The organism is Lutibacter sp. (genome assembly GCF_016342705.1).
Lineage (GTDB): Bacteria > Bacteroidota > Bacteroidia > Flavobacteriales > Flavobacteriaceae > Lutibacter.
In genome coordinates, this window is record NZ_JAEINV010000006.1 from 57,672 (window position 1) to 115,342 (window position 57,671).

At 29.9% G+C, this 57,671-nt stretch carries 50 protein-coding genes and 1 CRISPR repeat array (2 of these 51 cut by a window edge); of the genes, 25 read left to right on the forward strand and 25 right to left on the reverse strand.

All coding sequences use genetic code 11. From position 1 onward, the window contains the following. A protein-coding gene (gldI, locus tag JEY78_RS07170) for a gliding motility-associated peptidyl-prolyl isomerase GldI (RefSeq protein ID WP_291848774.1) crosses the window boundary here: on the reverse strand, positions 1-68 show its beginning. 478 nt of this gene lie to the left of the window's left edge; 68 of the gene's 546 nt are visible here — the first part of the coding sequence; the start codon lies at positions 66-68; its stop codon lies off the left edge, out of view. Then, positions 58-1,089 carry a bifunctional oligoribonuclease/PAP phosphatase NrnA gene (locus JEY78_RS07175; RefSeq protein WP_291849233.1) on the reverse strand — a complete coding sequence of 344 codons (1,032 nt, stop codon included), beginning with the start codon at positions 1,087-1,089 and terminating at the stop codon, positions 58-60. Before JEY78_RS07175 ends, gldI begins: the two co-directional genes overlap by 11 nt. A 194-nt stretch (positions 1,090-1,283) precedes the next feature. On the opposite strand from JEY78_RS07175, the gene JEY78_RS07180 reads away from it, so the two are divergent. Beyond that, positions 1,284-1,703 (forward strand): nucleoside-diphosphate kinase, encoded by a 420-nt coding sequence (locus JEY78_RS07180; protein ID WP_291848777.1) that lies wholly within the window; start codon positions 1,284-1,286, stop codon positions 1,701-1,703. A 49-nt stretch (positions 1,704-1,752) separates the two neighbouring features. Here JEY78_RS07180 and JEY78_RS07185 read toward each other — a convergent pair whose 3' ends face one another. Beyond that, positions 1,753-2,049: a DUF721 domain-containing protein gene (locus JEY78_RS07185; RefSeq protein ID WP_291848780.1), complete on the reverse strand. Its 297-nt coding sequence runs from the start codon at positions 2,047-2,049 to the stop codon at positions 1,753-1,755. Then, a complete protein-coding gene (locus JEY78_RS07190; RefSeq protein ID WP_291848783.1) occupies positions 2,049-3,128 on the reverse strand; it encodes a DNA replication/repair protein RecF in 1,080 nt (359 codons plus the stop codon). Before JEY78_RS07190 ends, JEY78_RS07185 begins: the two co-directional genes overlap by 1 nt. A 112-nt stretch (positions 3,129-3,240) precedes the next feature. Between JEY78_RS07190 and JEY78_RS07195 the strand changes: the two genes are divergently transcribed. The 11 genes from JEY78_RS07195 (at position 3,241) to JEY78_RS07245 (ending at position 15,896) form a co-directional block, all read left to right on the forward strand. Beyond that, the gene (locus JEY78_RS07195) at positions 3,241-4,005 is read left to right on the forward strand and encodes a tetratricopeptide repeat protein (protein ID WP_291848786.1); all 765 of its coding nucleotides are present in this window, start codon (positions 3,241-3,243) and stop codon (positions 4,003-4,005) included. Between the two features lie 6 nt (positions 4,006-4,011). Continuing rightward, positions 4,012-4,491: a 6,7-dimethyl-8-ribityllumazine synthase gene (gene ribH / locus JEY78_RS07200; RefSeq protein WP_291848789.1), complete on the forward strand. Its 480-nt coding sequence runs from the start codon at positions 4,012-4,014 to the stop codon at positions 4,489-4,491. A gap of 78 nt (positions 4,492-4,569) precedes the next feature. Further along, on the forward strand, positions 4,570-4,860 hold the full coding sequence (locus tag JEY78_RS07205) for a hypothetical protein (RefSeq protein ID WP_291848792.1): 291 nt from the start codon (positions 4,570-4,572) through the stop codon (positions 4,858-4,860). Next, positions 4,860-6,674, forward strand: coding sequence for a DNA mismatch repair endonuclease MutL (mutL, locus tag JEY78_RS07210; RefSeq protein ID WP_291848795.1), 1,815 nt, complete (start codon positions 4,860-4,862; stop codon positions 6,672-6,674). Before JEY78_RS07205 ends, mutL begins: the two co-directional genes overlap by 1 nt. A 21-nt stretch (positions 6,675-6,695) precedes the next feature. Then, positions 6,696-7,430, forward strand: coding sequence for a rhomboid family intramembrane serine protease (locus JEY78_RS07215; RefSeq protein ID WP_291848798.1), 735 nt, complete (start codon positions 6,696-6,698; stop codon positions 7,428-7,430). Next, the gene (locus JEY78_RS07220) at positions 7,430-8,266 is read left to right on the forward strand and encodes a rhomboid family intramembrane serine protease (protein ID WP_291848801.1); all 837 of its coding nucleotides are present in this window, start codon (positions 7,430-7,432) and stop codon (positions 8,264-8,266) included. The genes JEY78_RS07215 and JEY78_RS07220 overlap by 1 nt, the downstream gene beginning before the upstream one ends. Before the next feature lie 3 nt (positions 8,267-8,269). Then, entirely contained in the window at positions 8,270-9,289 is a 1,020-nt protein-coding gene (locus JEY78_RS07225; RefSeq protein ID WP_291848803.1) for an endonuclease/exonuclease/phosphatase family protein, read from the forward strand. A gap of 65 nt (positions 9,290-9,354) precedes the next feature. Then, complete coding sequence (locus tag JEY78_RS07230; protein WP_291848807.1) at positions 9,355-11,481, forward strand: DPP IV N-terminal domain-containing protein; 2,127 nt, start codon at positions 9,355-9,357, stop codon at positions 11,479-11,481. 118 nt (positions 11,482-11,599) lie between these two features. Further along, a complete protein-coding gene (locus tag JEY78_RS07235) occupies positions 11,600-12,391 on the forward strand; it encodes an aldose 1-epimerase (RefSeq protein ID WP_291848810.1) in 792 nt (263 codons plus the stop codon). 390 nt (positions 12,392-12,781) lie between these two features. Continuing rightward, positions 12,782-14,836 carry a transporter substrate-binding domain-containing protein gene (locus JEY78_RS07240; protein WP_291848812.1) on the forward strand — a complete coding sequence of 685 codons (2,055 nt, stop codon included), beginning with the start codon at positions 12,782-12,784 and terminating at the stop codon, positions 14,834-14,836. A 172-nt stretch (positions 14,837-15,008) separates the two neighbouring features. Further along, the gene (locus tag JEY78_RS07245; RefSeq protein ID WP_291848815.1) at positions 15,009-15,896 is read left to right on the forward strand and encodes a lysophospholipid acyltransferase family protein; all 888 of its coding nucleotides are present in this window, start codon (positions 15,009-15,011) and stop codon (positions 15,894-15,896) included. A 184-nt stretch (positions 15,897-16,080) separates the two neighbouring features. On the opposite strand, the gene JEY78_RS07250 is transcribed toward JEY78_RS07245, so the two are convergent. The 10 genes from JEY78_RS07250 to JEY78_RS07295 form a co-directional block, all read right to left on the reverse strand. Next, the gene (locus JEY78_RS07250; RefSeq protein WP_291848818.1) at positions 16,081-16,899 is read right to left on the reverse strand and encodes a hypothetical protein; all 819 of its coding nucleotides are present in this window, start codon (positions 16,897-16,899) and stop codon (positions 16,081-16,083) included. Positions 16,900-16,906: 7 nt separating this feature from the next. Then, on the reverse strand, positions 16,907-18,289 hold the full coding sequence (gene glmM, locus JEY78_RS07255; RefSeq protein WP_291848821.1) for a phosphoglucosamine mutase: 1,383 nt from the start codon (positions 18,287-18,289) through the stop codon (positions 16,907-16,909). Between the two features lie 104 nt (positions 18,290-18,393). After that, complete coding sequence (gene rpsA / locus JEY78_RS07260; RefSeq protein WP_291848824.1) at positions 18,394-20,259, reverse strand: 30S ribosomal protein S1; 1,866 nt, start codon at positions 20,257-20,259, stop codon at positions 18,394-18,396. 272 nt (positions 20,260-20,531) lie between these two features. Then, entirely contained in the window at positions 20,532-21,485 is a 954-nt protein-coding gene (locus tag JEY78_RS07265) for a TIM barrel protein (RefSeq protein WP_291848828.1), read from the reverse strand. Between the two features lie 31 nt (positions 21,486-21,516). Then, positions 21,517-22,269 (reverse strand): LytTR family DNA-binding domain-containing protein, encoded by a 753-nt coding sequence (locus JEY78_RS07270; RefSeq protein WP_291848831.1) that lies wholly within the window; start codon positions 22,267-22,269, stop codon positions 21,517-21,519. A 307-nt stretch (positions 22,270-22,576) separates the two neighbouring features. Next, positions 22,577-26,056 (reverse strand): hypothetical protein, encoded by a 3,480-nt coding sequence (locus JEY78_RS07275; RefSeq protein WP_291848834.1) that lies wholly within the window; start codon positions 26,054-26,056, stop codon positions 22,577-22,579. Positions 26,057-26,446: 390 nt separating this feature from the next. After that, positions 26,447-26,764 carry a 2TM domain-containing protein gene (locus tag JEY78_RS07280; protein WP_291848837.1) on the reverse strand — a complete coding sequence of 106 codons (318 nt, stop codon included), beginning with the start codon at positions 26,762-26,764 and terminating at the stop codon, positions 26,447-26,449. Between the two features lie 9 nt (positions 26,765-26,773). Beyond that, positions 26,774-27,061, reverse strand: coding sequence for a 2TM domain-containing protein (locus tag JEY78_RS07285; protein ID WP_291848840.1), 288 nt, complete (start codon positions 27,059-27,061; stop codon positions 26,774-26,776). Between the two features lie 86 nt (positions 27,062-27,147). Continuing rightward, positions 27,148-28,491, reverse strand: a complete 1,344-nt coding sequence (locus tag JEY78_RS07290) for a 2TM domain-containing protein (protein ID WP_291848843.1) — start codon at positions 28,489-28,491, stop codon at positions 27,148-27,150. A 30-nt stretch (positions 28,492-28,521) separates the two neighbouring features. Continuing rightward, complete coding sequence (locus tag JEY78_RS07295) at positions 28,522-28,950, reverse strand: DUF2141 domain-containing protein (RefSeq protein WP_291848845.1); 429 nt, start codon at positions 28,948-28,950, stop codon at positions 28,522-28,524. Positions 28,951-29,185: 235 nt separating this feature from the next. On the opposite strand from JEY78_RS07295, the gene JEY78_RS07300 reads away from it, so the two are divergent. The 10 genes from JEY78_RS07300 to cas2 all read left to right on the forward strand — a co-directional run bounded on the left by JEY78_RS07300 (position 29,186) and on the right by cas2 (position 39,516). Then, positions 29,186-31,291: a translation factor GTPase family protein gene (locus tag JEY78_RS07300; RefSeq protein WP_291848848.1), complete on the forward strand. Its 2,106-nt coding sequence runs from the start codon at positions 29,186-29,188 to the stop codon at positions 31,289-31,291. A 345-nt stretch (positions 31,292-31,636) separates the two neighbouring features. Then, positions 31,637-31,822, forward strand: coding sequence for a membrane or secreted protein (locus JEY78_RS07305; RefSeq protein WP_291848851.1), 186 nt, complete (start codon positions 31,637-31,639; stop codon positions 31,820-31,822). A 3-nt stretch (positions 31,823-31,825) separates the two neighbouring features. After that, positions 31,826-32,932 (forward strand): glycosyltransferase, encoded by a 1,107-nt coding sequence (locus tag JEY78_RS07310; protein ID WP_291848854.1) that lies wholly within the window; start codon positions 31,826-31,828, stop codon positions 32,930-32,932. Continuing rightward, positions 32,926-33,492, forward strand: a complete 567-nt coding sequence (locus JEY78_RS07315; protein WP_291848857.1) for an RNA polymerase sigma factor — start codon at positions 32,926-32,928, stop codon at positions 33,490-33,492. The genes JEY78_RS07310 and JEY78_RS07315 overlap by 7 nt, the downstream gene beginning before the upstream one ends. Then, positions 33,489-34,718: an NRAMP family divalent metal transporter gene (locus JEY78_RS07320; protein WP_291848860.1), complete on the forward strand. Its 1,230-nt coding sequence runs from the start codon at positions 33,489-33,491 to the stop codon at positions 34,716-34,718. Before JEY78_RS07315 ends, JEY78_RS07320 begins: the two co-directional genes overlap by 4 nt. Positions 34,719-34,751: 33 nt before the next feature. Continuing rightward, positions 34,752-35,624 carry a lipoyl synthase gene (lipA, locus tag JEY78_RS07325; protein WP_291848862.1) on the forward strand — a complete coding sequence of 291 codons (873 nt, stop codon included), beginning with the start codon at positions 34,752-34,754 and terminating at the stop codon, positions 35,622-35,624. Positions 35,625-36,322: 698 nt separating this feature from the next. After that, positions 36,323-36,703, forward strand: coding sequence for an HU family DNA-binding protein (locus JEY78_RS07330; protein ID WP_291848865.1), 381 nt, complete (start codon positions 36,323-36,325; stop codon positions 36,701-36,703). 409 nt (positions 36,704-37,112) lie between these two features. Then, complete coding sequence (gene cas1, locus JEY78_RS07335) at positions 37,113-37,997, forward strand: type II CRISPR-associated endonuclease Cas1 (protein WP_291848869.1); 885 nt, start codon at positions 37,113-37,115, stop codon at positions 37,995-37,997. A 77-nt stretch (positions 37,998-38,074) separates the two neighbouring features. Next, a protein-coding gene (locus JEY78_RS07340) for an IS3 family transposase (RefSeq protein WP_291848871.1) occupies positions 38,075-39,153 on the forward strand; the annotation gives its coding sequence in 2 pieces (ribosomal slippage) (positions 38,075-38,336 and positions 38,336-39,153; 1,080 coding nt in all). Positions 39,154-39,210: 57 nt separating this feature from the next. Then, positions 39,211-39,516 (forward strand): CRISPR-associated endonuclease Cas2, encoded by a 306-nt coding sequence (cas2, locus tag JEY78_RS07345; protein WP_291848874.1) that lies wholly within the window; start codon positions 39,211-39,213, stop codon positions 39,514-39,516. Positions 39,517-39,885: 369 nt separating this feature from the next. Further along, positions 39,886-40,512: a CRISPR direct-repeat array (repeat unit 36 nt; unit sequence AATATCGTTTTTTCTAATCTTTAATCAAACCACAAC). A gap of 250 nt (positions 40,513-40,762) precedes the next feature. On the opposite strand, the gene JEY78_RS07350 is transcribed toward cas2, so the two are convergent. The 3 genes from JEY78_RS07350 to JEY78_RS07360 form a co-directional block, all read right to left on the reverse strand. Next, a complete protein-coding gene (locus JEY78_RS07350) occupies positions 40,763-41,095 on the reverse strand; it encodes a GIY-YIG nuclease family protein (RefSeq protein WP_291848877.1) in 333 nt (110 codons plus the stop codon). A 145-nt stretch (positions 41,096-41,240) separates the two neighbouring features. After that, positions 41,241-44,633: a type II CRISPR RNA-guided endonuclease Cas9 gene (cas9, locus tag JEY78_RS07355; RefSeq protein WP_291848880.1), complete on the reverse strand. Its 3,393-nt coding sequence runs from the start codon at positions 44,631-44,633 to the stop codon at positions 41,241-41,243. Positions 44,634-45,189: 556 nt separating this feature from the next. Then, positions 45,190-45,777, reverse strand: a complete 588-nt coding sequence (locus JEY78_RS07360) for a sigma-70 family RNA polymerase sigma factor (RefSeq protein ID WP_291848882.1) — start codon at positions 45,775-45,777, stop codon at positions 45,190-45,192. 269 nt (positions 45,778-46,046) lie between these two features. Here JEY78_RS07360 and uvrA point away from each other — a divergent pair, with 269 nt between their 5' ends. Both uvrA and JEY78_RS07370 read left to right on the forward strand, forming a co-directional pair. After that, positions 46,047-48,836, forward strand: a complete 2,790-nt coding sequence (gene uvrA / locus JEY78_RS07365; protein ID WP_291848885.1) for an excinuclease ABC subunit UvrA — start codon at positions 46,047-46,049, stop codon at positions 48,834-48,836. 36 nt (positions 48,837-48,872) lie between these two features. Next, entirely contained in the window at positions 48,873-49,880 is a 1,008-nt protein-coding gene (locus JEY78_RS07370) for a glycosyltransferase family 2 protein (RefSeq protein WP_291848889.1), read from the forward strand. On the opposite strand, the gene JEY78_RS07375 is transcribed toward JEY78_RS07370, so the two are convergent. From JEY78_RS07375 to nusB, 8 genes are all read right to left on the reverse strand, one after another. Next, on the reverse strand, positions 49,877-50,497 hold the full coding sequence (locus JEY78_RS07375; RefSeq protein WP_291848892.1) for an L-threonylcarbamoyladenylate synthase: 621 nt from the start codon (positions 50,495-50,497) through the stop codon (positions 49,877-49,879). The genes JEY78_RS07370 and JEY78_RS07375 overlap by 4 nt on opposite strands. Before the next feature lie 74 nt (positions 50,498-50,571). Beyond that, positions 50,572-51,267 carry a response regulator transcription factor gene (locus JEY78_RS07380; RefSeq protein ID WP_291848896.1) on the reverse strand — a complete coding sequence of 232 codons (696 nt, stop codon included), beginning with the start codon at positions 51,265-51,267 and terminating at the stop codon, positions 50,572-50,574. 12 nt (positions 51,268-51,279) lie between these two features. Further along, complete coding sequence (locus tag JEY78_RS07385) at positions 51,280-52,851, reverse strand: HAMP domain-containing sensor histidine kinase (RefSeq protein ID WP_291848899.1); 1,572 nt, start codon at positions 52,849-52,851, stop codon at positions 51,280-51,282. A 95-nt stretch (positions 52,852-52,946) separates the two neighbouring features. Continuing rightward, positions 52,947-53,531: a dephospho-CoA kinase gene (gene coaE / locus JEY78_RS07390; RefSeq protein ID WP_291848904.1), complete on the reverse strand. Its 585-nt coding sequence runs from the start codon at positions 53,529-53,531 to the stop codon at positions 52,947-52,949. Continuing rightward, the gene (locus JEY78_RS07395) at positions 53,531-54,496 is read right to left on the reverse strand and encodes a YbbR-like domain-containing protein (protein WP_291848907.1); all 966 of its coding nucleotides are present in this window, start codon (positions 54,494-54,496) and stop codon (positions 53,531-53,533) included. Before JEY78_RS07395 ends, coaE begins: the two co-directional genes overlap by 1 nt. 71 nt (positions 54,497-54,567) lie before the next feature. Beyond that, a complete protein-coding gene (yajC, locus tag JEY78_RS07400) occupies positions 54,568-54,888 on the reverse strand; it encodes a preprotein translocase subunit YajC (RefSeq protein WP_291848910.1) in 321 nt (106 codons plus the stop codon). Between the two features lie 27 nt (positions 54,889-54,915). Then, positions 54,916-55,368 (reverse strand): DUF1573 domain-containing protein, encoded by a 453-nt coding sequence (locus JEY78_RS07405; protein WP_291848913.1) that lies wholly within the window; start codon positions 55,366-55,368, stop codon positions 54,916-54,918. A 29-nt stretch (positions 55,369-55,397) separates the two neighbouring features. Further along, complete coding sequence (gene nusB, locus JEY78_RS07410; protein ID WP_291848916.1) at positions 55,398-56,336, reverse strand: transcription antitermination factor NusB; 939 nt, start codon at positions 56,334-56,336, stop codon at positions 55,398-55,400. 176 nt (positions 56,337-56,512) lie between these two features. Here nusB and JEY78_RS07415 point away from each other — a divergent pair, with 176 nt between their 5' ends. Continuing rightward, a protein-coding gene (locus JEY78_RS07415) for an ABC transporter ATP-binding protein (RefSeq protein ID WP_291849237.1) crosses the window boundary here: on the forward strand, positions 56,513-57,671 show its 5' portion. 596 nt of this gene lie beyond the right edge of the window; only the first 1,159 of its 1,755 coding nucleotides appear in the window; it begins with the start codon at positions 56,513-56,515; its stop codon lies beyond the right edge, outside the window.

Here is a 57,671-nt window from a genome sequence, read left to right on the forward strand (position 1 = left end):
CTGGGAACAGGATTGATACAAGAAATTACTAAAATTCCTATAAAAATGAAACATATATTATTCTTCATACGAATTTAATAACTCTTTTTTGTAAGTAGGAAGTATCTTTAAAAATTTAGAAATAGTACCATCTAAAGAAATTGTTTCTCTTCCTCCTGCTGCGTTGTCATGGCCTCCACCATTAAAATGCTCGCGCGCAAACATATTTACTGAAAAACTTCCTTTTGATCTAAACGACATTTTAATAATTTGCTGATCTATATCTTCAATAAAAATAGCTGCAAATATAATTCCTTTTAAAGAAAGTGCATAATTTACAACACCTTCAGTATCTCCTTTTTCATAATTAAATTCATCTAAATCAGCTTGTGTTAACGGAATATAAGCTGTTTTTAAATTTTCAATAACTACCATATTACTTAAAGCTCTGCCTAATAATTGCAACCTACCATACGAATTGGTGTCATACACATTATTATGTGCTCTTGCATTATTTGCGCCTTTATCTATTAAATTTGCTATAATTCTATGGGTTGTGCTTGTTGTTGATGGAAATCTAAAGGAACCTGTGTCTGTCATAATCCCAGTATATAAGCACATTGCTATATCTTCATTTATAAGCTCTAATTCATCTAACTTTTCAATAAACTGATAAACCATTTGACAGGTAGAACATATGGAAACATCAGAATATAAATACGTTGCTATAGCATCTGGTTGTTGATGATGATCTATCATAATAAAAGTACCAACAAACTGTTCTAGTGTTTTTTGCATATCATCTCCTACTCTATGCAATGCATTAAAATCTAATAAAAATATAATATTAGCTGTATCAATAGCATTTTTAGATTGCCTATTTTGCATATCAAATTTATAGGCATTTTTTGAACCAGGCAACCATTTTAAAAAATCTGGATAATCATTTGGTGCTACTACAGTAACATTATGACCTTTTAAATTTAAAAAATGATACATAGCCAAACTAGATCCTATTGCATCTCCATCTGGATTTTTATGCGGTACTATTACAACATTTTGAGGAACAGAGAGTAACTCCTTAATTTCCTTTATTTCACTTCTTTTCATACGGGTGCGAATATACATAAATGTTTACAAACCTAATAACAGCTTAACAAATATTAACTCTTATTTAATAGTACAATATTTAGTAATAATTGTAGCATTAAATGTACTGATAATCATAATTTTAGTTTACTCCATAGCAAATTATAGATAAAAGTTTATATTTGTGGCCAAATAAAATTCATAAGAATCATACAATGATAACAAACAGAACGTTTACAATGCTTAAACCAGATACTCTTGAAAAGGGTTTTGTGGGTCCAATTATTGAAAAAATAACTGCAGCTGGTTTTAAAATTATCGCGATGAAAATGGTACGCTTGTCTAGAGCAGATGCTCGAGATTTTTACGCAATTCACAAAGAAAGACCTTTTTTTGATGAATTAGTTGAATTTATGGTACGTGGCCCAATTGTAGTTGCAATTCTAGAAAAAGAAAATGCTGTTGAAGATTTTAGAGCTTTAATTGGAGCAACAAATCCTGCGGAAGCTGCAGAAGGAACAATTAGAAAATTATTTGCAACATCTATTTCAGAAAATGCAATTCACGGTTCTGATAGTGATGAAAACGCTATTATTGAAGGAAGTTATCATTTTGCTGGACGAGAAGTTTTTTAGTAAAAAAAATATATATTTTAAAAAAATCCGCTAATGAGCGGATTTTTTTTTAACTTAAAATTATTTTTGAAATTAAATTTTCGCCCAATTCTTCATTCATCATTTTAACAATTTTTTCTTTTCCATAACTCAACTCTTCACGTAAAACAGATGATTTTAGTTTTACAATTAATGTTTTATTTTGCAATTCCACATTTTGAGTATAAGACACCACTCCATTTCCCATTAACTTTGCCCAAGCATCTTTTACTGAAATTTGATGCATTCCTTTCGTTAAATTATTTTCTTTAATCACATCTTGCATCAAATCTTGCAACGAATGAAACTCATTTTGTCTTTTTGCCATTATAACTCAAATATTTTATACGATTGTTTTGTTTTTTTTACCACTGCTTCCGTTCTATCTCTATGGGTATCGCTAATAAATAATTGTCCAAATTCATCATTATTAACCAAACTTATTAATTGTGTAACACGGGCGTCATCTAGCTTATCAAAAATATCATCTAACAATAAAATTGGTTTTACATTAGATTGTCCTTTAATAAAATCAAACTGCGCCAATTTTAATGCAATTAAATACGATTTTTGCTGCCCTTGAGATCCGAATTTTTTAATGGGATACTCTTCAATTTCAAAAGTTAAATCATCTTTATGTATTCCCGCACTTGTAAATTGCAACATTCTATCCTTTTCTAAATTTTGCTGAAACAAATCTGCAAAACTTTGCTCGTGCAATTGAGATTTATACACCAAATCAACGGTTTCTCTACTGTTGGATATTACTTCGTACCGCTTTTTAAAAATTGGAATAAATTCATCTAAAAATTGTTTTCTTTTCTCAAAAATTAACGAACCGTAAGCTTCCAATTGCTGATTATACACATTTAAATTTAAAGCATCAAAAGTTCTATTGGCTGCAAAATACTTTAATAAGGAATTACGTTGTGCCAAAACCTTACTATATTTTATTAAATTTTGTAAATAATAAGGATCCGATTGCGAAATCACATTGTCTACAAATTTTCTTCGTGTTTCACTTCCTTCAGTGATTAAATCTCTATCCCCCGGAGAAATAATTACCAACGGTAAATATCCAATATGTTCAGAAAACTTTTCATAAATTTTCCCGTTCCTTTTAATGACCTTTTTATTTCCTTTTTTTAAACTGCACACAAAAGTTTCAACTTTTTCTCCAATTTCATACAAACCTTCTATCATAAAAAAGTCTTCATTATGCCTAATATTTTGAGTTGCCACGGAATTAAAGTAGCTTTTTGCAAAAGATAAGTAATAAATTGCATCTAAAACATTTGTTTTACCAACACCATTATCACCCACAAAACAATTTATTTTATCCTCAAAATCAAACGATTGAGATTCAAAATTTTTAAAATTTACCAACGAAATTTTCTGTAAATACATCTATATTTTTTGAAAGTTTAAAATTATTGAAAATAAATGAAAATTTAACCACAATTGCATTTTTACTTTCCAATTAAAAACTCTATTTTTGCGCCTACAAATTTTACAAAAAATGGCAACATATAAAAAGACCGGAAGTAAGGTAAAGAAATCTCAAGACAATATTGGTGAGCATTCTACAACAGCTGAAGTTTTTAATACTTTAGATGAAACTGCGTCAAAATCTGAACAATGGGTTATTAAAAATCAAAAAATTATATTAATAGCATTGGCTGCAATTGTAGTTGGTATTCTAGGTTATTTAGCATACCATAAATATATTGATGGACCTAAAGAAAAAGATGCTGCAAATGAATTAGCGTATCCAAAGACATACTTTGAAGCTGCAATTTCAAACACAGTTGCTGCAGATTCATTATATACTTTAGCCTTAAATGGTGCTGATGGAAAATATGGTTTTGTTGACATTGCTGCTGAATATAGTGGTACAAAAGCAGGAAATTTAGCAAATTATTATGCTGGTCTTTCTTACTTAAAGTTAAAAAAATATAAAGAAGCAATTGATTATTTAGAAGATTTCTCTTCTAAAGATGAATTATTAGGCCCTATTGCAAAAGGCGCTATTGGTGATGCATTTGCAGATATTAACCAACCAGAAGATGCATTAGACTATTATTTAAAAGCAGCAGATTTACAAGATAACAATTTCTCAAGTCCTTTATTCTTATTTAAAGCTGGAAATACTGCGTTAGAAATTGGTAAAAATTCAAAAGCTTTAGATATTTTTAACAGAATTAAAAACGATTATCCACTTTCTGATGAAGCGAAAGATATTAATATTTATATTAATAAAGCTACCTTTGCATCAGAGAAATAAGCTATAATGGCAACAACAAATTTATCTATTTACGATAAAACAACAATCCCAAATGCGAAGAACTTTCGGTTTGGGATTGTTGTTTCAGAATGGAATCCTGAAATTACTCACAACCTATTTTTAGGCGCAAAAGAAGCACTACTTGACAATGGTGCGCTTGCTGAAAACATTATAAAATGGGATGTTCCTGGTAGTTTTGAACTTATTTATGGCTGTAAAAAAATGATTGAATCTCAAAAGTTAGATGCAATTATTGCCATTGGAAACGTTATTCAAGGAGAAACAAAACATTTTGATTTTGTATGTGATGGTGTAACCCAAGGTATTAAAGATTTGAATATTAAGTATGATATTCCTACCATATTTTGTGTTTTAACCGACAACAACAAACAGCAATCTTTAGACAGATCTGGTGGAAAACACGGAAACAAAGGTGTAGAATGTGCCATTGCAGCAATAAAAATGGCTGCTTTAAGACAGTTTTAACACGCTTCACATTTAAAAAACTTGACCACAAATTTATAATTCAGTATTTTTGTTACATACTGTATAACTTCGTATTTTATGTTTGGTAAATTATTTAAACCCAGAGAACATTATGTTTTTGATTACAAGCCTCGTTATTATAACGAACGCAAAGAACGATTAAAACATTTAGAGGATAAATACAAGCTACATAAAGAGGAAGATGAAGAATCTTCTGCTATAAGGCTTACCAAAAATAATTTAAAAAACAACTGGGTAAAAAATAAAAGAAGTGCTACAGATAGATCTACCAATTTAAGATTGGCTATCATAATTGCCATTTTAGTAGGAATTGTAGCCTACATTTTTGAATTACACAAATTAATTTAATGGCAGATATTATTCAGCTATTACCCGATCACGTTGCAAATCAAATTGCGGCTGGTGAAGTTGTTCAGCGACCGGCATCGGTAGTAAAAGAATTATTAGAAAATGCGATTGATGCAGAAGCTACAAGAATTAAACTTATAATAAAAGACGCAGGAAAAGTTCTCATTCAAGTAATTGATAATGGAAAAGGAATGAGTACTACAGATGCTCGCTTAAGTTTTGAACGCCACGCAACTTCAAAAATTAAAAAAGCAGAAGATTTATTTAACCTTCACACCAAAGGTTTCAGAGGTGAAGCATTGGCATCTATTGCGGCAATTGCACACGTTGTTTTAAAAACAAAACAAGAAAATCAACCACTAGGTACAACTATTAAAATTGAAGGAAGTACGGTTGTTTCTCAAGAAACAATTTCTACACCTGTTGGCACTTCCATTGCAGTTAAGAATTTATTTTATAACATTCCTGCACGAAGAAATTTTTTAAAATCCAATACGATTGAAACGCGTCATATTGTAAATGAATTTCAGCGTGTTGCATTAGCGCATCCCAATATTTCATTTCAATTTTATCATAATGAAAGTGAAATTTACAATTTAAATTCAGGTAATTTACGTCAACGTATTGTTGCTATTTTCGGTAAAAAAACCAATGAAAAATTAGTGCCAATTAATGAAACTACAGACGTTGTGGAAATAGTTGGTTTTGTGACAAAACCTGAGTTTGCTAAGAAAAAAAGAGATGAACAATTCTTTTTTGTAAATGATAGATTTATAAAAAACGCGTATTTAAATCACGCAGTTTCCAGCGCTTTTGATGGCTTAATTTCAAACGGAGTGTATCCAACTTATTTTTTGTTCTTAAATGTACCAACAAGTAGTATTGACATTAATATTCATCCTACTAAAACAGAAATTAAGTTTGATGATGAAAAAACATTATATGCCATTTTAAGGTCAACAATTAAGCACAGTTTAGGTCAATACAATGTTGCTCCCGTTTTAGATTTTGATAGAGATGCTACCATGGATACACCTTATCATTTCGAAGGAAAAAATGCTCCAAAACCTACTATAACAGTAGATAGAAATTTTAATCCGTTTAAAGCTGAACAACAAAACACCATTCATTTTCCTTTTAAAAGAGAAAATACAACAGATTGGGAAAGTTTGTATACAGGAATTGATGTAAGAGCTATTGAAGTGGAATCTGAAAATATTCATTCCAATTTATTTTCTGAAGAAAAACAAGCAAACAAAACATACCAAATACATAAAAAATACATTGTTAGTAGCATAAAATCTGGGATTGTTTATATCCATCAACATTTGGCGCATCAACGCATTTTATACGAAGAATTTTTAGAAAACATTACCGTTAGAGAAGCCATGAGCCAACAATTATTGTTTCCTTTAGAATTATCTTTCAATAAAACAGATATTGCTTCTATTATAGAAATTAAAGAAGATTTAGAAAGTATTGGTTTTTTGTTCGATAAAATTTTAGACGATTCCATTGTTATTTCAGGAATTCCGGTTACTATTGTTGAAAGTCAAATTTCAATTATTATTGAACAGCTGTTGGAAGATATCAATAATGATTTACCAGACACTAGTTTTAGTCAACTGGACATTATGGCAAAAAGTTTGGCAAAAAGCTTGGCAATTAAAACTGGCACAAAATTAGATTTAAAAGAACAAGAAGATATTGTAAATAAATTATTTTTGTGCAAAGAACCTGGCGCATCGCCTTTTGGAAAAAAAACATTTATTACAGTAAATATTGACGAAATTGATAAAAAATTCAACAACTAACCTTGTTAATTTAGTAGAATTATGGGAAGAATTACAGAAGTTATAAAGCATTTAATAATAATTAATGTCATATTTTTTATTGTACCTCAATTATTACCAAATTTAGGCCTAGATAGTTTATTTGCACTCTATTTTCCTGAAAATCCAAAGTTCGGATTTTGGCAATTCTTAACACATATGTTTATGCATGGCGGCTTTGCTCACATCCTTTTTAATATGTACGGATTATGGGCTTTTGGTACTCCTTTAGAACAAATGTGGGGAAGAAATAAATTTTTGTTTTTTTATTTTTCAGCAGGTTTAGGTGCTGGTGCTATTTATACTTTGGTCAATTATTACCAGTTTAATGGTGTTTATGAGCAATTAGTAAATCTTGGCCTATCAAGTACAGATATTCAATCTATTTTAGATACTGGTAGTTATAACAATCAAATTTTAGAACATATTTCATCTCAAACTTTAAATGAATTTTACGCAACATACCATACGCCTGCTGTAGGAGCTTCCGGAGCCATTTATGGTGTTTTGGTTGCTTTTGGAATGGCTTTTCCAAATGCCAAACTAGCCTTAATATTTTTCCCGGTACCTATTGCGGCAAAATATTTTATTCCTCTCATTATTTTAGGAGATTTATTTTTTGGAATGACTAAATATTCTATTGGAAATGTGGCGCATTTTGCGCATATTGGAGGTGCAATTATAGGTTTCATTATTGCTTGGTACTGGAAACAAAATCAATTTAAACGCTGGAATTAGTGGGTTTTATAAACGACATAAAATATGCTTATAAACAAGCAAACGTAGTTGAAAGAATAATCTACATTAATGTATTTTTATTTTTACTTACTGCATTGTTCACCACATTTATGGTGCAATGGTTTGCTTTACCTACTAATATAGATAGTTTTTTAACAAAACCATGGACCTTAATTTCCTATGCATTTATACACGAACGCTTATTTCATGTATTATCTAACTTATTGGTTTTATATTATATAGGGAATTTATTTTTAGACTTTTACACTAAAAAACAGTTTTTAAATTTTTACTTTTTAGGAATCTTCGTTGGCGCTATTTCATTTTTAGTAAATTATTATATAACAACTAAATCTGGAGCGCCTTTGGGTGGTGCTTCTGCGGCTGTAACCACCATTTTTGTAGCTATTGCCACTAAAATACCAAGATATTCATTACAATTGCGTTTTATTGGTAGTGTTGAATTATGGGTGTTGGCTGCCATTTGGGTAGTACTTAGTATATTGCAATTGGCAACTATTGATAATGGAAGTGGAATTGCACATTTGAGCGGTGCAATTTTTGGGTTTGTATATTCAAAACAATTAGAAAAAGGCAACGATATTGGGAAATGGTTTGAGACTATTGTAAATTTTTTCTCTAATTTATTTACCCCTAAAAAAAATACATCCAATTTAAAAACGGTGTATAAATCTAAAAGCGCCACCAAAACTGAAGAAGTTTCAAAAACAAAACAACGTAAAATAGACGATATTTTAGATAAAATTAGTAAATCGGGCTATGAAAGTTTATCGAAAGAAGAAAAAGACTTTTTATTTAGAGCTGGCAAAAAATAATTGATGAAGAAATTACCAATTATAGATAAATTTCTATTTGTAGCAAATTCCATTGTTGCAGCAATATCGTTGGTTGCTTTTTTAAGTTATTTTATATCACCCAATACCATTGCTTTAGTATCATTTATTGGGCTGTCACTACCTTTTTTACTACTGCTAAACATCTTATTTATTGTGTATTGGATACTGCGTTTTAAAAAGCAATTTTTAATTTCAACTGTTGTTTTAATCATTGGTATACAGTACGTTACTAAACTTTATAGTTTTTCAGAAAAACAAGTCATACTTTCTGATGATCTAAAAATAATGAACTATAATGTGAGAATGTTTAACTTGTATAGTTGGATTACAGAAGATGGAGTAGATCAAAAAATTTATGATTTTATTAATGAACAACAACCTGATGTTTTATGTTTACAGGAATTTAATCCGAAAGCAAAAATTGGTTTTAATTTCCCTTATAAATACATAAAAACAAGCGAGAAAAACGGTCAGTTTGGTCACGCTATATTTTCAAAATATAAAATTATTAATTCAGAATCGCTAAATTTCTCAAACTCTGGGAATAACACTCTTTTTGCTGATATTGTTAAGGATAAAGATACCTTTAGAGTGTATAATGTGCATTTAGAATCACTTAAAATAAATCCTAAAAATGAGCATTTCAATCAGGAAATTTCTGAAAAACTGCGCATCAGACTTGAAAACTCTTTTAAAAAACAAGCCAACCAAGTTGAGTTAATCATTCAACATCAAAAGAAAAGTAAATTTAAGTCCATTATTTGTGGCGATTTTAACAATACGGCGTTTTCATTTGTATATAAACAATTGAAAAGAGATAAAAATGATGCTTTTGAAATTGCAGGAAAAGGTTTTGGAAAAACGTACGATTTTGAGTTTCCGCTAAGAATAGATTTTATATTGACAGATAAAGATATTACCGTAAATAATTTTAAAACTTTTAATGTAAAATATTCCGATCATTATCCAATAATGGCGCGTATCAATTTTAATACAAACTGATAAACATCAGGTAAAAAACACTTTAAAAATTTTACTTTACACGTTTAAATAAATACTTATTCAACATGAAAAAAATAACTACACTCCTATTTATTTGCACCTTCTTTTTAGGGTTTTCTCAACAAAAAAACATCTCTATTGAAGATGCCGTTTTAGGGTATTATAAAGGCTTGTACCCAACGTCTTTAAACAATTTACAATGGGTTTCAAACACCAACTCTTATGTGTATCAAAAAGAAAATAACATCATATTTTCTGATGTCAAAACAAATAATGTCATTCAAAATATTTCCTTAGAGGAGCTTCAAAAAACGTATACCAACTTAAAAAGACTTCCTTATATTCAAGAAATTAATGCTTCAAATTTAACGTTTACAAGTAGCAATACTATTGAGGTTTATAACTACAAAACCAACTCAAAAGAAAACACCATTACTTTTGATGAAAACGCTCAAAACGAAGAATACAATTCAAAAGCAAAAGCGATTGCTTATACATTAGAAAATAACTTATTTATTGCAACTAGTATCAATCCTAAAATTGCGGTAACAGCAATTTCTGATAAAAACATCGTTTCTGGACAAGCTATTCACAGAAGTGAATTTGGAATTGTAAAAGGAACTTTCTGGAGTCCAAAAGGAAATTATTTAGCATTTTATCAAAAAGATGAAACCAATGTAACTGATTATCCGTTAGTTGATATCAATACCTATCCTGCTTCCTTAAAAAATATTAAATATCCAATGGCTGGACAAGGAAGTGAAATAGCAAAAATTGGAATTTTCAATGTAAAAAACCAAACAACAACGTACTTAGATATTGATACTTCTGACGAGCATTATTTAACAAATTTATCTTGGTCACCAGAGGAGAAATATGTGTTAGTTGCTGAAATAAATCGTGGACAAAATCACGTTTGGTACAATAGATATAGTGTTGAAACAGGAAAAAAAGTAAACACATTATTTGAAGAAACCAACAGTAAATGGACAGAACCTGAGTTTGATGCTGTGTTTTTACCTAAAAGCACGACTAACTTTTTGTGGTTTAGTGAGCGCGATGGTTTTATGAATTTATATGAATATACAACCGATGGAAAATTGGTAAAACAACTTACTAAATTTAATTGGGTAGTAACGGGTATTTTAGGTTTTGATGAAAACGGAAATAATGTTTTCATCACAGGAACAGGTGAAGATGCAAGAGAATCTCATACGTTTAAAGTAAATTTAAAATCAGGTAAATACACTAAAATAACGGCTCAAAACGGTACACATTACACACAATTAAGTACTAACGGAGCTTATTTAATTGATAATTACAGCAACTTAACAACTCCAAATGTAGTAGAAATTACAGATATCAATAAAAAGAAAGCTACTTCCATATTAATCGCTGAAAATCCGTTAGCTGATTTCAATATTGGAACTACAGAATTTGTTACTTTAAAAGGCCTTGATGGTACAGATTTATACACCAGAATTATAAAACCAGCTAATTTTGATGCTACAAAAAAATACCCTGTATTAATTTATGTGTATGGTGGTCCGCACGCACAAATGGTCACTAACTCTTGGTTAGGCGGTGCTAATTTATGGATGGATGCTTTTGCAACAAACGAAAATTATATTGTATTCACCTTAGATAACAGAGGTTCTGCCAATAGAGGATTTGCATTTGAAAGCGTGATTCATAGAAACTTAGGGAACGCAGAAATTGAAGATCAATTAATAGGTGTAGACTATTTAAAATCTTTAAGTTATGTTGATAGCAGTAGAATTGCTGTAAATGGCTGGAGTTTTGGTGGTTTTATGACAACTAGTTTAATGTTACGCAACCCAGGAATTTTTACAACAGCAGTTGCAGGTGGACCTGTAACCGATTGGAAATACTATGAAGTAATGTACGGAGAACGTTATATGGATACGCCACAAGAAAATCCTGAAGGTTACGAGAAAGCAAAAGTGCACAATTATATTAAAAATTTAAAAGGTAAATTATTACTCATTCACGGTAGCGTAGATCCAACTGTTGTACCTCAACATAGTATGACTTTGTTACAAGAAGCTGTAAAACAAAAAGTGCAAATAGACTTTTTCACCTATCCAATGCACGAACATAATGTACGTGGCGTGGATAGAGTTCATTTAATTGAAAAAATGATGAACTATATTGTTGAAAATAATAAATAATTTGTACATACCTATATTGAATATATGTCCCTAATAATGATCCCCTGAAACAAGTTTAAGGTGATGTACTTATAACAAAAAAAGGACACGCAAGTACCTAATAAATAGTTCAATTTAAATGAATACAATTACATTAATTAGTGAAAATTCAGCTTCAATTGTAAAAATTGATAAAGGAGAATTGGTGAGTTATATTAAAAATAATGAAGAATTAATTCATCAAAAAGGAACACCTGGTTGGCGCAATGCTGATACCGAAATGTTTCCAATTATTGGCCCTACCGATGCTACCAGTTTTGAAGTTTCAACTCCAAAAGGAACTTGTATTCAAGATCAACACGGACTATTAAGAGAATTAAATTATACATTGATAAACAGCAGTGATAAATCTGCTGTTTATCAAAAAATATACCAAGCAAATACTGAAGTAAAAAATACGAAGTTCCCCGAAAAATCTCCTAAAGAAGTGGTTTTTTGGCCGTATGACTTTTCATTCAAAAAAAGCTTCGAATTAACAAATACCGCTTTAAAAATTACTTTTGAAATAGCAGCTGAAAAAGGAATGCCATTTATGTTAGGCTATCATCCTGCTTTTAAACTTTCTGGTGATTTTTCTGAAATTTGTAAATCTGAAAATCAACGAGTAACACTTCAAAAAATAATGGATGGTGGTAATACAGCCTATCCCATTTTAAATAGTAAACATATAACATTAACAAAAAAAACTGGTACTATTTCCATAAAAACAACAGGTTTTAAAGGGTTTATGTTTTGGACAGAGGTACCAACCATGCTTTGTATGGAACCTATTACGGCATACCCATACACTGGTGGTGAAATGCTCTCAAAAGAATTATTTAATAGCTCTAACGGCATAGATGTTTTTGAAGTTTTAATTACACCGTATTAATCTGCGGTTGTTTTGTTACTAACAAAGCAAATGTGCACTGAATCTAGATTAATGTGCTTAGCTTTCCAAAGCCGTCCAAAAGTAATTGCTTGTTATATCTGCGCCTGGCAGGTATCCACACACTATACTTTGGATTGTAACTAACTTTCTATGGATTCCCGCATACGCGAGAATGACAAAACTTAACATTGATAAAATAGATTAGCTAGGCTGAATCTTTACTTACTATAAAAGAATCCACCATTTAACAGAATAATATTTAAAATTCATCATCTCTTCCACAATAAATTTTGGTTCGGTTAAAAAATAGCCTTTAAGGTATTAAATAGGCAATTAATTTTCAATTAATAATTAAAACTTTATTAAATTTGTTGAAACCCACATATGACTATGAATTTTCGTTTTTTAATCTGTTTTCTTTTTTTAATAATTACAGTTGGTAAAGTGAACGCGCAATATACTGTAATGTATAGCGACAATTATCCTCCCTATAATTTTTTAAATGAAAAAGGTGAATTAATTGGCTTTAATATAGATATTTTAAACGCAATTAAAAAGTTATATAAAACTGACATTCACATACAAGGAGATGAATGGAATAAAATAAATGAACTGCTAGAAAATGGTAAAATTCAAGCTATTGGTGGGGCTCATTTACCTGGGGTTTTAGAAGATGAATATACCTATAGCCGATCCTCTATTAACACCTCACATTGTTTCCTTTATAATACCAATCATTTTTCAAAATTTTCTCTTGAAACTTTAAGAACTACTCAAACGCCTGTTGTGGTTTTATGGAAGAATGATGTGCTTGTTAAATATATACAATCTATAAATCCCACTACTCAATTTGTATATGTCAAAGATTATATAGACCTCATAAAAGCCATAGATAGAACAGATGTAACCTGTATTTTTGGACAAAGAATTGGCAGTATGTACTACGCTGAAAAACTTGGAAAAGAGTATGTAAGACCATTAAACCATCGGATTTTAGAGCGCAATATGGGTTTTAAAGTTTCTAAAAATGCACCTGAACTTGCCACAATGTTAAACAATGGTTTGGAAGTAATTTTAGCAAACGGGGAATACCAGCGTATATATGATAAATGGATTGCTAAATATGATAAGGATTATAATGACGACCAAATAAACTTTAAATACATTTTAATTCTTGGCGCTGCCATTATATTTATCATCTCATTACTATTAGTTATAAATAGGGTTTTACAAACCAGAGTTCGTGAAAAAACAAAAGACCTGAGAAATCAGCTTGAGTTAAATTCTGAAATCATGTTAGAGCTTGAAAATCAGAAAAACAAAGCTGAAGAAAGTGACAAAATGAAATCAGCCTTTTTAGCCAATATGAGTCACGAAATACGAACCCCAATGAACGGTATTTTAGGCTTTGCAGATTTGTTAAAAACCAATGATTATTCTACAGAAAAACAACATCAATTTTTGGGTATTATCCAAAAAAGTGGAAATAGAATGTTAGAAACTATTAATAATATCATTGATGTTTCAAAACTAGAATCCGGATTAGAAAAACCTCATTTTAAGGAAGTTGATATTCAAAAAATAGTGAATGACCTATTTAATTTTTTTGAATCTGAAGCTACGTCAAAAGGACTAAAATTTATATTAACCGAAGGTAATGTAAAATTAACGCAACCTTTCTTTACAGATGAATACAAACTAAATTCCATACTTACCAATCTCATAAAAAATGCTTTAAAATTTACAAAAGAAGGTTTTGTTGAAATTTCATATAGTATTAATAATGAGTTTGCTGAATTTAAAGTAGCAGACAGTGGAATTGGAATTCCTTATGATAAGCAACAATTTATTTTTGATCAATTTGTACAAGCAGATTATTCACACTCTAGCGGTTTTGAAGGATCTGGACTTGGCCTCTCCATTTCTAAAGGATATGTTGAACTTTTAAATGGTACTATCAAATTAAATTCTGAACCCAATAAAGGAACTGCTATTTATATTGAAATACCAAACACTAGTACTAAAAATAATGTTATTGAACGTTCTTCTGAACTTATAAAAACCAGTGTACCACACCTAAAAAAGTATAATTTTATTATTGCCGAAGACGATGAAACTTCGTATTACTTTTTAGAACAAGTTTTAAAAGATTTTGCACTTAGAATAATTAGAGCTAAAGATGGTAAAGAAGCAATCAACAAAATAAAAGAATATCCTGATACCACTATTATTTTTATGGATATTAAAATGCCTATATTAAATGGTTTTGAAGCTACTGAAGAAATACGAAAATTTAATAAAAACGTATATATAATTGCACAATCAGCTTATATTCAAGAAAATATGAAATTACAAGCCAAAGAAGTTGGTTGTAATTCTTTTATAGCTAAACCAATTGAAAAGCAAAAATTATATGAGTTGCTGGCTAGTTTAAAATTTGATTAATCTAATAGTTTCACACCTTTTCTCTTAATTTCTTTCTGCTATAACTATGATTGAAGCTGGACTCCTAAACAAAATATAAGTTCCATAACTACTATTCTTCATCCTATATAAATTTTATTTGATAAGCATTAAAAGAGTCAAATAAAAAAAATATTCGATATTTGCACTTCAAATGACAAATTTTATAATTTACATACTCGTTTACCCAATTGTTTGGCTCATCTCAATACTACCTTTCAGAGTTTTATATGCGCTCTCAGATGGTATTTATTTGTTGATTTACTATATAATTGGTTATAGAAAAAAAGTAGTTTTAAACAATTTAAAGTTAGCTTTTCCTGAAAATTCTTTAGAAGAAAATATAAAGCTCAGTAAAAAGTTTTATCATCATTTTGTGGATGTATTTATTGAAATGATTAAATCATTTACTGTTTCAAAAGAAGAAGTATATAAACGCTATAAATTTCCCAACATCCATTTTTTTGATGATTTATATAAAGATGGTAAAAGCGTTATTTTAGTAGGTTCGCATTATGCCAATTGGGAATGGATTATGAGTTTAGATTCTTTTGTAGCTTATAAAGGGTATGCTGCTTATACAAAAGTTAACAATCCATATTTTAATGATAAAGTACTAAAATCTAGAGCTAAATTTGGTACACATTTAATTCAGACCGCTAAAGTAGTCGCTGAAATTCAACACAACCAAAAAAACAACATTCAAGCTATGTACGGCTTGTTAAGCGACCAATCTCCTCAAATTAAGAAAACCTTTTATTGGAGTAAATTTTTAGGTGTAAAAGTTCCAATTCATACGGGTGGTGAAATGTTAGCGAAAAGATTTGATATGAATATGGTATTTATGGATGTTAAAAGAATTAAAAGAGGGTATTATGAAACTACTTTCAGTTTAATTACTAATGATGCCAAAACTATTCCAGATTATAAGTTAACCGATATCTTTTTAGAAAAAGTTGAAAAACAAATTCGAACAAATCCAGAATTTTACTTTTGGACACACAGACGTTTTAAGCATAAAGACAAAGCACCTGTTGAATGATAAGTTTGAAATTTTGAAATAAAAAGAGGCGATCTAAAAAGTATTGGAAATCGTCATTCTGAATTTAATTCATAATCTCATCATACTATTTATCAATTAGTATGCGAACCTGAAACAAGTTCAGGTTGACGGAAATATCACTTTTTAGATAGCCTATTTTAATATTTATTCTTTGTAAACTTTTTTAAATACCAAATCTAGCTCCAAAAACATACATGTTTTCAAAGAATGTAAAATGTTGAGATGCACTATCTTTTGTACTTGCAGTTGTTCTAATATCTTGCATATTTATATACCCAACTTTCATATTAGATTGAATAAAAAAGTGTTTAAAAAAGGTAATATTTAAACCTGCATGAGCAGAAACACCATAACCAGAAACATGAAATTCATCGTAACGTTCTTTGCCTAATAAGGTAGTATTTGTTTTTGGATACAACATTCCTATTCCAACTCCTTCCGTAAGGTTAATATCAATATTTTTAACCTTAAATTTCAACCAATTATCTAAATTATCATACCTACTGATCTCCGTATTTATATAATTCAAACCATCCGTATGTTCAAATAATAAAAAATCTTCCGATAATAAAATTTCATTTCCAGTAACATATACATCACTTCCACTAGGCAAGTCGCCTTTAAATTTTACGGTTTGGTCATTTTTCATCACATATTTCATATGGTCTACTCCTATAGAAATATTGTAATTTTCTTTAATAAAATAGCCAATTCTAAAATTAGTTTGAGGAATTGTTACCTCATCAATTTTAAAATAATAAATACCAAACGGCTTCGGTTTATCTTTTGAAGCCACATCACTTAACGTAAAATTATAATTTTCACCTTTAAAAGTAATATCAGATTTAGAATAATGTCCTCTATTCCATCCCCAATACGCAAAAAACTTTCCTTTATTTGGGCCTGCATCATTATAATTATTTTCTTGAGCAACACTAACAATGGAACTCAATAACACGATACCTAAAATTAAATTTTTCATAATATATTTAAATAATTGCTTTAATTTCATTGATAAATCTAACCGCCAATGCATCGGCACTTTCTTGCGAAGTGCTTTCCGTATAAATTCTAATAATTGGCTCGGTATTCGATTTTCTTAAATGCACCCACTCACTTTTAAAATTGATTTTAACACCGTCAATGGTGATGACGTCTTCGTTTTTATAGTTTGAAGCTATGGTTTCTAAAATTAAATCAACATTAATTTCTGGCGTTAATTCAATTTTATTTTTACTCATAAAATAGCTTGGATAACTATCTCTTAATTGCTTACAAGACATTTTTAAATTGGCTAAATGCGATAAAAATAATGCAACACCTACCAATGAATCTCTTCCATAATGAGATTCTGGATAAATAATCCCTCCATTTCCTTCTCCTCCTATCACGGCTTTTGAAGTTTTCATTAACTCCACCACATTTACTTCTCCAACAGCACTTGCCTGATATTTACCACCATGTTTTTCTGTAATATCACGTAATGCTCTTGATGATGAAAGGTTTGAAACCGTATTTCCAGGTGTTTTTCCTAACACATAATCGGCGCAAGCCACCAATGTATATTCTTCGCCAAACATAGAACCATCTTCGCAAATTAACGCCAATCTGTCAACATCTGGATCTACTACAATTCCAAAATCGGCCTTTTCTTTTACTACCAATTCGGAAATATCGGTTAAATGTTCTTTTAAAGGTTCCGGATTGTGCGGGAATTGTCCGTTTGGTGTACAATATAACTCAACACATTCCACGTTTAGTTCTTTTAATAAGGCTGGAATTGCAATTCCTCCTGTGGAATTAACAGCATCTACCACCACTTTAAAGTTCGCTTTTTTAATAGCTTCTACATCCACCAATTTTAATTTTAAAACTTCTTGAATATGTTTTTCAATGTAGTTTTTCTTTCTATCATAAGTTCCTAAATCATCTACTTCTGAAAATATATAGGCATCATTCTCCGCTATATGTAATATAGCTTCTCCGTCCGCTGCATTTAAAAACTCCCCTTTACTATTTAATAGTTTTAAGGCATTCCATTGTTTTGGATTGTGACTTGCAGTGATTATAATGCCTCCATCTGCCTTATCTAATGTTACCGCTAATTCTACTGTTGGCGTAGTTGATAAACCAATATCTAAAACGTGTATTCCTAAACCTACAAGTGTATTGCTTACTAAACTACTGATCATTTTACCCGAAATTCGTGCATCTCGACCAATTATAACAGTAAGTTTTTCTTTATTTGATTGTTTTTTAAGCCACATTCCATACGCTGCAGCAAACTTTACGGTATCAATAGGAGTTAAATTATCATTCGTTTTTCCTCCTATAGTTCCTCGTATTCCTGATATTGATTTTATTAAAGACATCGCTAAAATTTAGTTGAACAAAGATAATTTTTATAGTTGTAATAGCGAAAAAAAAAGCTGTATCAAATGATACAGCTTTTTTATAATATAAAAGGAATAAAGAATTATTTATTCTTTTTTTCCATTTTTTTCTTTAATGCTAACAAGTCATCATTTAAATCTCCAAAAGTAGTTTTTTCTGCAGAATCAGTATTTTTTTGTTGTACTGTTTTTACATTTTTCTCTTCTTGTTCTTTAAATATAGATGTATGTGAAGCTACTACTCTTCTAAATTCTTTGTTAAATTCTAACACTTTAAATTCAGCAGTATCTCCTTTTGCTAACTTAGTTCCGTCTTCTTTAGTAATAAAACGACTTGGTACAAAAGCTTCAACACCATTTTCTAATGTTACAATTAAACCTTTATCACTTTTGTCTTTTACAACACCTGTATGAACAGAATCAATAGTATAGGTATCTTCGTGAGCATCCCAAGGATTATCTGTAGTATGTTTGTGTCCTAAATTTAATTTACGCCCTTCAACATCTAATTCTAATACTTGAACTTCTAATTTATCTCCTACTGAAGTGAAATCAGATGGGTGTTTAATTTTCTTAGTCCAAGATAAATCAGAGATATATACTAATCCGTCAATTCCTTCTTCTAATTCAACAAATACACCAAAGTTAGTATAGTTACGCACAGTTCCTTCGTGAGTTGAACCTACTGGATATTTCTCAGCAATGTTAGTCCAAGGATCTGGGTGTAATTGTTTAATACCTAAACTCATTTTTCTATCTTCTCTATCTAAAGTTAAAACCTGCGCTTCAACTTCATCACCTACAGATACGAAATCTTGTGCAGAACGTAAATGTGTTGACCAAGACATTTCAGATACGTGAATTAAACCTTCAACACCTTGAGCTACCTCGATAAATGCACCGTAATCAGCGATTACAACTACTTTACCTTTTACAGTATCACCAACAGCAATGTTAGCGTCTAAAGCTTCCCATGGGTGAGCGTTTAATTGTTTTAAACCTAATTGAATTCTTGTTTTTTCATCATCAAAATCAAGAATTACTACGTTTAATGTTTGATCTAATTCAACCACTTCACTTGGGTGGTTAATTCTTGACCATGATAAATCTGTAATGTGAACTAAACCGTCTACACCACCTAAATCAACAAATACACCGTAAGAAGTAATGTTTTTAACAATACCTTCTAATACTTGTCCTTTTTCTAATTTACCAATAATTTCTTTCTTTTGAACTTCAATATCAGCTTCAATAAGTGCTTTATGAGATACAACAACGTTTTTAAATTCGTGATTTACTTTCACAACTTTAAATTCCATTGTTTTTTCAACATATTGATCGTAATCTCTAATTGGTTTCACATCAATTTGAGAACCTGGTAAGAATGCTTCAATTCCGAAAACATCTACAATCATACCTCCACGAGTTCTACATTTTACGAAACCATTAACAACTTCTCCACTTTCGTGAGCTGCGTTCACACGATCCCAAGCCTTAATAACTCTTGCTTTTTTGTGTGATAATACTAATTGACCAGTACTATCTTCTCTTTTGTCAACTAAAACTTCAACAATATCTCCAACTTTTAAACCTGGATTGTAACGAAATTCGTTTAACGAAATTACACCTTCAGATTTTGAATTGATATCAATAATTGCTTCACGATCAGTTTTTCTTACAACTAATCCTTCAATTACTTCACGCTCATTTACTAAGCCTAATGTACCATCTAAAGCAGCTTCAAATGCTTTAATGTTTTCTTCGTCAATTAAATCAATACCTTCTTCGTATTTATGCCAATTAAAATTAGCTAAAAATTCTTCTGGGTTTACTTTTTCAACTATAGGAGCTTCTGCTACTTTTTCTGTTGCTTTTTCGGCTGTTGCCTCTGTTTGTTTTACTTCAGTAGCTGGTACTTGCTCTTCAGTTTTTTTTGTTTCTTCAGACATATGTGCTGATGATAAAAATTTGTATCTTGTTGTTATTCAGATTTTTAAACGATTCTAACAACAAGAGATTATTTATATATATTTTTCTTTAATTCCTTTTTAAATCTGTTATCGTAAAAAGGCGTGCAAATTTAGTGATTTTTTTTAATTAACAAAAAGAAAATGAAGCATTTGTATATTTTTAAATTAAAATTGTGATGTAGCTTATTACTTGCATTTTGTTTTTGATTAAATAATTGCAATTTTAACGCAACAAATTCAACTGTAACTAATTATGCTTTACTCCATAAATTTTTAATTGTTATCACATCTTTTCGCATAGCCTGATACATTAAGTTTTCTTGTTCTAAGCTTGATAAATTATTAAAATTTCCATTTCCTAACTCGTATTCCACGTGCAAAGAAACAGGAATATTTAAATTGTATTTTTTTAATAGTTTAAAATACGTGTCAAAATCTACCATTCCTTCGCCAATTGGAGTATCAACAACATTCCATACACCGTTTACTTTACTCCATTTAAAATCTTTTAAAACAATTGTTTTAACGTTGTTTTTTATCAATTTTAACCCATTTTCCCAAGAAAGACCTCCTTCAACCATAGCGTGTCTAATATCATATTGACTTCCAAAATATGCCGGATCCGCAAATTCTAATAATTTTTTCACTTCCCAAATTGACGAACCTACATATTTTCCTGCATGATTTTGGTAACAACCAACAATTCCAAATTCTTTATTTAGGTTACTTAAAGCAGTTACTTGTTGTTGATATTTTAATAGTTCTTCTTCTATGTCACCTTCATCTGAATATTTAAACCAATTAGATCTGTAATATTGAATACCTAATTTAGAAGCGGTTTCCAGCACATCAATATCTAGTTTATTTTCAGCATTTTCAACATTAGTGGCCATCATAATACATTGTGAACCACCTTTTTTAATAGCTTCCACCGCAATAGGCAAATCTCTTTTCACAAACTCTGGTAACACATGCCCGCCTTTTCTCACTGTTAAATCTACTCCTGCAAACCCTAACTCAGCCGTTTTTTCACCCACCGATTGATAGTCTAATAATTGTAAGTGCTTAGAAAAAATATGAATATTTAATTCATTTTCACTGAAAATTGAAGCTCCAAAACCTGTTTGAACATTTAAAAATGGAATATACGCTGCTGCTGCTGCAGTTTGTTTAATAAAAGTTCTACGTGAATTTTTAGTTTTCATCCCTTATTTAATTATCTATTTTTTAAGAATATTATGCTATCCAATTTTTAAAATCTTTTACACGTTCTCTGCTTACAATAATCTCAGACTCTGAAAATGAGTTTAATATAATTTTAAGTCGACTATTAGAATATGAAATAATATCTTTTATAGCGGTTATATTTACATAGTATTTTCTACTCACTCTAAAAAATTGTGCTGGATTTAAATTTTTTTCTAAAGTTTCTAAAGACTCTTCAATTACATAACTTCTGTTATCAGTTGTATGCATTTGTGTGGCTTTATTTTCACTGTAAAAACATTCCACAGATTCAATAGGAATCATTTTTAAATGCTGACCAATTTTAACGGTAAAACGTTTTTTATACTCTTTTTGCGAAGGTAAAATCAATGTTTTCAATTGCTCCAAATCAAAACTAGGTTTTGAGGATGACGCTTGTAATTTTTTAAATTGATTGATAGCGTTTTCCAATTCATCAACATCAATTGGTTTTAGCAAATAATCTACGCTATTTAATTTAAAAGCCTTTAGTGCATATTCATCATAGGCAGTAGTAAAAATTATAGCGCTTTTAACCTCCACTTCTTCAAAAATTTCAAAAGATAAACCGTCCGACAATTGAATATCTAAAAACAATAAATCTGGATGTTCATTGTTATGAAACCAATTAACAGCTTCTTCAACCGAATGCAACATAGTTTCAACGTGCATTCCTACATCAGTTAACATTCTATTTAATCTTCTCGCTGCTGGTTTTTCATCTTCTATAATAACTACATTCATTTTTTAGCTTTTATTTTTTTGAATTTTACATATGAATCACAAAAAAAATTGTATTTCAATTACAGTGATACTAATTTATAAAAAACAATAACAACTGAATACGAAGTTATCATCTTTCTTGTTGATAAAACTTAGTTTTTAGTAAACGATTAAAAACTAAAAAGAGGCTGTGCCAAAAGTGAAATTTACGTCAACCTGAACTTGTTTCAGGTTCTCATAGTAATTGATTATTAGTATGATAAGATTCTGAAACAAGTTCAGAATGACGGCTTTTAATACTTTTGAGACAGCTTCTTTTTATTATAAACTATTTTCTAAACAATGGATCTACTCCAATAGTCCCTACCAAATTTTTAAGATATGCTGGAGAACTAGCCTCTTTTAATGCGCTTTCAACTTTTTGTAAGCGCGTTTTTATATTCATTTCCTCTACCAATTGTTTATTTTCTTCATTTGAAATAAATCCTTCTAAATAACTGATTTGCTTTATGTAAAAACGAATATCTTTTTGCTGCTTCAATATCAAACGTTCTTTATACCAATCGCTATCTATTACATAATCTCTTTCAAAATAGCTTCTTAGCTCCGTATTACTCATATCTTTACCTTCATAATGTCCATATGCCATTATATGCAACAATATTTTTAACGGTGGTATTGCCGCATGTACACTTCCATCTTCAAAATAACGCAATGCTACTTTTTGCTGCGCTTCCACAATATTTGCAATTCCATCTACATAATCTTCCAATCCTTGCATTTCTGGTTTTAACATTTTCTCATTAAAAACAGCATTTGGCTCATCAAACAAACGGTTTAAACATCTTAAAGAAAAGGTACTTGTAATTCTATACCCCAACCTACTTGCCAATACTTTTTCTCCTTTATATTCAAAATCTTCTATTTTTTCTAAGGAACCGTTAGCTATTAACGCTTTAGGATCACGATCTTCAGGTACTAAACGCGCCCAAATTTCAGGAATTAACAAACTAATATCGTGGTCTACTTTATTTTCACCACCCACATAACCTGCAGCAGTACTAAAAGCATTAGATTCTGTTAAAATATGTGATAATAATGCGTTATTTAAATCGGTTGTTGGCGTTAACATATTAAAAGGTCCTTTTGTTAAAGCTCCTTCAGAACCAGCTCCTGTTGTTGATGGCGATTTACCTGTAAGACTACAAATGAAATCCATAAACAATTCTGGAGTTTCTTGATAATGTATTGGATTATAAACGGCTAACGGACGAATGCCTGCTATTTTATCAACCGGATTATTTCTTCTTCCTGGCAAAACCGCATTTACAACATTAATTACGGGATCTTCAGCTTTTATTTTTCTGAACAAACGCACACCCACTTCACCTAAATAACTAGCTTCAGTTTCATTAATAAAAATGTTAGGCTCTAAATAACGTGGATTTTTTGTTGGTTCTCCATCAACAATTCTTGTATGTGAAGGCAATGCAAAATATTCTTCTTCATTTGGACTGTTAACAACACTTAAAATTAAATCTTTAACAGGTTGTGTATATTTGTCAAAATTAATTGTGTCCACAAAAATTTCAATAGCATCTTTCTTTTTCAACAATTCATAATTGGTTAAAAATACATTATTGCTAACCAAATCGTATTCCGCACCTTTATCATAACCACGAACAATGGCTTCGTCTGGACGTTGAAATAAATGCGACTCGCAGTTTGCAACAACTTTTAAACTTTTATTTGTGTATTCGGCATTTAAATTTTTAAACTGATTTCTAGGTAATGTAATTGAAGCGGAAATATCATCTTCTAACTGAATTTTTTGACTTGCAGAAAAATCAGATCTTAATTTATTTAATAACCAACCTCCTTTTTGATTGAAACCAATACGTACATAACTTCCCACAACTGGCGCATTATGATATTGTAATCCTGTGCCGTTTTTTCCGTTGATAATTTCAACAGACATTAAATCTTTCCAGTTTATTTCTGCGTGATCTTGACGGTACAAGCGCTTCACAAACAATACCAGAGAACGAATATGCACCGGAATATTTGCAATAAACTGATTGAATTCATCACTATTTACACTGGAAGGTGTTAATAATTTTACTGCGGAACCTAAAGTTCTTCCTTTATCTAAAAATGAGCGTGATGGTGGCAAAGTTGGATCGTAATTTTTCCATCTTTTTGAATAGTCAAATTCTATGATTTCATCTGCTTTTTTAAAATCCTCATCAATATCTATAATATTAAATGCGCTATAGGTAATAGCATTTTGCATAGATTTTGAAATTTCAGATTTTCCTCCACCAGAAACGGTACACGGTTTATGACAAAAAACACCTTCAGGCGAAGTATTTACAATTCTCCATAAAGCTATAGCGTTGTGCTTTTCTAATTTAAATTTATTTCCTGTTGGGTGCACATATGTTTTAAGCGGCGATAATATTAACTTTTGTTCATTTCCATGATACATCCAAGTAATACTATTTGTATTGGTATTAATGTATGCGTTTTCTGGAATATAAACTATATTCGGGTATTTTTTATCAACGGCATAATTTTCTGGTTTCACCTCAATGCTATCCCCTAAAAAAGATTTTACATCTTCAAAATTATAATTACTTCCAAATTTTGTAGAAAAAGCGCTTCCATCAACAATATCTCCCATGACGCCTCTTGGATACGCAATTGCTCCACCTGAATGCTCTTCTTCAACCAAACCAAATAAATTGGCAGAATAACTGATTTGTGTTTTAATTTCTTTTTTAGAATATCCGAAATAATTATCGGCAATAATAGTAACAACTACACCTCTATCATCTCTACACGTTACTTTAAAAGCACCACCATCATTATACAATTCATTTTCATCTTTCCAGTACATTTCATCATTTATTTGACGTGGTGTTGCATCGTTAAAATGAGGTAAACCAATATCTTTTTTCTTTAATAATTTTAACTGAGGAGCAAGAATTATACAACCTGTATGACCTGTCCAATGTTCCGTATCTAAAGCTGCATCATATTGCGCCAAATAAGGATCGCCTGCATTGCCAAATATAGACTCTACAAAGTCTAGATTGGTTACCAAACTTCCTGGAGCAAAAAAGCGAACTTCCATACTCTTTTTTGAAATTATGCCTTTCACTTCTGGACAAACCATAGGGCGCATTAACATAGAAACCATCACTTTTGCTTGCGCTTCCTGGTTGGAAGTAAATGGTAATGTTTTTAATTTATCCGATGGATTGAAAGCCGCATTTAAAAAATGTGCGAATGCAATTTTAGGAACCTCTTTTTTATCTAATGGAACTGGCAAATCACCTTCAACAATATGAAAGGTTCCTTTTGTAGTTCTTTTATCATTGATTGGATTGTTTAAAATTCCTTGTTTTATTCTATAAGAAGTAATATCATCACTTACAAAAGTTGTTCCGTTTGGCGGCAAACTTAACTCACGTGCGTGCCCCTGCTGGGTTAGAACTAAAGAATCATTTGGTAGTTTAATGGATTTCTGAAAAGGAACATCCTTTAAATAATCATTTAAAAATTCTTGAACCCTCGTATCTGCAGGAGAAAGATAATTTGATAACAATCTTGATTTTTCACGAAAACTTTTTATCAATCCGTTTGTTAACGTTTGAAATTTAGAATTACAAAACTTTTCATTTGCTTTCTCGTCATCCTTATAAATAGGCTGCCCCAAAGATGCCAATTGAAGGTTAATGTATTGTACTGTATCCTTTCTGCTTTGTTTTAAAGGCTCATTATTCATCATTTGTGCTTTGTTCATTTAAAAAAAATTAAATAGTTATCACTATTCTATTATTGAATTATTAAGGTAGGATTCTCTTTATTTCCTAGTAAAAAAATTGGTTAACCAATTTTACAGTTACAAAAATGATGAATTTAGCCCTATTTTTAAAGGAATTCATTAAATAGTTTTTCAAATAAAATGTTCAAAACTTTTTCAAAATCAATTATTCGTAAATTATTAGATGTTTAATGAATTTTCTACAATAATTAGAGTTAAAAATAAATTTATCGAAATAATTTTCAGCAAAAAACAGAATACAATAAATTGTATAGATTTAAAAAAAGTTAAAATAACTTATAAATCACAAAAAAGGCTGTTGAAAATAGTATTTTACAACAGCCTTTTAGGTTTTACTTTAATAAAAATCTATTCCCATAAATCGCGTTTATCTCTATCCATCATTTCTTTTATTTTTCTTTCTTCCCAATCTGCGCCTAATATAAAGCTCATTCCAAATACATTAAATGCATGAAAAAGAATTCCGATTCCCCAAAAAATGGCAGTATTATAGGTTTGCCATTGCCAAAAATTATCCCATTCTCCGTTTGAAAAAGATTTTGTGATAATTAAAAATACATTTACTACTATATACACAACAAGGTGTACATAAAAGCCTTTTATAGCTTTTACTCGTTTTTTGGCTCTAATATATTTTTGCTCTTTTAAATTTGAATTTTCCATCATTTCTTTTTTTTAACTTTTATCTTTATCCATCATTTCTTTAATCTTTTTTTCTTCCCAATCTTTTCCAAAAATTAGGTTATTTCCAAAAACTCCAAATGCGTGAAAGGCTATTCCAATTCCCCAACCAAGCATTGGCCAAAAAAACCACCAATACCCTGGTGAAGTCATATAATTTATAAAAAATAAAAACGGAATTACTAAACAGTACGCTAATAAATTGGCGTAAAAACCTTTTATATTATCAACTCTTTTCTTTGCTCTTAAATATTTTTCCTCTTGTGTATATTGCTTTATCATTTTATTTTGTTTTAAATCATCTCTCAACTACGCTCCAGATGACACATTTACTATCTCCTTTTACCTTTAAACTTTAGCCTTTAATCTTACTCCCAATATTGCTTTTTATCTTCATTCATATATTCTTGAATTTTACGTTCCTCCCAATTTTTTCCTAAAAACGGATTGTATGCAAATGCTTTAAATCCTGCAAAAACCAATCCTATTCCCCAACCCATAATTGGAAACCAAAACCAATGAAATTGAGGCACATAGGTTAAATTAATATAAATTAAAAATGGAATTACAATACAGTAAGCTATTAGGCTACTATAAAATCCTTTAATTTCTTCAACACGTTCAACGGCTCTTATATATTTACTATTTTCTTGTATTTCTGTTGTTCTCATCATTTTTGTTTTTTGAGTTAATAATGGAAGTTTTACTATAAAGCTTTCATTAATTTTAGTTATTTCTACCTTTTTAAGAGTTAATAAATGATACCTGTCCACTATATTTTGCAACCCCACTTTTGTTCCTTTTTCTAAAACTGCTTTGGGTTTAAAATTATTGGAAACTACTAAATAGCCCTCTTTTTCTTCAATTTTAACAGTTAAGGGGTTTTCTTCTGAAACCACATTATGCTTAATAGCATTTTCTAACAGTAATTGTAATGATAGCGGAATGATTTTCAATTCTGAATGACTCGCTTTCTCAGGAATTTCAAAGGTCACAGCGTTTTCAAAACGCATATTTAATAATTCCATATACGTTTTTGCAAAATGCAATTCTTCATCTAATTCAATTAAATCTTTACTTTTTTGTTCTAACACATATCTATAAACTTTAGAAAGTTTTGTAGTAAATTTTTCTGCTGCTTGAGGATTTTCACCTATTAATGATGTTAAAACATTTAAACTGTTAAATAAAAAATGTGGATCTATCTGACTTTTTAACGATTCAAATTTTGCTGTTTCAGTTTTAGCTACTATTTCTTGTTCCTTAACTTTGGTTTCTGTTAACGCCTTATAGAAAAATATGGCATGAAAAATTAAACTTACACTTAACGTAATTACCAAACCAAAGATATAATAATTTACAGCGTAGGGATCATTAAAAAACGCTGCAACTGGCTGACTAGAAATAAGAACTATAGTTACAAATCGCAATACTACCAATCCAACCATGCTTGCTAAAACCGATCCTATTGCACCAAAAATTAAACGTTGTTTTGCATGGTCTTTCCAGTTAATTTTTTTATCTAAAAAATGAAAAAAATAAGCATTTACTAGGGTAAGCACAAAAGCATACATAAAATGAATACCTAATACTCTTAACAACTCATTCATTGGTAAATTAAAACCCTCAGCGCTCAATAATCGTTCAATAACAAATATGGCCACTGTTAATATAATTGAGATTTTAAGTATGTATTTAAATTCGGTTTTCATAAAACTAAAGTGCTAAATTATAACTGCAATTTAAAATTTAATTTCTAAAGATAAAGGTTCGGCTCCTACAATAAACTTAGCATCTTCAAATTGCGGTGGGCCAAAACTTAAAGCGTTGTTAGATGTTCCATAGCTTTCTAATGGCATTCCATTTACTTGAAAATCTAGTTTATCATTTTCATTTTCATCATGAAAGCAAATAATTGCATATTCACCAAACGGAACATTTTCAAAAGTCACATTACTTGAACCGTTCTCAATAGTTGCTGTTTTGCTAAACAATGGTTGTTTTCTAAAATTCTCTTTATCAAAAAAAGCAAAATGAACGGAACCTTTATCACTTAAAGCATTTACCACCAATACTTTTATGGTTCCTGAATTTTTTACTTCACTTTCTTGAGCGTTTGAAATTACTATTGATGAGAATAGAAATACTAAGGTTAAAATTACTTGTTGCATACTTAATAGTTTTAAATTTATAATTTATTTTACACTTCAAAAGTGCAGTTAAAATATAAGCTGCAAAATTTAAAACTACCGAATTGTAATAATTTTAGGATGAATTGTAATAATTAGCTTCTTATTAAAAATAAGATATATAAAAACTCTTTCTAAAAAACCCTAACATAAGTCATATTTTTAACTAAAAAAGTTTGTAACTTTATAGAACCTTTTATATAAAATTATATACATTATGAAAATATACGATGATAAACACATTAAAAACGTGGCCTTTGTAGGAGCTAACAAAAGTGGAAAAACTACATTGGCCGAAACAATGCTCTTTGAAGCTGGATTAGTCAACCGTCGTGGTAGTGTAGAAAACAAAAATACCGTTTCAGACTATCACGAAATAGAACAAGAACGAGAAACTTCCATTTTTGCCACACCTCTTCATACCGAGTGGCGCAATTACAAAATAAACATTTTAGATACTCCTGGCTTAGACGATTTTATTGGTGAGATTGCCTCAACAATGCGTGTAGCAGATTCTGTTGTTACTGTAATTAACGGACAACATGGCGTTGAAATTGGGACAGAAATTATGTGGAATTATGTAGATAGATATTCAAAACCTACATTGTTTGTTGTAAATCAAATAGACAATCCTAGTACAGATTTTGATGAATGTTTTAAAAGTATTGTAAATCTTATTGGAAATAATGCTGTAAAAATGCAGTATCCATTAGTTGTTGATGGTGCACAATGTATTATTGATGTATTAAAAATGAAAATGTATAAATTTGGTCCTGAAGGTGGAAAACCTGAAAAATTAGAAATTCCAGCTGACCAAATTGATCTTGCCAACGAATTACATAATGAATTAGTTGAAAAAGCAGCTGAGAATGATGAAGCTTTAATGGAACTTTATTTTGATAAAGGTACGTTAAATGAAGATGAAATGCGTGAAGGAATTAAAAAAGGAATGTTAAACCACGAATTATTCCCTGTATTTTGTGTTTCTGCTTTAAAAGATATGGGTAGTGGTCGTTTAATGGGCTTTATTGACAATGTAGCTCCTTCTGCTGCAGATTTAAAACCTGAGCAAAGTGTAGAAGGTAAATTAGTTGAATGCAAAAATGACGCTCCTACTTCGCTGTTTATATTCAAAACTTTATACGAACCAAATTTAGGACAAATAAGTTTCTTTAAAGTAAAATCGGGTGAAGTAAAACAAAACGATAAATTAGAAAATTCCAGAAATGAAGAAATTGAGATCTTAAATCAATTATACATTATGGATGGAAAAAACCGTGATCAGGTTGAAAAGTTAAGCGCTGGAGATATTGGTGCTACCTTAAAATTAAAATATACAGAAACTAACGACACACTTCGTGTAAAAGGTTCTGATATTACTATTAAACCTATTGAATATCCTGAACCTAGAATTACCAAAGCAGTAACTGCTGTTGATAAAAATGATGAAGAGAAATTAAATGATGCGCTTAGAAAAATTCATAGTCAAGATCCAACAGTATCCGTGCGTTATATGAAAGAATTAAAGCAATTAATACTTTCTTGCCAAGGAGAATTACATTTAGCTACCATTGATTGGACATTAAATAATGTATATGGAATTAAAGCTGCTTTTGATCAACCAAAAGTGGCCTACAGAGAAACCATCCAACGTTCTGCAACTACAAGCTATAAACATAAAAAACAATCTGGTGGTTCTGGACAATTTGGTGAAGTTCACATAAAAATTGAACCTTACTTTGAAGGAATGCCTGAACCTGAAGGGTTTAATATACGTGGTAAAGAAGAAGTAAAACTTGATTGGGGTGGAAAATTAGTATTCTACAATTGTATTGTTGGTGGTGTTATTGATGCTCGTTATTTACCGTCTGTATTAAAAGGAATATTAGAAGTTATGGAAGAAGGTCCTTTAACAGGATCTTATGCCAGAGATATTAGAGTAATGTTATTCGACGGAAAAATGCACGCTGTAGATTCTAATGATATTTCATTTAAAATTGCTGGAGCACACGCATTTAAAGAAGCTTTTTTAAATGCAAAACCTAAATTACTTGAGCCAATACATGAATTAAATGTAAAAGTTCCTGAAGAACTAATGGGAAATGTAATGACAGATCTTCAATCTAGAAGAGCCATTATTTTAGGAATGGATAGTGATGGAAAATATCAAACTATTAAAGCTAAAACTCCTTTAGCAGAAATGTATAAATATTCTACAACACTGCGTTCAATAACACAAGGTAGAGGTAGTTTTAGTACTAAATTTTCTAATTTTGATTTAGTGCCTAACAACGTTCAAGAAGAATTAATTAAAAATAATTAACCTAAAATAGTTTAAAAAATAAAGACTCGTCATTTTTAATGACGAGTCTTTTTTTATTACTCCGTGTATTTAGTATTTTATTAATTCAATCAATTTTAATAATTATCAAGTTTTAGTTGGTACAAATTCAACAAGAAATTTTTTAAAAACTTAAATACTAAATACATAGCAATTTAATAATTTTTTTAATACAAACCCAATAAACTTTTTAATATTTAACACTTTAGCAATTATTAAAGCGCTATTTAACAAAATGTATTACATATATCGTAATTGATTATTAAATAAAAAATGTATTTAATCATCCTGAATAAATAAGTATATTTGCACCATAAATTTTTAGATATGAAAATATTTTTAATTACAATAGCCTTATTAGGGGTAGGAGTTTTTGGAATAGCTATTAAATTGTGGGCAAAAAAAGACGGGAAATTTGCTGGAACTTGCGCTAGTCAAAACCCTCATTTAAACAAAGAAGGTGAAGCTTGTGGTTACTGTGGAAAATTGCCGGAAAACTGCGAAAATAAATAATCAATGTTAGAATACGTTTTTATTGCTTTTATAGCAATCTTTTGTATTCAATTTTTATATTATATTTTTATTTTTGGATCCTTTGCATTTTCCAAAAAAAAATTGGTAACTACTACTTTTAATCAACCAGTTTCTGTACTAATTTGTGCAAAGAATGAAGCTAAAAATTTAAAAGAAAATCTTCCTTTTTTTATCAATCAATCGTATGCTAATTTTGAGTTAGTTTTGATAAATGATTGTTCCAGAGATAAAACGTTAAAAATTATTGAAGACTTTCAAAAAGAATACCCTAACAAAATTAAAATTGTTGATGTAAAAGAGAATGAACAATTTTGGGGAAGTAAAAAATATGCCTTAACCTTAGGAATTAAAGCCGCTTCGCACGAATACTTATTGTTTTCTGATGCCGATTGCAAACCTGTTTCTGAACATTGGATTTCTGAAATGACCCAACACTTTTCAGATAAAAGTATTATTCTAGGATACGGAGCTTACGAAAAAATCAAAAAATCTTTTTTAAACAAATTAATTCGATTTGAAACACTTTTAACCGCCATCCAATATTTTTCATATGCAAAAATTGGAAAACCATATATGGGAGTTGGTAGAAATTTAGCCTATACAAAATCACTTTTTTTTAGTGTCAATGGTTTTGCCGATCATATTAAAATTAAATCGGGGGACGATGATTTATTTGTTAATCAAGTGGCAACAAAAAGTAATACCAGTAATTGTTTTACGTTTAATAGTTTTACTGTTTCAAAACCCAAAACAACCTTTAAAAGCTGGATACTTCAAAAAAGAAGACATGTATCTACCGCTTCTAATTACAAAGCATCACACAAGTTTTTATTAGGTTTATTTTTCACTTCACAAATTTTATTTTGGATACTCAGTGTTGTTTTAGTAGCATTTTTATTTAATTGGGTTGTGGTAGCTGCCTTTATTTTTGTTCGTTTTTTAATTCAAAACTTAGTAATTGGGTTTTCTGCAAAAAAATTAAATGAAAACGACTTGGTTGTTTTAACTCCTTTGCTTGAAATATTTTTGATATTCGTACAATTGTTTATCTTTATAAAAAATACGATTTCAAAACCTCACCATTGGTAAATAAAAATATAGATATTGCCGACTTAGTAGAAAAAGCAAAACAAGACGATCAAAAGGCTTTTAACACTTTATTAAACACGTATTGGAGTGATGTGTACCGATTTCAGTTTTCAAAAACTGGACATGAGGACGAGGCTGAAGATATCACTATTAAAACTTTTTCAAAAGCTTTTGATAAAATTCATTTATACAATAACAACTACAATTTTAAAACGTGGTTAATTTCTATTTCAAAAAATATTTTTATTGATCATTTACGAAAAGAACGTACCAATACCGTTTCTATCAACAAAAAAGAATCTGAAGCTTATAAAATTTTTGACGAAACACCTTCTGCCGAAGATCAGCTTATAATAGATCAAAATTTAGCACAATTGCTACATTATTTAAAACAGCTAAAACCACATCATCAGGAAATAATTAACTTACGCTATTTTAGAGAAATGAGTTACAAAGAAATGGCTGAAAAATTGAATGAACCTATGAGCAACATTAAAGTTAAGTTGTTGCGCGCCAAAAAATTACTGGCTGAAATTATTCAAAATCCTTCTGACAATTGATTACAAAACGCACACATTGGCTTCATAAATTAGGACCTGGTTTATTGTTTGCAGGTGCTGCTATTGGTGTTTCACATTTAGTGCAATCTACCAGAGCCGGAGCAGATTTTGGTTTTGGATTAATCTGGGCTTTAGTATTAATTCATATTGTAAAGTATCCATTTTTTCAAATAGGACCAAGATATGCCACTGCCACCGGAGAAAGTTTGTTAGATGGTTATAAAAAATTAGGAAAAGGGGTGCTTATCTCCTATTTCATTTTGAATTTAGCTACTATGTTTACCATTCAGGCTGCGGTTACCATTGTTACTGCCGGGTTAGCTGCTAATTTATTTGGAATCACTACAAATCCCGTTATTTGGAGTATCATTATTACTTTTATTTGTTTCATTCTATTAGTGATTGGAAAATATAAGTTATTAGATAATTTAATGAAACTCATTATTGTAACTCTTACTATAAGCACTATCATTGCATTAATTGTAGCAAGTATAAAATCTGAAACCGCCATTAATTATACTCAAATTTTACCCAAAGGAACTATTGAAGTTGGATTTTTAATTGCTTTTTTAGGATGGATGCCTGCACCGCTAGATGTTTCTATTTGGCAATCGCTTTGGGCTATTGAAAAACAAAAAGATACCACTTGTGAATTTAATACCAAACAGGCTATTTTAGATTTTAATATTGGCTTTGTAGGAGCTTTAATAATAGGTGTTTTCTTTGTGGCCTTGGGAGCACTTGTTATGTACCACTCTAATGAAACCTTTAGTAATAGTGCCGTTGTTTTTTCGCAACAGTTAATAAACTTGTACACTAAAACTTTGGGAAATGACATGTATATTTTTATAGCTGCAGCAGCATTTACCACTATGTTTAGTACCACTATTACAACCTTAGATGCATCGCCACGGGCTATGACTAAAACAATGGAATTGCTTTCTAACAAAACTCTTAAAAATGCCTATTGGTTTTGGATTAGTTTTTTAGCCATAGGAACCATCGCTATTTTGTTATTTTTTATGAGCGAAATGGGTGTTTTAATTAAAATAGCAACCATCCTATCCTTTTTAACAGCACCGTTTTTTGCCATCATTAATTTTATTTTAATTTCCGGAAAAAACACACCGAAAGAATGGAGACCAACCCTGCAATTTAAAGTCTTAAGCTATGTTGGAATTGTTTTTTTATTTGGATTTAGCTTGTGGTATCTTTCAAGTTTATAAATTCTTTGTATTTTTGCAGTCAATTTTACTAAAATGACTAAAGAAACTATAGAATCTCCAAATACAATTCAAAAACCTAAATGGTTACGTGTAAAACTACCAGTTGGAAAAAAATATACTGAACTTAGAGGTGTTGTTGAAAAGTATAAATTAAATACTATTTGCACTAGCGGAAGTTGTCCTAATATGGGTGAATGCTGGACAGAAGGTACTGCAACATTTATGATTTTAGGAAATATTTGCACGCGTTCTTGTGGATTTTGCGGTGTAAAAACCGGTAGACCTGAAAATGTAGATTGGGAAGAGCCAGAGAAAGTAGCACGCTCTATTAAATTAATGAATATTAAACACGCCGTGATCACTTCCGTAGATAGAGATGATATTAAAGATGGTGGTTCTATTATTTGGGCAGAAACCATTAATGCTATCAGAAGAGCAAATCCAACAACTTCCTTAGAAACTTTAATTCCAGATTTTCAAGGGAATACTACCAATATTGATAGAATATTAGCGGTTGCTCCTGAAGTAATCTCACACAATTTAGAAACTGTAAGACGTTTAACACGCGAAGTACGTATACAAGCTAAATATGATAGAAGTTTAGAGGTATTAAAATATATGAAAGACCAAGGGCAACGCAGAACAAAATCTGGTATTATGCTTGGTTTAGGTGAAACGGAAGCTGAAGTTATTGAAACTATGCAAGATTTAGCCAATGCCAACGTTGATATTTTAACCATTGGTCAATATTTACAACCAAGTAAAAAACACTTACCAGTTAAAGAATTTATTACGCCTGAACAATTTGATAAATACAAAGAAATTGGTGAAAAAATGGGCTTTAAATACGTTGAAAGTGGCGCTTTAGTGCGTTCATCGTACAAAGCACAACGGCATTTGGTGTAAATACGGAACAAATACACGTATTGAAATGTTAAAATTTAATAAAACCTGAGAGAATTCTTGGGTTTTTTCTTTTAATTTTAAATTTTAGTCACATTTTTTTTAATAAACTTCACTGTTTTTCTTTAACATAGCTATATTTCTAAAAGCAATAATTAAAGATATTTAATGTATTCCGTTGCTAATACTTTATGTAGTTTCTCTTGATTTTAAGAGCCGTAGTAAATTTTGTGCTTTTTTTTAAAAGGCTGCAAATGTAGCATTTACTGGTTTTAAAAAAAATTAAAAAGCGACTATTTTTTTAATAATTTTAAGGCTTTCCAACAAAAAATGTTAATAAGTTAACTTGTAAAAAACAGCCTTAAATTTTATAATCCTTAAATTTACAGTATAAAAAAAAGTCTTTAGGCGGCAACCTTCAGACTTTTAAAATAGGTTCGCTAAAAGAAGCGATATTTTTTGTTTCAATTCAAAAGTACTACACTTCTTTTAAACCACCTAACATTTTTAATAATTTTAATTGTGCACGGCATTAAAAATCTGTGTACACAGAAAGGAGGAATTATGACATAGCCGTATGTACATAAAACTACCGAAACCGTGGTAGTTTTACTTTTAAAAAGAAGGTTTAATAAAAAACGTACGAACAGTAGGCGGTACATAAACCGCAAATAATATTAAAAATTAAAACCAATTACAGCATGATAAAATATGCACTGAAACAAAAGGTGAATCCCAGAGATTTAGCCCAAGACAAAAAATATTATCCAATTAAGCAATCGCAAGAAGAATTAACCTTGCGAGATTTTGGTAAACGCATTAGCAGAGAAAGTACGGTAAGTATGATGGATACTATGGCCGTATTAGAAGGGTTATTGCAAATAATACCAGATGAAATTATTAATGGAAAAATAATAAAATTGGGAGACTTTGGCACTTTTAGAACCACCCTGTCGGCAGAGGGTGTAGCCTCAGAAGAAGAATTTTCTACTTCTAAAATTAAAACCTTAAATGTGCGGTTTAGACCGGCACATGAATTTAAGGTGCAATTAGCAGCTGCTAAATATGAAAAAATTGTATAAGCAGTTAAAATAGGTTTCAAAAAAAGAAGGTTTAAAACACCTTCTTTTTTTTTGTTGAAAAACTCCCTTTTTTAAACCCCGCAAAATGAAAATAAGCACAAGTGCTTTTATTAAAAGAACAAAAGCTTTTTAAATAAGTACAAGTACTTTTACAAAAAGTACAAAAGCTTTCTAAAAAAGCACCCGTACTTATTTTTGAAACTATGTTATCTATTATTCCTTTTTACTTTTTTCCCCAGCACAAAAAAAATGGACTATATTCTTCTTTTTAAGTGAAAAAAATTAAGCCGTACAGCTCATTTCAAAGGATTTATCAGGCTTTTTTGGTCATTTTTTACCATTAAAACTATCAATTTTCATTGTTTTTGGTTAAATTTATACTGAAAAAGAATATTTAAAGCCAGTTGCTATGCTTAAAAGAACCTTATTTTTTGGCAATAAAGCCTCATTAACTACCACATTTGAACAACTTGTTATAAAAACCGAAAGCAGAGAAACTACCATACCTATTGAAGATATTGGGTTTGTTGTACTGGAACATCCTGAAATTTATATTTCAATGACCACCTTAACAAAACTGTCTGACATGAATGTGGCTGTAATATTTTGCGATGCTAAACATATGCCTTGCAGTATGTTACTAAATTTAAACAATCATTATATTCAGCAAGAATTATTTAGCCAACAAATTAAAGCCTCAGAACCTTTAAAAAAACAGTTATGGCAACAAGTTGTTAAAACAAAAATTAATTACCAGGCAAATCATTTAAAAAAATGTGATAAACCTTTTGCTGTTCTAAACCATTTTGAAGGAAAAGTGTTGAGTGGAGACACCAGTAATATGGAAGGTGCTGCAGCTGCTTTTTATTGGAAAAACCTGTTTGATTTTAATTTTAAACGGGAACGTTTTGGCGAATACCCAAACCTATTTTTAAATTATGGCTATATTATTTTACGGGCTGCAGTAGCGCGTGCCATTGCAGGTAGTGGCTTATTAAATACCCTTGGCATACACCATCATAATAAATACAATGCATTTTGCTTGGCAGATGATATTATGGAACCCTACAGACCTTTAGTAGATGCAAAAGTTATGGAAATTATGACTCAATTTAAAGACCACGATTTAACCACCCCTATTAAAGCAGCATTACTTACAGTACTTACCCAAACTGTTTATTTTGAGGATTGTAAAAGCCCTTTAATGGTGGCCTTAACTAAAACCACCAATTCATTACAACAATGCTATACGGGGGCAAGCAGAAAATTAGTATACCCCAAATTATGGAACTAAACGTGTAGGCTTCCCCAAAATTGGGCCATTTAAAAATAGAGAACGAAAAAAGTTTTACTAATTTTAAATAAAAAAAGATGAAAAGCACACAATTTACCGAGCATCAAATTATTGCTATGTTAAAGCAGCACGAACAGGGCGTAAAAGCAGTAGATATTGCAAGATCCAATGGCATATCAGACAAGACCTTTTATCGCTATAAGAGCAAGTATGGAGGAATGGATGTTAAAGAATTAAAACGGATCAAGGAATTAGAGGCGGAAAATGCAAAGCTTAAAAGAATGTATACAGATTTAGCTTTGCTCAATGATGTGTTAAAAGATGTGATTGAAAAAAAGCTTTAATGCCTTCCGAAAAAAAGGAAGTTGTGACTTATTTAACTAGTCAATACAAAATAAGTGAACGTAAGGCATGTAAAGCAGTACAACTTCCTAGGAGTAGTTACCATTACAAACCCAATGATAAGCAAGATGATGTTTACATAGATTACCTAGCCGCTTTAGTTCAAAAGCATATGAGTATTGGTTTTTGGCAAAGTTATCATCGGACAAGAAAAGCAGGATTGGTTGTAAATCATAAAAAGCTTTATCGTATTTATACAGCAATGAAATTAAATATAAGAAAACGAACAAAGAAAAGATTGCCAGCAAGAGTAAAGCAACATCTTTTTCAACCCACTCAAATAAATGAAGTGTGGAGCATTGATTTTATGAGTGATTCGTTGTGGAACGGTAGAAGAATACGTTTATTAAATGTAATTGATGATTATAATAGAGAGGTGTTATTGATTGAAACGGATACTTCATTACCAACCCTTAGAGTCATAAGATGTTTAACCGAAATAGGTACCCATCGAGGCTTTCCAAAAATGATTCGGGTTGATAATGGGCCAGAGTTTATAAGTGTAAAACTTGATATATGGTGTAAAGAAAATGGAATACAACTCATTTTTATACAACCTGGAGAACCTACTCAAAACGCCTATATTGAAAGATTAAATGGCACCTTTAGACGTGATGTATTAAACGCTTATTTATTTAAAACCATACAAGAGGTAAAGGACATAAGTGAAGCTTGGGTGGATGATTATAACTACCATAGACCTCATCAATCCCTTAATAATAAAACACCAATGGAATACAAATTAAACAAATAAAATCTCTATTTTTGAATGGATTGAAAAAAAGGGAAGCTTACAAACGGATACAGAATTATGTGGTTATTTGTGTTTTTTGATTTGCCTACTGAAACTAAAAAGGACCGCAGAAACGCACAACAATTTAGAAAAAACTTGCTTAAAGATGGTTTTACTATGATGCAATTTTCCGTGTACACCAGACATTGTGCCAGCAGTGAAAGTGCAGATGTGCATGAAAAACGCATAAACATATTGTTACCACCATTGGGCAAAGTAAGTGTATTACGCATCACCGATAAACAATTTGGTAATATTTTAAATTTTTGGGGGAAGTTTGAAGTACCTAAAGAACCGCCTCCCACACAATTAGAATTGTTTTAAGTATTTTATTTTGCTATTTGGACAAAGGAGGGAATCGAAGATTCGACATAGTCAATCACATCAAAACTCTCCAGCCCTTATGCGATTTCTCTCTATCGTTCGAAATGACATAAATTACCCTTACTATCATTTCCAACAACTTAAAAAATCATAACTTCCTACTTAACTTTGTCATCCCGACAAAGGAGGGATCTCATTAAAACTTTCCAACCTTTATACGATTTCTCTCTATCGTTCGAAATGACAAAGAAAAAAACTTTTAGAAACCAAAAAATGCTCCAATTATAGCCAATAAGCATATAAAAGGAGCATTTTTTAGTACGATATTTCAATTCAATTCTTTGATTATTAGAAGCTAACAAGGCAACTAATATCGTTTTTTCTAATCTTTAATCAAACCACAACCAAACTTTTTACACGTACAGAAATTAACAAATATCGTTTTTTCTAATCTTTAATCAAACCACAACCCAATTGCACCAAAGAAAGTTAAAAGAAGAATATCGTTTTTTCTAATCTTTAATCAAACCACAACAATATGTGGTGTATCGGTTGCCGTAGTATCAATATCGTTTTTTCTAATCTTTAATCAAACCACAACAGTTCCATTAGCAAGAACTGTATTACCAGAATATCGTTTTTTCTAATCTTTAATCAAACCACAACACAGTAACAAAGATAACAACAATATTGTGAAATATCGTTTTTTCTAATCTTTAATCAAACCACAACAAGAAGGTAATGATGGTAGTAAGTGGTGATAATATCGTTTTTTCTAATCTTTAATCAAACCACAACCCTATATTAAATTTACTCATATTGAAGGAAAATATCGTTTTTTCTAATCTTTAATCAAACCACAACAACCTCTAAATAACAATAAATATGACTGTAAATATCGTTTTTTCTAATCTTTAATCAAACCACAACAATGCTTAGTTCTGTTTTATTTTATTTCTTAATATCGTTTTTTCTAATCTTTAATCAAACCACCATAAAATCTCGCTTCGCTCGATTTTGTTATTTTAATTAAAGTTTTATATGTCAAAGAACTATCCTATTTCTTGTCATTCCATCAATTAAGTAATCTCTCAGCACCGCTCATCCTTATGTGATTTCTCACTTTTGTTCGAAATGACAAAAATACACTTTTCATTCCGACAACGCAGGAATCGCATAAAAACTAACCATGCGTGATGTGATTTCTCACTTTTGTTCGAAATGACAAAATACGCTATTAACTTTCTCATAAAGGCGGCACAGCAGTAAACTGTTCATTTAAAAACTCGAATGTACTATTATTAGCCCTTATTAATTCCAATTTCTTTTCTCTTCGCCAACCTTTTAATTCTTTTTCTCTCGTTATTGCTTGTTGAATCCAAGTAAATTTTTCATAGTGTACTAAATACTGTAATTGGTATTTAACTGCAAATGTTTTTTTACCTATAATTATATTTTCAATATGCTGGGTTAATCTAACTTTTAAATTATTTGTTACTCCAATATAATAGGTTGAACGGTATTTGTTTGTTATAATATATACATAATACGTATGATAACCTTCGTTGAATTCTATCATTCATTTAATTATTTAATTGCTATAATGAGATTTCTCACTTTTGTTCAAAATTACAAAAACACACTTGTCATTCCGACAACGGAGGAATCGCATCAAAACTAACCATACGTGATGTGATTTCTCACCTTTGTTCGAAATGACAGTTTTAGCTTATTTTTTCAATTTTACCAGCTACTGAAACTTTAACTTTTATTGGGTTGTGCGTTTCCCATCCTGTTTTACCTTTTCCAAAACCTTGTATTCTTTTAAAAACATTTAAATTAGTGTCTTTAATCTGTGTTGCATCGGAACTTAATCTAAACTCGTAAAACATTAAAGATAACGTTTGAACTCTATACAAATGCTCCTTTAAAAACGTTGTATTCGGATTCTCCCAATCTATGTCATCCTCCTTAACACCTAATAAAAACATATCATTTATTTGCATGGTTGCTATAATTTCTTTCCCATTTGGTGGTAATTGAATTACTGGATACCCATTTCTTTTTCGTTCTACTGCAGTCCAAAAAGTAACAATTTCTTCTTTTAAATTAGCCTCAGTATCTTTATATATTAATACATGATGATTGTTTCTTGGGTTTACCCATTGGTTTTTGTTTTCCTTTAATTGTTCAGCGCCTCCTATATTTTCCTTCATCCGTACCTTTAATACTGGTACTGAATTTCCATTTTTATTTGGTAAAACTATTTGTGGTATTTTGTTTCCTTCAGTATCAATACTAAAAAAAGTGCCATCAGGTATCTTTCCTTTACTAAAACCGCCAAGTGCTTGAATGCGTTTAAAAATAAGATTTTTAATACCTTGGTCTACCACTTTTTCTAACTGTTTTTCAGTAGTAATAGTATCAATTGGTTTTCTAACGTGGAATGCTTCTTCAGCAAAAGGCGCTTTTCTTTTGCCATATACAGTTTCTTTATGCAACTGCCCTCTTGCGGCAACACCTGTATTTTTATACATCCCACTATCTTTTTTAGTGGTATGCTTTCTTACTGTTATTAAACTACTGTTTTTTCTATGAGAAACTAAAATACTGTGTACTGCTTTTTCAGCATCACTATTAAATCCTTCCCAAGGCATTGGAAAACTTTTTAGGTCGTAATTACGGTTATATCTATTCCATTTAGATAATTCTTGTAAGTAACTAACCTTACTAGTTGCCATTACTAAGGCATCAATAGCATGATGTCTATGGTCTTCTCTTGTTTTTTCTCCATCTTCTTCATTTAAAATATAATTCAGTCCCCATTTTTGACGTAAATTAGCCGTCATTTGCCCAGGTGCAACTGTCACCTTTTTACATATTTGTGCTAAATAATTTTTTGCTTCTTTGCTAATATATCGGGTATCATTTAATTGTCGTGCTATAAACTCCTCATCAAATTTTTGTTGTACAAATCGTTTAAATTTTTGATATGCTTTTGGATATTCTTTAGTGTCTGAAAATAATTTTAAAGCTCTTTCTTTAATAAGTACCCAATTAGCTTCATTATTTCCATAAAAATCAAAGGGAGTTTTGTTTCCTTTCAATCTATTTTCATCTGCATAACACAATGTTTTATTAGAAAAACTATCATTTAACGATCTGCTCCAAGGATGAATATGTTCAATTTGAATTTCACCAGTAAATAATTTGTGTACTGGTATAATGGCTCCTGTGTATGGGCAAGTATTTTTACACTCTTCCCATAATTTATATTTTAATAAACTTTCATGGGTTACTCTTTGACCGGCCTCTTCTATTTTTGCTTTTACTCTATCATTTTCTCTTTCCAATCTTTTTTGCTCGCTTCTAATGGTGTTCCGTTGACCTTTAGATACTTTTAAATCACGCGCCATCTCCACTTTTATTTCATCAAATTTACCGTGAGTATCAATTAATTCATTCACCAATTTTCTCAATTCAAACAAGGCTGTTATAACAATAGGATTTTTTATTGCTTGTATTTTTTTATCAGCCTCTATACCATTTGGCAATGTTTTTGTAAGATCCTCACTTTCAATAGTTGCCGAATGATGGTATAATTTTTTTAATTGCTTTTCAGTAAAATTGAATTCTTTTGAAAGCACTTCCTTTATGGTTTCAATAAAGCCACCCTTTATTTTTGTTCTAACAATTTCTGGAATATTATCAATTATAAAATCTTTATCCTCTATACTTAATTGCTCCCACTTTGTTCCGAAAACATTTTTAATTCCGCCTAAAACAACAGCAATATCATATACAAATCCCATTTTTAAAAATGGTAAAATATTTAATATTGCCTTTCTACTTAAATTTGAATACCCTTCTTTTAAATTAAAACTGGAAATTGCCGATGCTTGTTCTTCTGTAAAATCCCAATTATTTAATGCATATTCTTTTAGCTTATCTTTATTATCAAAAAAATATAATACGTGCCAAATATCTTCTTGTTGCTTTTCTGTAAACTCAAACCAATGCGAACCAAAATATTTTTTTGATGCTAAACTTGAAATGGTATGTGTTCCTACAATTTTATCATCATCCTTATAATTAAATTTATACCTAGCATCTAATTTGCTTATAGCCTTTCTTAATTCTTTAAATGATGGTTTTTCTTTACGCAACAAAACTTCAATCATTCTTTCTCTTTCATCCTGCTCAATTCTTTTGCCATTGCAATCAACTGTATTTACCCATTGATATATGCGAAAAAGTTCAAACGGTATGGCGCCAATGGAACATTTTGTTTTAGTTGGTTCAAAACTACAATTACCCACTAAATGTTTTTGTGAACGCAAAGGGCGTTGATGAAATAAAATACCATCCTTATCAAATCCATCAATTTTTCTTCCACCAAATATCGTCTTTAATTCAGTGTTTAATACTGCATGATATTTAGCTTGCTTTTCCCAAATTAATTCAAATTCATCAATATACATTTGTCTTGTTGTATATCTGTTTCTAATCCGACTTAAATTTTCTGTAAATGGTTCATTTTCCTTAGGTTGAATATTATAAAGATATGCTCCTAACGTTTTACCTTTAATGTTTTCCTGCGTTTCTTCAATTCCTATTTTCCCCTCTTTTGGCTTTCCTTTAAAAATTGCACCATCATCTTTACCTGCAGTTCTGCTATTACTCAAAAAACCACGTCTTTGAATTAAATGGTAAAATATTCTACCTAATTCTTGAAGTGAAATCTGTTGGGTTAATGCAGTATTCCTTAACTCATAAGGATTTAATGAGAACCATTGTTTTAATTGGCCTTCAGGAAATATCTTTTTAACTTTCCAATTTTTAAAATCTTGTTCCGTTAAAGGACACATATTATGGCTGGCAAGTTCTTTTAGCAACATTTTTTTTCGAAGTCTTCTTCTAAAAAATTGTCTTCTTACACCGCGTGCATTTGTTCTCGATGCATTTCTTGACATTTCCTTTCCTTCTCCATCTCCCAAATTTTCAACTCCCATTGGAAATATTCTACTTCCAATTCCTGAAATTTTATTTTGTGTATCGTCTACAACCGCCCAACCAATAGAGTTGGTTCCTAAATCTAATCCTAAAATTTTTGCCATTTTAATATTTTTTTCACAATTTTTTGTACGTTCCAACAGGAACAAATAAGTACTGCTTTTAGCACTACTAAATATAAGAACATAAATTTATTTAAAATTGAGGTTTCCCGTAAGATTAAATTAAAAAAAATACATACATTTGATATGTGAAAAAAATTATTCTAATCTTTAATCTTATCACAATAAGGCTATATGCCGTAGATGAAAATCTTTAGTCCTGCTTCGGTAGGACTTTTTTTGCCATAAAGTAGTGTTTTAACTTTTTGAAAAGAACTTGCCTTTTCCTTAAAAAAGTTTTGCTGTATTTAAACGTTTACGAGGTAAAAACGCATAAAAAAACCCATTTTATTTAAAAAATGGGTTTAAAAAGAACATTAATTCAAATGTAATTCAATATAGTTTTTGTTGGTTTTAATTATTCGCATTTGCTTCGAATAATTGATTAAATATTGAATTGTTTCAGCTCTAGGTTGCTTCTTCGTAGAAGACTTTAATGTGTAAAGTTTTATCATATAGTATTGGTTTATATACTGATAACGATAAACTTTTATATTTATTATGAGTTTACTAAAACAATTTGGTGCTTTTCTATAAGTTTTCTTAAATTAATTAAAGCATAGCGCATTCTTCCTAAAGCTGTGTTAATACTTACATCCGTATTTTCAGCAATTTCCTTAAAACTCATGTCTTTAAATAAACGCATTACTAATACTTCTTTTTGATCATCTGGAAGCTGCTCAATTAAACCTGTAACATCTTCTAAAATTTGATCTTTTATTAATTGCTTTTCAACATTTAAAACATCATCACTAATCACAGAAAAAATATCAAACTCATCGGTATTTTTAAAAATAGGGATTCTTTTTTTACGTCTAAAATGATCTATAATTAAATTATGCGAAATACGCATTACCCAAGGTAAAAATTTACCTTCTTCATTATAAGCACCTCTTTTTAAGGTGTTTATTACTTTAATAAATGTGTCTTGAAATATATCCTCAGCTAAGTCTCTGTCTAGGACTTTTGATAAAATAAAACTGAAAATTCGTTGTTTGTGGCGTATAATTAAAATCTCTAAAGATTTTTCATTGCCGTTAATATAATCGCATACTAAAACGCTATCACTTATAAGAGTACTTTCCATAGTTTAAATACATTTATGGGGTTAATATTATTGTATTTATATAAATTTATAAAAAGTAAAAGTGTTGTATAGGCGTTGTATATTTTTAATTACGTTGTAAATATGGCTTTTATTTTTATAAATAACAAATTATATGGCTAACTTTTTAAATTTTAACGTCATAAATTATTATTTAACTTTTTTATGGGCTACCTACTTAAAATAGTAGATACTGTAATTAATTCTATAAATTTGTACCTATTTTAGCAACGTTTACTTATTAAGAAAAAATGACTCAAAATATCTCTGAACTTAATCCTAAAGAAAATATACTTATAAAAGGTGCAAGTCTTCATAATTTAAAAAATATTGATGTTGCAATACCAAGAAATAAGCTAGTTGTAATTACTGGACTTTCTGGTTCTGGAAAATCTACTTTAGCTTTTGATACGCTTTTTGCTGAAGGGCAAAGAAGATATGTTGAAAGTTTATCGTCCTATGCGCGTCAGTTTTTAGGAAGGCTAAATAAACCAAAAGTAGATTATATTAAAGGAATTGCGCCAGCAATAGCCATTGAACAAAAAGTAAATTCAACAAATCCACGTTCAACAGTAGGCACTTCAACAGAAATTTATGATTATTTAAAACTATTATTCGCCAGAATTGGTAGTACCTACTCTCCTATTTCTAATACAGAAGTAAAAAAACATACGGTAACAGATGTTATTAATTTTCTAAAAAGTATTGCTTTAGACACTAAATTACTGTTATTAGCTCCGGTTCATATTCCTGAAGACAGAAATGTACTGCAAACCTTAAAAATATTAGCACAGCAAGGGTATTCCAGAATAAAATATAAAAATGATATTGTTAGAATTGAAGATATTACGGAAGAAATTGAACACAATTTTTTATTAGTAATTGATAGAATTATTGTAAAAAATGATGAAGATTTTTACAATCGTTTAGCCGATGCTGTTCAAACTGCTTTTTTTGAAGGAAAAGGCGAATGTATTATTGAAAATATTAAAACATCCGAACAAACACTTTTTAATAATAAATTTGAATTAGATGGTATTCAATTTTTAGAACCAAACACCCATTTATTTAGTTTTAATAATCCGTATGGTGCTTGCCCAAGTTGTGAAGGTTATGGCAATGTAATTGGTGTAGATGAAGATTTGGTTATTCCAAACACCTCTCTTTCAATTTTTGAAGATGCCATTTTACCTTGGAAATCTGATTCTTTTTCAGAATATAAAACCAATTTAATAAACAACGCCTATAAATTTAATATTCCCATTCATAAACCTTGGTTTGAATTATCCGATGAACAAAAACAATTAATTTGGAACGGAAATTCAGCTTTTAGTGGCTTGCAAAGTTTTTTTAAATTTTTAGAAGAGAACAGTTATAAAATTCAATACAGAGTGATGCTTTCTCGTTATAGAGGAAAAACAAAGTGTACAGAATGCAACGGAAAAAGGCTCCGAAAAGAAGCGAATAATGTGAAAATTAATAACAAAAATATTAGCGATTTAGTTGATTTACCAATTAATGAACTGATTGAATTCTTTAAAAACATACAGTTAAAAGAGTTTGAGCAAAAAATTGCGAAACGTTTGTTGCTAGAAATCAATAACCGATTACAATTTTTACACAACGTAGGCTTAAGCTATTTAACGTTAAACAGAACTTCTAATAGCTTATCTGGTGGTGAAAGTCAGCGTATTAACTTAGCCACTTCATTGGGTAGCAGTTTGGTGGGTTCAATGTATATTTTAGATGAACCAAGCATAGGCTTGCATCCAAAAGATACGGAACGATTGATTGAGGTGTTAAAAAATTTACGAGATTTAGGAAATACCGTAATTGTTGTTGAACACGATGAGGATATTATGAAAGCTGCCGATATGATTATTGATATTGGTCCTGAAGCTGGTACTTTTGGAGGCGAAATTGTTGCTGAAGGCACGTATGAAGAAATCTTAACATCCAATTCATTAACGGCTCAATATTTAAATAATACCCAACAAATTGAAGTTCCTGCAAGTCGCAGACCTATAAAATACTCCGTTGAAGTTATTGGAGCGCGTGAAAATAACTTAAAAAACATTAATGTAACCTTTCCTTTAAATAGCTTAACAGTAGTTACTGGAGTTTCTGGAAGCGGAAAAAGTACATTGGTAAGTAAAATATTATACCCTGCCATTCAAAAGAAAATTGGTGGCTATGGCGAAAAAGTTGGTCAGTTTAGTGAGCTTAAAGGCGCTATCAATACTATTGAACATATAGAGTTTATCAACCAAAATCCAATTGGTAGATCCAGTAGGTCAAACCCAGTTACGTATATAAAAGCGTATGATGATATTAGAACGTTATTTGCTTCAGAAAAACTTTCTAAAATTAGAAATTACCAACCAAAACATTTCTCTTTTAATGTGGAAGGCGGACGTTGTGAGGTTTGCAAAGGAGAAGGTGAAGTAACCATAGAAATGCAATTTATGGCCGATGTTCATTTAGAATGTGAAGCTTGCAAAGGAGAACGTTTTAAAAAGGAAATATTAGCTGTTAAATTTCAAGGAAAATCTATTAACGACATTTTAAATAGCACCATTGATGATGCTATTTCATTTTTTGCAATGCACAAAGAAACTAAAATTGTAAAAAAATTAAAACCATTACAAGATGTTGGTTTGGGATATGTTACGTTAGGACAATCTTCTTCTACACTTTCCGGTGGTGAAGCACAGCGTATTAAATTGGCTTCATTTTTAGTAAAAGGAAGTAGACAAAGTAAATCCCTTTTTATTTTTGATGAACCAACAACCGGACTTCATTTTCATGACATAAAAAAATTACTGAAATCTTTTAATGCTTTAATTAATAATGGACATTCAATAATTGTAATTGAACATAATATTGATTTAATAAAATGTGCAGATTATATTATTGATTTAGGTAAAGAAGGCGGTAAAAATGGTGGGCATTTACTATTTCAAGGAACTCCAGAAGAATTAGTGAAATGTAAAGATTCCTATACTGCGCCCTTTTTAGCTGAAAAATTAACCAATATTTAAAATAAAATTGAAAGAAATTAAAGTAAGTTTGCACCTGTGAAAATAGCCATTGTAATTCTTAACTGGAACGGTAAAACTTTGTTGGAAAAATTCCTGCCAAGTATTGTAAATTATAGCAGTCAAAAAAATGTTGAGATTTATGTTGCTGACAATGCTTCTACAGATGCTTCTGTACATTTTATAAAAGAACATTTTCCAACGGTTAAAATTGTCCAAAATGCTACTAATGGAGGTTTTGCAAAAGGTTATAATGAAGCGTTAACACATATTAATGCAGATATTTATGGACTTGTAAATTCTGATATTGAAGTAACTGAAAATTGGTTACAACCAATTATGGCAACCTTTGAAAACCAACCAAATACTGCTATTATTCAGCCAAAAATATTAGACTATAAAAACAAAACTTCTTTTGAATATGCTGGAGCAGCTGGTGGATTTATTGATAAATTTGGATATCCTTTTTGCAGAGGACGCATTTTTGGGGAATTAGAGAAAGATAACGCACAATTTAACGATGAAGTTGACATATTTTGGGCGTCAGGTGCTTGCTTTTTTATTAAATCGGAAGTATTTAATACGTTACATGGTTTTGATGAAGATTACTTTGCGCACCAAGAAGAAATTGATTTATGTTGGCGAGCTCAAAATTTAGGAAAAACTATAAAATATGTTGGCGCATCAACAGTATATCACGTAGGTGGTGCAACTTTAAAAGAAGAAAGTCCGAGAAAATCTTTTTTAAACTTTAGAAACAGCTTATTTTCATTGGTTAAAAACTTACCTAAACGTAAATTATTACCCATACTATTTGTTAGAATGGTATTAGATGGTGTTGCTGGAATTAAATTTTTGATGGAACTTCGCCCAGTGCATACCTTAGCTATTTTAAGAGCGCACATAAGTTTTTATTATTACTTCCCTAAAATGTTTAAGAAGCGTAAATTAAGTATACAAAATAACACCTATTTTTTAGTAGACAGTATTGTTTGGCAACACTTTATAAAAAAAGTAAGCACTTTTAAAGCGCTAAAAAATTATTAAAAATCTTCAGTACTTCCTTTCCCTTCGCGTAAAATTGTAATTTCTCCGTCAGATAAATCTACAACCGTAGATGGTATATTACCTCCATAACCACCATCAATTACAATATCTACTAAATTGCCCCATTTCTCATAAATTAACTCAGGATCTGTTGTATATTCAATTAAATCATCTTCATCATAAATAGATGTTGAAACAATTGGGTTTCCAAGTTTTTTAACAATATCTCTTACAATATTGTTATTGGGTATTCTTATACCAACGGTATTTTTGTTTTTAAAAGTCTTTGGTAAGTTTGTATTCCCTGGTAAAACAAATGTGTAAGGACCCGGTAAATATCGTTTTAATATTTTATAGGTGGGCGTATCAATTTGTTTTACATAGTCAGATAGGTTACTTAAATCATAACAAATAAATGAAAAGTTTGCTTTATTTAGCTTTACGCCCTTAATTTGAGCTACTCTTTCCATGGCTTTATTATTGGTAATATCACAACCAATTCCATATACGGTATCTGTAGGATAAATAATTAAACCACCTTGTCTTAGTACTTTAACTACTTTATCAACTTCCTTTTCATTCGGGTTTTCTTCAAATATTTTTATAAACTGAGCCATCGTAAATTATTATGAATAACAAATGTAGTTTATTTTATAACAAAAAAAAACCTGCAATAAGCAGGTTCATTTTGTTATTTTTCTAAAAGTCTAAATCCTTCTCCGTGGATATTTAAAATCTCAACATTTTCATCGGCTTTTAAATATTTTCTAAGTTTGGCAATGTATACATCCATACTTCTAGAGGTAAAATAATTATCATCTCTCCAAATTTTTGTAAGCGCTAATTCTCTCGGCATTAAATCGTTTTTATGTGTCGCTAACATTTTTAACAACTTACTTTCTTTTGGTGATAGTTTTTGATTTTCACCACCATCATATGATAAGTGACGTAATTTTGAATTAAACTCAAATTTACCAATTTTAAATTCAAAAGATTCATCTTCCACACTTTGTTCTGTTTCTTTACGTTGTAAAATTGCTTTAATTTTATACAACAATACTTCAGAATCAAAAGGTTTATTTAAATAATCATCTGCTCCAACTTGGTATCCTTTCAACACATCTTCTTTCATTGTTTTTGCAGTTAAAAAGATAATTGGAATTTCAGAATTTGTAGCTCTTACATCTTTTGCTAATGAAAAACCATCTTTTCTCGGCATCATTACATCAAAAATACATAAGTCAAAATCGTCATTTTTAAACATAATTAACCCTTCTAAACCATCTTTAGCTAAGGTTACATTATAATCATTTAATGATAAATAATCTTTTAAGACTGTTCCAAAGTTTGGATCGTCTTCTACCAACAAAATTCTATTGTTTTCCATAATTACTATTTTTTAAATTAAAGGTAATTTTATGGTAAAAGTGCTTCCTTCGCCTTTTTCACTTTCAACATAAACGTCTCCTTGATGAATTTCTATTATTTTTTTAACGTATGCAAGTCCCAATCCGTGACCTTTTACGTTATGAATATTTCCTCTTTCTTCTCTATAAAACTTTTTAAAGATATTTTTTTGTACACTTTTGGTCATTCCAATTCCGTGGTCAGACACTTTAATAATAATGTTTTTTGATGTATTATCTGTAGATAATTCAACTTTTGGAGCTCCTTCAGAATATTTTATAGCATTGTCTAAAACATTTACAAACACATTAGTTAAATGAAAATGATTTCCTAATATCTCATTTCTTTTAGCGTTAAAATTTGTTCTAATATATCCTCCTTTATCATTTATAATTAAATCTACGTGTGTTATTGCTTCCTCAATTATTTCTTTTAAATCAATTTTTTCTTTAGGAACATCTAACTGATTTTTTTCTAATTTAGAAATTCGTAATACATTTTCTACTTGCCCGTGCATTCTTTTATTTTCATCACGGATCATTTGAACATAACGCAACACTTTTTCTTTATCATCAATAATTTTAGGGTTCTTTATGGCATCTAATGCTAAATTTATGGTTGCAATAGGTGTTTTAAACTCATGCGTCATATTATTAATGAAATCTGTTTTAATTTCAGAAATTTGTTTTTGCTTTATTAATTGGTACAAGGCTGTTACAAACGCCAAAATTATTATAAATATAAAGAAAACTGAGAGAACTAGTATTTTTGAAATAGAAGAAAGTATAAAATTCTTTTTTTCAGGGAAGGTTACAAATAATTGAAAATTACTGTTTCCTTCTGAATCTGTAAACATAGGAACCATATAACTCTTACCTGTTTCTTTTCTAAAATAGCCAGATTTAACTTGTGTTGCCAAGCCATTACTATAAATTCCATACTTAAAATTTGTAGTAATTCCTTTGCTTTGTAATTCTCTATCTAACCGTATTGAAAGCTCTTTATTACTAATTCTTTTATGAATAGGTAATTTTGTTCTTGAAATATCAAAAACACGTTCAAGTTGCGATTTTTCAGCGCCTTCAAACCTTCCAATTTTAACGTAACGTTCTTCGGGTGGATTAATATCACTTCCTTTATTATCTAAAGATTGATCTTTTACAATTACAATTTCTTCTTTTCTAAAAATTTCTTTAAAATCTATAGAATCATTTTCAAAGAACTCAGTTGGTACTTTATAATTTTCTTCAATTATACTTTGAGAATAGGTATAACGTTCATTGTTAGTAGTATCAATTTTTTCATAAATGTATTTGCGTACATCCGAATATTTTAATTTACTACCTTCATCTCTAAATCGTTCTACAATATCTAGATAAAAATCATTAAATTCCTTTTCTTTTATATCTTCAGATACTTTTGCCAATGCAAATCGCACATTGGAAGTAAATTGTTCTTCTGTAATTTGAATGGTATTTTTAATCCAAAAAACTTGAACTGATATAATACCTATTAATGCAACACTCATTAATACAATAATAAGTACAAAAATTCTCTTCCCCATTCTACAAAATTAAACTTTTATCAGCAAATCTATGTTTTATTAACTTTCGTTAACTAAATATATAATTTTTTAACAAATTCTTATGACATTTGATATTATTTTTTCAACTCCTGTAACAAACTAAAAATAGTTTTTACTTGTGCTTTTGTACTATTTAAATTATTGTTATCAATTACAAAATTGGCTTTCAATACTTTATAATCATCATTTAATTGATGTTGCATTCTATTTAAAATATCTTGCTTTGTAACTCCATCTCTTTTTATAACACGCTTAATACGTTCATTAACCTCAGCCGTAACAGTAATTATATAATCGCATAATTTATCGCTACCGCTTTCAAATAAAATGGCCGCTTCATAAATTATAAGATCTAAATTATGTATTTCCTTAAATTTCAAAAAATGATGACGAACCATAGGATGTACCAAAGCATTTAATTCGGCAAGTTTTTCCGCATTATTAAACACTTTTGAAGCTATGTATTTTTTATTTAATTGCTGATTGACGTAAGCTTCTTTACCAAATAAGTTAGTGATTTCAATAATTAACTCTGGGCTATTGTTCATGAGTTTTTTAGCTTCTAAATCGGCTATAAATACTTTTGCTCCTAATTTTTCAAACAACTGTAAAACTGTTGTTTTTCCGCTGCCTATTCCTCCTGTTAAACCAACTATCATTATTTTTGAATTAAAAATTCTATTTGACTTGGATTGATTTTTAATGTAGAAATCAAATCGCTTTTTTGCTCAATTACTGGAGACAGATATTGCACTAAAGTATCATTTTTATATTGCATATAATCAAACACTACAGAAAAACTACTTTTACTAATTTTATTAAAGTTAGACAATCCTGCTTGGAAAACAACTTCAATTTCTTTTGGAAAAGGTGTTATTTTTATGTCTTTTGGAATATTAATAACATTTACCGGTACTAAAAATCTTCCCTCGGTAAATTTATCAACTTCGCCTGTTATTGTAACTGTATTTATTGGCACGGTCACGTTTTTCCATTTTGGTGCCTTTAATTGCAACTGAACATCTATATTTTCATATATTTCATTTAATACTAAGCTATTTGTAATAATTTCAGAAATGCTATCTAAACTTCTTTTAGAACCTGAAATAATTATGGAGTCTGGCTTAATTTTTAGTGCTTCAATAAAATTATATCCTAATTTAAAATTGACTTTTAACTTTGGGCTTATAGGAACTTTTTTAGAAATATTAGTGCCAAGATTTACAAAAATTGTATCGTTTAAGAAATGAATAATTTTTGAACTCTTTTCTAGCTTTTGTTTTAATTGCGTTATTTGATTGTTTGGTAGTAAATAATACTTTGATCCTTTATGTTTACTTTCAATTAAACTTAAGGTTATTTTTGGTTGCTTAATTTTATATTTTATTAAGTTAAATCCTGTGGCTTGCACCAAAACCTCCATTTCATTTAAAGGTTTATTTAACAATAACTTATTTGGAGGTAAATTTATATAAGCAATTTTTATTTTTGTAGTTGCCGTATATGATTTTGACAAGGCTACTATAAACCAAATTACGGCTGTTAAAAATAGGAAAAACAGAAATATTCTAATTTTTCTATTATATTTTAACGAAATTCCTGAAGCTTTGGTACGTGAATTCATTTTATTTTAAATACTAAATATACAAAAAAAGTGAGCTGTTGAGCTCACTTTTTTTGATGTTTATTTCAATACTATTTACTTTCAATAGAAGTTTCGTATTTTTTACTTAACTCCATGGATATTGCTGAACGTTCAAATTTAATTTTTCCTGCGCTTGTTTCTACAATTACAGTATTATCACTATCAATAATATCAACAATTTTACCGTGAATACCACTTGATGTTACTATTTTATTTCCTTTTGCTATAGAGCTTTGAAATTTCTTTTCGTTTTTTGCACGTTTCATTTGTGGTCTAATCATAAAAAAGTAGATAACCACAAACATTAATAAGAATGGTAACATACTAGCTAAAGATCCACCACTTGTTTGTAAAAAAATTGTTGTATACATTGTTTATTTATTTTTATTCTGTTTTTATTAACTTTTTGCTGTTACTGTTCCTGTTAAACGGATAGTTTCTTTTACTTTTTCAGCATTCGATGTAATTGTAATTGATTTGTGTTGTTTACCTACACGACCATTAGAGTTAAATGAGAATTTTATTTCACCTTTTTCTCCTGGTTTAATAGGATCTTTTGTCCAATCTGGTGTAGTACAACCACAAGAAGGCTGAACGGCAGTTATTACCAAATCAACTTTTCCTTTATTGGTTACATTAAAAACACCATCCACTATTTCACCTTCTACTATGGTTCCAAAATCATATTCCATGGTATCAAATTCCATAATAGGCGAACCTAAACTAATAATTTCATCTCTTTCTTTAGCAGATTCCAAATTAGCCGCATCTATTTTAGCAGTAGCGCTATCTTTACATGAAAGTAATGTTAAACAAATAATTACTGCACTTAAAATTGTTATTTTTTTCATACTATTAATGTTTTTGTAAATTTAAAAAATTATAATAATCCTCTACCTATTTTATTTAATCTTTTTGTGGTTGTAAAATCCTTTAATATTTTATCTAAAACTCCATTTATAAAAAAACTACTTTTATTCGTAGAGTAATCTTTAGATATTTCAATATATTCATTTATTGTTACTCTTGTTGGAATTGAAGGGAATTTTAAAAATTCGCAAATAGCCATTTTAATTAAAATCATATCAATTTCTGCAATTCTCTCGGCATCCCAATTCGGTGTTTTGTCAATGACATCTTTTTCTAATTCTGTATGATTTAAAACTACTTTTCTAAATAAATCTAACACAAATTGCTTGTCTTCCTCATCTTTATACAACTTACCTAATTTAAATACCCCATTTGGCTTTATCTGACTTAAAGATTTTACAATCCAAGTATTTACAAAAGGTATATCATCTACCCAACTTATATTTTTATCTTCAAAATACTCCGCTAACTTTTCATTAGGCGCAATAATTTCTTTAAAAATAGCATCAATAAAAATTAAATCTTCTTTAAAACTAGAACCTTCAGTTTTCATATAGGAAGCATAAATAGCGCTTTCTTTAATCAACTTCAAAATTTCATGAATATATTCAGAATCTAGTTTCCAATAATTTAAATTATGATCTACTAAATACTCATTTAATGAAACACTCTCATCTAAAAGCTTAAATACCTGATTGTCAATAAATTTTGTGTTTGGTTTTAATTCTTGCGGAGTTGCTAAAAACTTCTTTTTAGATATTTGCATATGGTTGCGTTCCATATCTTTAACTTCAACAAGTAAACATAAAATTAAAACGTATAAATCATACATTTTATCAATACTTGCATACAAAAATTTCTCTTCTTTGTTTAAGTTATCACTTTTAGATTGCAGCAACGCATAAACCGATTGCATTACTTTTACCCTAATATGTCTTCTGTTTATCATGTTAAAGAACTTTGACTATTTGTTTTTAGATGCGCAAAAATACTATATTTTTTTTGAAATGAAATTTTGAAACCGCTTTTTTATTGAAAGTTAAATCTATCTTAATTATTGTAGCAGTAAAATATTATTGCTGTATATTCGTGTTTTGAAAATTTTGATGTTTGGCAGCTACTTTTATGAAAGAATTAAAATACTTAAATAAATACTTTTTAAAATATAAATACAGACTTTTAGTTGGAATTGTAATCACGGTATTTTCCAATATTTTAGCATTACAAGTCCCGCAATTTATTAAAGAATCTTTAGATATTGCTGAAGATTATAGAAATGGAATTGTCACCGATTTATCACTTGTAAAAGCCGATTTGTTAAACAACATTTTATTAATTATTGGGGCAGCACTTTTATCTGGATTTTTTACTTTTTTAATGCGGCAAATGATTATTGTGACATCAAGACTAATTGAATTTGATTTGAAAAATGAAATTTATGCACAATACCAACGCCTTTCTTTAAACTTTTACAAGAAAAATAGAACAGGTGATTTAATGAACCGAATTAGTGAAGATGTAACCAAAGTGCGTATGTATTTTGGCCCAGCAATTATGTACTTTATGAATATGCTAGTACTTTTTATAGTTGCTATCCTTAAAATGTATGATATAGATCCGGTTCTAACAAAATACACACTTTTACCATTGCCAATATTATCGGTTTCAATTTATATTTTAAGCAGTATTATTCATAAAAGAAGCACCATTGTTCAGCAATTTTTATCAAAATTAACTGCCAATGCGCAAGAAATATTTTCAGGAATTAGCATTGTAAAATCTTATAGTATTGAAAACAAAGTAATTGAAGATTTCACTACATTAAGTGATGAAGCAAAAGATAAAAACATAGAATTTTATAAAGCGCAAGCATTATTTTTCCCATTAATGGTGCTGTTAATTGGTATTAGTAATGTTTTAGTAATTTACATTGGTGGTTTACGCTATATTGAAGGAACTATAACTCTAGGAGTTATTGCCGAATTTATAATGTACGTGAATATGTTAACGTGGCCAGTTGCAGTAGTTGGTTGGGTAACCTCTATTGTGCAAGAAGCCGAAGCATCACAAAAACGTATTAATGAGTTTTTAAAACATCAGCCAGAAATTGTTAATACAAATTTAAATTCTTCTGAAATTTTTGGAGCTATTGAATTTAAAAATGTTTCTTTCACGTATGATGACACCAATATAGTGGCTTTAAAAAATGTAAGCTTTAAAATACCACAAGGAGAAACATTGGCCATTTTAGGAAATACAGGTTCTGGAAAATCAACTATCATAA

Bases quoted from the DNA above. Each gene is read 5' to 3' on its own strand.
- JEY78_RS07385 (WP_291848899.1), bottom strand. From the start codon at position 52,851: ATGGGGAAGAGAATTTTTGTACTTATTATTGTATTAATGAGTGTTGCA.
- JEY78_RS07195 (WP_291848786.1), top strand. From the start codon at position 3,241: ATGGCAACATATAAAAAGACCGGAAGTAAGGTAAAGAAATCTCAAGAC.
- JEY78_RS07240 (WP_291848812.1), top strand. From the start codon at position 12,782: ATGAATTTTCGTTTTTTAATCTGTTTTCTTTTTTTAATAATTACAGTT.
- JEY78_RS07310 (WP_291848854.1), top strand. From the start codon at position 31,826: ATGTTAGAATACGTTTTTATTGCTTTTATAGCAATCTTTTGTATTCAA.
- JEY78_RS07215 (WP_291848798.1), top strand. From the start codon at position 6,696: ATGGGAAGAATTACAGAAGTTATAAAGCATTTAATAATAATTAATGTC.
- JEY78_RS07280 (WP_291848837.1), bottom strand. From the start codon at position 26,764: ATGATGGAAAATTCAAATTTAAAAGAGCAAAAATATATTAGAGCCAAA.
- JEY78_RS07225 (WP_291848803.1), top strand. From the start codon at position 8,270: ATGAAGAAATTACCAATTATAGATAAATTTCTATTTGTAGCAAATTCC.
- JEY78_RS07380 (WP_291848896.1), bottom strand. From the start codon at position 51,267: ATGGAAAACAATAGAATTTTGTTGGTAGAAGACGATCCAAACTTTGGA.
- JEY78_RS07295 (WP_291848845.1), bottom strand. From the start codon at position 28,950: ATGCAACAAGTAATTTTAACCTTAGTATTTCTATTCTCATCAATAGTA.
- glmM (WP_291848821.1), bottom strand. From the start codon at position 18,289: ATGTCTTTAATAAAATCAATATCAGGAATACGAGGAACTATAGGAGGA.
- JEY78_RS07405 (WP_291848913.1), bottom strand. From the start codon at position 55,368: ATGAAAAAAATAACAATTTTAAGTGCAGTAATTATTTGTTTAACATTA.
- JEY78_RS07285 (WP_291848840.1), bottom strand. From the start codon at position 27,061: ATGATAAAGCAATATACACAAGAGGAAAAATATTTAAGAGCAAAGAAA.
- JEY78_RS07185 (WP_291848780.1), bottom strand. From the start codon at position 2,049: ATGGCAAAAAGACAAAATGAGTTTCATTCGTTGCAAGATTTGATGCAA.
- coaE (WP_291848904.1), bottom strand. From the start codon at position 53,531: ATGATAGTTGGTTTAACAGGAGGAATAGGCAGCGGAAAAACAACAGTT.
- JEY78_RS07270 (WP_291848831.1), bottom strand. From the start codon at position 22,269: ATGAATGTAGTTATTATAGAAGATGAAAAACCAGCAGCGAGAAGATTA.
- JEY78_RS07275 (WP_291848834.1), bottom strand. From the start codon at position 26,056: ATGAACAAAGCACAAATGATGAATAATGAGCCTTTAAAACAAAGCAGA.
- JEY78_RS07190 (WP_291848783.1), bottom strand. From the start codon at position 3,128: ATGTATTTACAGAAAATTTCGTTGGTAAATTTTAAAAATTTTGAATCT.
- mutL (WP_291848795.1), top strand. From the start codon at position 4,860: ATGGCAGATATTATTCAGCTATTACCCGATCACGTTGCAAATCAAATT.
- cas1 (WP_291848869.1), top strand. From the start codon at position 37,113: ATGCTTAAAAGAACCTTATTTTTTGGCAATAAAGCCTCATTAACTACC.
- JEY78_RS07375 (WP_291848892.1), bottom strand. From the start codon at position 50,497: ATGGCTCAGTTTATAAAAATATTTGAAGAAAACCCGAATGAAAAGGAA.
- JEY78_RS07230 (WP_291848807.1), top strand. From the start codon at position 9,355: ATGAAAAAAATAACTACACTCCTATTTATTTGCACCTTCTTTTTAGGG.
- cas2 (WP_291848874.1), top strand. From the start codon at position 39,211: ATGTGGTTATTTGTGTTTTTTGATTTGCCTACTGAAACTAAAAAGGAC.
- nusB (WP_291848916.1), bottom strand. From the start codon at position 56,336: ATGATAAACAGAAGACATATTAGGGTAAAAGTAATGCAATCGGTTTAT.
- cas9 (WP_291848880.1), bottom strand. From the start codon at position 44,633: ATGGCAAAAATTTTAGGATTAGATTTAGGAACCAACTCTATTGGTTGG.
- JEY78_RS07360 (WP_291848882.1), bottom strand. From the start codon at position 45,777: ATGGAAAGTACTCTTATAAGTGATAGCGTTTTAGTATGCGATTATATT.
- uvrA (WP_291848885.1), top strand. From the start codon at position 46,047: ATGACTCAAAATATCTCTGAACTTAATCCTAAAGAAAATATACTTATA.
- JEY78_RS07305 (WP_291848851.1), top strand. From the start codon at position 31,637: ATGAAAATATTTTTAATTACAATAGCCTTATTAGGGGTAGGAGTTTTT.
- JEY78_RS07180 (WP_291848777.1), top strand. From the start codon at position 1,284: ATGATAACAAACAGAACGTTTACAATGCTTAAACCAGATACTCTTGAA.
- JEY78_RS07205 (WP_291848792.1), top strand. From the start codon at position 4,570: ATGTTTGGTAAATTATTTAAACCCAGAGAACATTATGTTTTTGATTAC.
- JEY78_RS07175 (WP_291849233.1), bottom strand. From the start codon at position 1,089: ATGAAAAGAAGTGAAATAAAGGAAATTAAGGAGTTACTCTCTGTTCCT.
- JEY78_RS07290 (WP_291848843.1), bottom strand. From the start codon at position 28,491: ATGAAAACCGAATTTAAATACATACTTAAAATCTCAATTATATTAACA.
- lipA (WP_291848862.1), top strand. From the start codon at position 34,752: ATGACTAAAGAAACTATAGAATCTCCAAATACAATTCAAAAACCTAAA.
- yajC (WP_291848910.1), bottom strand. From the start codon at position 54,888: ATGTATACAACAATTTTTTTACAAACAAGTGGTGGATCTTTAGCTAGT.
- ribH (WP_291848789.1), top strand. From the start codon at position 4,012: ATGGCAACAACAAATTTATCTATTTACGATAAAACAACAATCCCAAAT.
- JEY78_RS07245 (WP_291848815.1), top strand. From the start codon at position 15,009: ATGACAAATTTTATAATTTACATACTCGTTTACCCAATTGTTTGGCTC.
- JEY78_RS07250 (WP_291848818.1), bottom strand. From the start codon at position 16,899: ATGAAAAATTTAATTTTAGGTATCGTGTTATTGAGTTCCATTGTTAGT.
- JEY78_RS07395 (WP_291848907.1), bottom strand. From the start codon at position 54,496: ATGAATTCACGTACCAAAGCTTCAGGAATTTCGTTAAAATATAATAGA.
- rpsA (WP_291848824.1), bottom strand. From the start codon at position 20,259: ATGTCTGAAGAAACAAAAAAAACTGAAGAGCAAGTACCAGCTACTGAA.
- JEY78_RS07330 (WP_291848865.1), top strand. From the start codon at position 36,323: ATGATAAAATATGCACTGAAACAAAAGGTGAATCCCAGAGATTTAGCC.
- JEY78_RS07350 (WP_291848877.1), bottom strand. From the start codon at position 41,095: ATGATAGAATTCAACGAAGGTTATCATACGTATTATGTATATATTATA.
- JEY78_RS07300 (WP_291848848.1), top strand. From the start codon at position 29,186: ATGAAAATATACGATGATAAACACATTAAAAACGTGGCCTTTGTAGGA.
- JEY78_RS07265 (WP_291848828.1), bottom strand. From the start codon at position 21,485: ATGAAAACTAAAAATTCACGTAGAACTTTTATTAAACAAACTGCAGCA.
- JEY78_RS07235 (WP_291848810.1), top strand. From the start codon at position 11,600: ATGAATACAATTACATTAATTAGTGAAAATTCAGCTTCAATTGTAAAA.